The organism is Ectothiorhodospira sp. PHS-1, from assembly GCF_000225005.1.
Classification (GTDB): Bacteria; Pseudomonadota; Gammaproteobacteria; order Ectothiorhodospirales; family Ectothiorhodospiraceae; genus Ectothiorhodospira.
The window spans coordinates 1-44512 of record NZ_AGBG01000027.1 but is presented as its reverse complement, the minus strand read 5'-3'; the positions used below and the strand labels follow the sequence as shown (position 1 = coordinate 44512).

The window sequence follows — 44512 nt, the reverse complement described above, 5'->3', positions numbered from 1 at the left end:
ACTGGTCCTTTTTTCTTAAAAATGGCGCGCCCGGAAGGATTCGAACCTCCGACCACCTGGTTCGTAGCCAGGTACTCTATCCAACTGAGCTACGGGCGCTGAACAACTGAAGCGCGCATTTTATGGACGAGGCTGGGGGGTGTCAAGCATTTTTTAAAAACTCCCGAACAGGGTTCCCAGAGTGATCAGTACCACCAGCGAGATGAATGGGGCCAGCATGGCCACCATGGCGATGTCGAAATAGGCCTGGCGGTGGGTGAGGCCGCAGATGGCCAGTAGGGTGATGACCGCGCCGTTGTGGGGCAGGGTGTCCAGACCCCCGGTGGCTACCGCCGTCACCCGGTGCAGCAGTTCCGGATCGATGCCCCGGGCCTGGGCCATTTCCATGTAGGTCTCGCCCAGGGTGGACAGGGCGATGCTCATGCCCCCCGAGGCGGAGCCGGTCATGCCCGCCAGGATGTTCACCGCGATGGCCAGGGAAATGAGCGGGTTGTCGCCCCCCAGCCCCACCACCGTATCGCGGATCAGCAGGAAGGCCGCCAGGGAGGCGATGACGGCACCAAAGCCCACCAGGCTGGCGGTGTTGAAGATGGGCAGCAGGGAGGCGTTGGCACCGCTATCCACCGATTGCTTGAGGGTGGGCAGGCGCTTCCAGTTGGTGGCGATCACCACCAGCAGGGACAGCACCAGGGCGGCGATGACGGACCAGATCCCCCGCACCTGTTCGATGCTGGTCTCACCGTACAGGGGCAGGGCCAGGAAGTCCGTGTCCATGCGCGGGATGATCAGGAAGGTGAACAGCAGGTTGATGGCGATCACCAGCACCAGGGGCAACAGGGCCACGAACACGGAGGGCGGTGCCGCCGGGCGCTGTTCCACCGGCAGTTCCATGAGGTCGAAGCCCTCGCCCGAGGCCTTCTCCCGCAACTCCTTGTTGGGAGTGAAGTCCGCATCCGGATGGTCGCCGTAGCCTTCATGGGCCAGCTTGCGGGACCGGTAGGTGAGCCAGAGCATGCCCAGGGTGAACATTACCAGGGCGGTGATGATGCCCAGGCCCGGCGCGGCAAAGGGGGAGGTGCCGAAGTAGGGCATGGGGATGGCGTTCTGGATCGCTGGGGTGCCGGGCAGGGCGGTCATGGTGAAGGTGAAAGCGCCCAGGGCGATGGTGGCCGGGATCAGGCGCTTGGGAATGTTCGACTGGCGGAACAGGGCGGCGGCGATGGGGTAGACCGCAAACGCCACCACGAACAGGGAAACCCCGCCGTAGGTCATCAGGGCGCAGGAGAGCACCACCGCCAGGATGGCCCGGCTGCTGCCCAGCCAGCTGATGATGGCCTTGGCCAGCACGTCCGCGCTACCCGAATCCTCCATCAGCTTGCCGAAGATGGCCCCCAGCAGGAATACCGGGAAGTAGAGGGTGATGAAATCCCCCGCCGCTCCCATGAAGACCTGGGTGTAGCTGCCCAGCACCGGGCCGTCCAGGGTGGCCACCACGGCGAAGGTGGCCAGGGCCGGGGCCAGGATCAGCAGGCTGATGCCCCGGTAGGCCAGGTACATGAGCAGGCCCAGGGCGATGAGAATGACCAGGATACCCATCATGGCTTGTCCTCCTTGTGCGGATGGTCGCGGTTGTCGTCGCTGTCCTCATGCTCCAGATCGGGTGGGGCGAAGGTGTCGGTGAACAGGCTTTTCAGGTCGAAGCTGGAACGCTGGCCCAGGTCATCGAAATGGCGTTCCAGGAAGCCGTCGGCCCAGGCCCGACCCCGGTCACGGAGGTGGATGAGGTAATCCCACTCGGCGTTGAGCTTGCTGGAGGCGTCCAGATCCTTGAGTTCCTCGTGGGCGTGGATCAGGTGCACGAAGATGTCCCGGTAGCGTTCCGATTCCAGCTGTTCCGCCTCGATCAGCTGGTGGAGCAGTTCGATGGCGCGCAGTTCCTTGATTAGGCTGGCGTTGAAGGTGATCTCGTTGAGCCGGTTGATGATGTCACGGCCGGTGCGGGGGAGTTCTTCCCTTACCATCGGGTTGATCTGCACGATGATCAGGTCGCGGGTGGCGGTGTCCTCCACCAGGGGGTAGAGGGCCGGGTTGCCGATGTAGCCGCCGTCCCAGTAGGCCTCGCCGTTGATCTCCACCGCCTGGAACATGAAGGGCAGGCAGGCGGAGGCCATCACCGTGTCCACGGTCAGTTCGGGTTGGGTGAAGATGCGGCCTCGTCCGGTGCGCACGTTGGTGGCGGTGACGAAGACCTTGAGTTCACTGCAGTGGTTGACCCGTTCGAAATCGATCTGCTCGGCCACCAGGTCCCTCAGGGGGTTGATGTTGAGGGGGTTGAGTTCGTAGGGGGAGAACTGCCGGGTGAGTTGTTCGAAGAAGAGGTAGCCCGGTGAATGGTCCATGCTGAAACGACCGCTGAGCCGATCCCAGATCGTGCGCTGGATGGGGGAGAAGCGGGCGGCGTCGCTGACGGCCTTCCAGAAGGCGGTGAGGGCGTCGCGGGCGCCTTCCCGGCCGCCCCGGTCCAGCCCGTCGGCCATGACCACGGCGTTCATGGCGCCGGCGCTGGTGCCGCTGACGCTGCTGATGTGGATACGGGGGTCCGCCAGCAGGCGGTCCAGGACGCCCCAGGTGAGGGCGCCGTGGGCGCCGCCCCCCTGCAGGGCCAGATCCACGGTCTTGCGGGGTGTGCTGTTGCTCATTGGTCACTGATTCCGGTGTGCGCTTGTTTCTATTGCAACGCAGCAGACGGGGGGATGTCCAGTCCCTCAGGATAGGATGGGCGGATCAATCGTCATCATCATCATCATCGGACAGGTCCACGGTGATGGGGCGATAGATCTCCACCCGGTCTCCTTCCTGCACCGGGTTGTCCAGCTTGCAGAACTTGCCGTAGATACCCACCTTCTGATGGTCCAGATCAATGCCCGGAAACCGCTTGAGGATGCCGGATTGCTCGATGGCCTGCTGCACGGTGGCCCCTTCCGGGAGTTCCACCTGCAGCCAGGCCTGGTTGCCGGGTTCACTGTAGGCTACGCCGACTTTCATGGATGTGTTCCTCCCAAGCCTGTCATGTCATGAGGATATGGCCGGGGCCGCCGCCGGCGCCGTCCGCGCCGCCAGTCGGGCATCTAGCACCCGTTTGCCCGCCAGGATGAAACCCAGGGCCAGGAAGGCGCCGGGGGGCAGGATCATGAGCAAAAAGCCCCGGTAATCGGGGATCAGGGTCAGTTCCATCCAGGCAAAGCTTTCTCCCAGCAGCAGGTGGGCATCGGCGAACAGGGTGCCGCTGCCGGGGATCTCGCGCACGGCCCCCAGGACCACCAGGATCACGGTGAACCCCACTCCCATGGCCAGGCCGTCCACCATGGCCCGGTGCACCGGCTGGCGGGAAGCGAAGGACTCGGCCCGGCCCAGGATGGCGCAATTGGTGACGATGAGGGGGATGAACAGCCCCAGTGCCTTGTGCATTTCATACAGGTAGGCGTTCATCACCAGGTCCACCAGTGTCACCAGGCTGGCGATCAGCAGGATGAAGACCGGAATCCGCACCTCGGGGGTGATGATGCCCCGGAACATGGAGACCAGAAGCCCCGAGGCCACCATGACGAAGGTGGTGGCCAGGCCCATGCCCAGTCCGTTGGTGGCGGTGCCCGTGACCGCCAGCAACGGGCACAGGGCCAGCATCTGGGCCATGACCACATTGTTGTCCCAGATGCCGTCCCGGAACAGACGGCGATAGTCCTCCAGCAGTGCCTTGGCGCTTTGGGTCATGGGTGTATCTCCGGCAGATTCCGGGCAGATGGGGATGTCCGGGGGTCCTCGGGGGAGGCAGAATCCTGTGTGGCTGTCGGCATCCGCTCATCCGGTCCATCCGGGGCCCGTTGCAACAGTTCCGACTGATGGGCATGGAACAGGATCAGCCCGTCCCGCACCGCGTTCACCACCGCCCGGGGGGTGATGGTGGCCCCGGTGAATTGGTCGAAGGGGCCGCCGTCCTTTTTTACCGCCCAACGGGGGGCAGGCAGGGCGGCGAAGCTCAGGCCGTCGAAGGCCAGGATCCACGGATCACGATTCACCTCGATCTTGTCGCCCAGTCCCGGGGTTTCCTTGTGCTGCAGCACCCGCACGCCCAGCACTTCACCCATGGCATCCACCCCCATGAGGATATGGATGGGACCGGCATAGCCCCGGCCCTGAACCCGGAACGCCACGCCGGACACACGGCCTTCCTGCCGGGCCCGGTAGACCTCCAGGGAGCGTCCGTCGTCGGTGCGCAGGATATGAATGTCCTCCTGGGGGCGGTTGTCGTGCATCTGCGCGGGCAGGACCTGTTCCAGGGTGCGGCGGAAATCCTCGGCGCGGCGCTCGGCGATGGTGTCCCGGGTCTGCAGGTCGGCAATCACCAGCACGGCGCTGGCCAGCAGGGCGATGCCCCCCAGCAGTGTGGCCTGGTAGCCGACCCGCTTGCGATAGGTGGGTTGTGCCAGGGTGGTCATGGGCGCTTCTCCTGAGCCGGTGCTTCCGTGTTTTTCATCGGCAGGGGCTTACCGCGCCGGGTGCGGCCATAGGCACGGGGGCGCAGGTAGTGATCGATCAGGGGCGTGAGGGCGTTCATGAGGATCACGGCGAAGGCGGCGCCTTCCGGATACCCGCCCCAGGTGCGGATGACATAGATGAGCAGGCCGCAGCCGGCGCCGAACAGCAATCGCCCGGCCACGGTGCTGGGAGAGGTGACCGGATCGGTGATAATGAAAAAGGCCACCAGCATGGCCGCACCGGAGAACAGGTGCAGACCGGGTCCGGCATAACGCTCCGGGTCGATGAGCATGAATACGGTGGACAGGATCACCAGGGTGCCCAGCATGGCCACCGGGATGTCCCAGGTGATGATGCGTTTGGCCATGAGCAGTAGCCCCCCCGCCAGGAGCAGCAGGGCGGAGCCTTCACCCAGACTGCTGGGTACGAAGCCCAGGGCCTGCTGGAGCGGGGCATAGACCCCGGGCAGGGTCTCGGACAGTCCCAGATCCCGGCTGAAGCCGGTCTGGGTCTCGCCCAGCACGGTGGCGCCGGTGACGGCGTCGGGAATCGCCGCCAGGCCGAAGGTGATGGCCAGCCCTTCCAGGAAGCCGGGGGCACCCTCTGAAAACAGGGGGGAAGGCGTGATCCAGGTGGTCATCTCCAGGGGGAAGGAGACCAGCAGGGCCACCCGGGCCAGCATGGCCGGGTTGAACAAATTCTGGCCCAGGCCGCCGAAGACGTGCTTGCCGACGATGATGGCAAAGGCCGCCCCCAGCACGCCGATCCACCAGGGCGCCCACGGCGGCAGGGTCAGGGCCAACAGCAGGCCGGTGACGATGGCCGAGCCATCCATCAGGAACGGCGATACCGGCCGCCGGGCAATGCGCAGGCACAGGGCCTCGAACAGCACGGCGGCCAGAATGGTGATGAGCAGCAGGTTCAGGGCGGGCCAGCCGAACAGGTAGACACCGAAGGCGGTGGCCGGGAGCAGGGCAAGGGTGACCCAGCCCATGTTCCAGGCCACGCTGCCTGGGGCATGGGTGTGGGGTCCGCTGACGGGGGTGGTCTGGGTCATGGGTTAGGCCTTTGCCTCATCGGCGGCGGGGGTCTTGGGGGTCTCCTTGGCGGCGGCTGCCTTGGCGGCGCGGGCGGCCTTGGCTTCCTCGGTCTTGCGCTTGGCGGCCTCGCGCGCCGCCTTGCGCCGTTCCGCTGCCTCGGCCTTGGCCCGGGCTTCCGCCTCCTGGCGTTCCCGGCGTTGCTGGGCCAGCCGCTTGATCTCCTCCTGGCGACGCTGCTGTTCCCGCCGCGCCCCCAGCACGCCCTTGGCATGATGGAAGAACTGCACCAGGGGGATATGGGACGGGCAGACATAGGAGCAGGAACCGCAGGCCACACAATCCATCAGGCCGTAATCGACGGCGCCGTCCATATCCTCCTTGCGAATCCTTGCCGCCATCTCCAGGGGCATGAGTCCGCAGGGGCAGGCCGCCACGCAGCGTCCGCAGCGGATGCAGGGCATGGTCTCCCCGATGTTGATCTCTTCCGCGGTGAGGGCAATGATCCCGTTGCTGCCCTTGATGACGGGCACCTGGGCATGGGGCATCACCTGGCCCATCATGGGGCCACCCATCAGCAGACGGGCCGGTGGTTGCCGGGTGCCGCCGCAATGGGCCAGCAGGTCTTCCACCCGGGTGCCCAGCAGGACCTCCAGGTTGGCGGGTCGCCGGACCGCGCCGCCGCCCACGGTGACGATGCGGGAGATCAGCGGGCGGCGCATGCGCACCGCCCGATGGACGGCGTAGGCCGTCCCCACGTTGTGGACGATCACGCCGATGTCCGCCCCCAGCTTGCCGGCCGGGATCTCGCGGCCGGTGACCGCCTTGATCATGTGTTTTTCCGAACCCATGGGATAACGGGTGGGGACCGCCATGGCCTCGATGGTGTCCATCTCATACAGCCGCGCCTGCAGGGCGGCCAGGGCTTCGGGTTTGTTGTCCTCCACCACCACCAGGGCGCGTCACGCCCCCAGGGCATGGCGCATGATGCGGATGCCGTCGATGACTTCATCGGTGCGTTCCCGCATCAGGCGGTCGTCACAGGTGAGATAGGGCTCGCACTCGGAGCCGTTGATGATGAGGGTGTCGATGTGATGCCGGGAGCCCAGGTTCAGCTTGATGGCGGCAGGGAAAGTGGCCCCGCCCATGCCCACCACCCCGGCCTCGGCCACCCGGCGGGCAATGACTTCCGGTTCCAGGTTCAGGGCGTGTTCCGGGTCCGGATCTTCCTGCCAGCGATCCTCGCCGTCCGGTTCGATGACGATGGTTTCCACCGGCAGGCCGCTGGGGTGGGGCGCGGGATGGGGTTCCACTGCCAGGATCCGTCCGGAGGTGGGGGCATGTACGGCCGCCGACACGGCGCCGTCGCCGCGGGCGATCATCCGGCCCTTGAGGACGATATCTCCGGCGCTGACCACCGGGCGTGCGGCGGCACCGATATGCTGCTGTACCGGCAGGTAGAGCCGGGCCGGCATGGGCAGGGGTTCGATGGGCAGTCCGCTGGTGGCCTGCTTGCGATCATCGGGATGGACGCCACCCTGGAAGGCGGGCCGCTTGCGCATGAAAGAGAACATGGGGAGCACCTTCAGGCCGATTTGGGTTTGGGCCAGTGCCAGCGGCGCAGGCTCGGGGCTTCCGGCACCAGGGTCAGGCCCTGGGTGGGGCAGACCTCCACGCATTTGCCGCAACCGTTGCAGGCTTCGGTGAAGACCGTATGGATCTGCCGGTTGGCGCCCATGATGGCGTCGGTGGCGCAGACCTTGTAGCAACGGGTGCAGCCGTTGCAGTGGTCGGGATCGATCACCGCGAAGGCGGGGACTTCCTCGCCCATGGCGGACAGGTCCACGGTGATGTCCAGTTTATCGGCCAGTTGCTGGGCCAGGAGCTTGCCGCCCGGCGGACAGAGGGTGACGGGTGCCTCTCGGGACGCCAGGGCCTGAGCGGCACTGGGGCAGCCGGGCAGGCCGCACTGGCCGCAGTTGGTGCCGGGCAGTAGGGCCTCGATCTCGTCCACCAGGGGGTCCTTATCCACCCGCAGGTATTTGGCGGCCATGCCCAGACCGTAGCCCAGCAGCAGGCCCATGGTGGTGAGGATGAAAATCGCGGAAAGCAGGGATGGTTCCATCGGAAATTCCTCCTGTCGCGGTCAGGCGAAGTTGAGTCCGGCGAATCCCATGAAGGCCAGGGACAACAGACCGGCGACGATGAAGCCAATGGGGGCACCGGCAAAGGCGGCCGGTACGTTGCTGATGGCCAGACGTTCCCGCAGGGCGGCAAAAATCACCATCACCAGAGTGAAGCCCAGGGCCGCGCCCAGGCCGAAGGTCACGCTCTGCAAAAAGCCGTGGCCCTCCTGCACGTTGAGCAGGGCCACGCCCAGCACCGCGCAGTTGGTGGTGATCAGGGGCAGGAAGATCCCCAGCACCTGATAGAGGGCGGCGCTGGTCTTGCGGATGACCATCTCGGTGAACTGCACCACGGCGGCGATCACCAGGATGAAGGACAGAATGCGCAGAAAGCCCAGATCCAGCGGCGCCAGCACGAAATACTCCAGCAGCCAGCCGGCCACGGACGCCAGAGTGAGCACGAAGGTGGTGGCCAGGCCCATGCTCAGGGCCGTGTCCAGCTTGTTGGAGACACCCATGAAGGGGCACAGCCCCAGAAATTGCACCAGCACCACGTTGTTGACCAGGGCGGTGCCCACCAGCAGCAGCATGAACTCGGTCACGGTCGGTTCCTTCGGTTCGGTTGACGAAGGAATTGCATCTTGTGTGCCAGCCGCCTCATGCACGATGAAGGCGCATGAATCCAGGGGTCTTGTGGGGAATTGCACCGTGCTGGTGCGTATTGCTCTGTGCGGATCGTGACAGCGTGGGCCGGGTGATGTGGGTTCTGTCGGGAAGGCGACAATGCATGGCTGTCTCACTCGGGGAAAGACCGGACCTTTTGTATTGGCCTGGATGTTGCAGTGTGTTTATCAGGAACCCAGCCCAACTCACCCGGGAGACACACCTCCATGAGCCGACCCGATCAACCCGCCGTCGCGGGCCTGGCCGATACCATCCTGACCCCGGAGGGGGTGTTGCCGGCACGCCTGTTCTTTGAAGCGGTGGAGCAGTCCTCGGTGGCCATTTCCATCACCGATACCCGGGCCAACATCCTCTATGCCAATCCGGCTTTTGAGCGGGTGACCGGTTACGGTGTGGCAGAGGTGGTGGGGCGCAACGAATCCATCCTGTCGGATCGCCATACCCCAGGTCTGGTCTACGAGACCCTCTGGGGACGGTTGCGCCAGCTCAAACCCTGGTCCGGGGTGCTGGTCAACCGCCGCAAGGACGGCAGCCGCTACCTGGCGGAATTGAGCATTGCCCCGGTGCTGGATGGTCAGGGTCAGCTCAGCCATTACCTGGGTATGCACCGGGATGTGACCGAGATGCACCGGCTGGAGCAGCAGGTGCGCAACCAGAAGGCCCTGATCGAGTCGGTGGTGGATGCGGAGCCGGTGGCCATCGCCTTGCTGGACGAGGTTGGCCAGGTGGTGCTGGGCAACCAGGAATACAAGAAACTGGCCGGTGACATGGGCGGGCGGGAGCCGGTCCGGGAATTTCTCACCGCCCTGGCCGAGAGTATGGGCGATGCCTTCGAGACCGCCCGTAGCACGGGGCAGGGCTTCGTGGATCGGGAAGTGCAGTTTGATCCGGGTGGCGGCCGGGCCCCCCGCTGGTTTTCCTGCTCCGGCACCTGGTTCAAGGAGCGTGATACCAGTGCGGATTCGTTTTTCGAGGCGCGCAAGGCCAGTTACTTGGTGCTGGTGGCCAAGGAGGTCACCGAGATCCGGCGGCAGCAGGAAGAAATGCGCATGAATGCCTTGCGCGCCCTGACTGCGGAGGGCGAACTGGTGGAGAGCATGCGCGAAACCCTGGCCGGTGCCATTTACCAGATGCAGGGGCCGGTGAACATGATCGCCGCCGCCACCCAGCTGCTGGAGCGTCGGCGTCAGGGGGAGGGCGGCGCCGATCCCTTGCTGAACGTGTTGCAGGAGGCCCTGGCCGCCGGTCGCCGGGCCCTGCAGACCCTGGAGGACTCCATGCCCGAGGAGCGGGATGAGCCCGTGATTCCAGTCAACATCAATGCCCTCCTGCGGGAGGTGCTGGGGCTTTCCACCCGGCGCCTGCTGGCCTCCGGGGTGGTGGTGGACTGGCAACCGGCGCCGGTATTGCCCAATGTGCTGGGCCGGGAGGGGCGGCTGCGGGGCATGTTCAAGCAACTGGTGGACAACGCCCTGGATGCCCTGGACGGCGCCACCGACGGCCGCCGGGAGATCCGTATCCTCACCGAGTCCCGGGGGGATGCGGTGCATGTGAGCATCCAGGATTCCGGCCCGGGCATTCCCGAGCATCTGCGACTGCGGGTATTCGAGCCCTTCGTCAGCACCAAGGGCCGTTCCGGGCGTGCCGGGATGGGTCTGCCCATGGTTCAGGAAGTGGTGAACCAGCATGCCGGCCTGATCGAGATCGATCCGGGTTGTCATGAGGGTTGCCGTATCCGACTGCAGTTCCCCACCGCCGCACGACGACAAGACCCGAACTGACTCAGGGAAGCCTCATAGTAATGTCTTCTTCAGCTGTAAGAGAGAATGGCGAGCATCGCTCGGACCTGGTGGAGATGCAGCTGGACGCCCTCTATCAGGTGAGCCAGGTGCTCAGTCGTTCGGCGGATCTGCACGAGATCCTCTCCGACGTGCTTCATGTGCTGCACGAGGCTGCCGACATGCAGCGAGGCATGGTGTCGTTACTGGACCCTTCCAGCGGCGAACTGATGGTGGGCGCCGCCCATACCGGTCACCGCGAGCAACTGGAAAAGGTACGTTACCGTCCCGGCGAGGGGGTGGTGGGGGCGATCCTGAAGGAGGGCGATACCCTGGTGATCCGGCGTATCGCCGACGAGCCCCGGTTTCTGGATCGCCTGCGTTTGTATGTTCCGGAGTTGCCTTTTGTCGGCGTGCCCATTCAGGTAGGGGGCGAACCCCCCATTGGCGTACTGGCCGCCCAGCCGGCCGCCGATGACGGGCTGCTCACAGAGCGGGCCCGTTTCCTGGAGATGGTGGCTAACCTGCTGGCGCAGACCGTGCGCCGTGCCTGGGACCTGGAAAAGGAACGCCAGGCGCTGACCGACGAGCGGGATCGTCTGCGCCGGGAAGTACGCAGCGGCTATCATCTGGATAATGTGGTGGGGCATTCCCGGGAGATGCGCCGGGTATTCGAGCAGGTCCGTCAGGTGGCCAAATGGCATACTACGGTGCTGATCCGGGGCGAGACCGGCACCGGCAAGGAGCTGATCGCCAACGCCATCCATTACAATTCTTCCCGGGCCAATGGCCCCTTCATCAAGCTGAACTGCGCGGCCCTGCCGGACAATCTGCTGGAAAGCGAGCTGTTCGGCCATGAAAAGGGGGCCTTTACCGGTGCCGTGGCCCAACGCAAGGGGCGGTTCGAGCAGGCTGACGGCGGCACCATCTTCCTTGACGAGATCGGCGAGATCTCCCAGGCCTTCCAGGCCAAGCTGCTGAGGGTGCTGCAGGAAGGCGAGTTCGAGCGGGTGGGTGGCACCCGTACCCTCAAGGTGGACGTGCGGGTGGTGGCGGCCACCAACCGGCATCTGGAAGACGAGGTGGAGCAGGGGGAGTTTCGCGAGGATCTGTATTACCGGCTCAACGTGATGCCCATCTTCCTGCCCGCCCTGCGCAAGCGTACCGAGGACATCCCCGATCTGGCCCGTTTCCTGGTGGCCAAACTGGCCCGGACCCAGGGGCGGCCCCTGGACATCACCGATGGTGCCATTCGCACCCTGATGCGCCACGACTGGCCGGGGAACGTGCGCGAACTGGAGAACTGCCTGGAACGGGCGGCCATCATGAGCGAGACCGGAACCATCGATCTGGATGCAATCCAGCTCACGGGGCTGGAAGAGAAGCTGCCGTCGGCGCGCAAGGCCGTCGCCCCGCCTCCGGAAACGGATCTGGATGATCCGGAGCTGGACGAGCGGGAGCGGGTGATCGCCGCCCTGGAACAGGCGGGCTGGGTCCAGGCCAAGGCGGCCCGCCTGCTGGGGATGACCCCGCGCCAGATCGCCTATCGGATCCAGACCCTGAAGATCCGCGTCAAGCAGTTCTGAGACCGGCAGGCAACCTGCTGATGCCCGTTCCCTTTTCTGGTACGCTTGGCGACTCGGTTCACCAGGCTGGCCTCCATGCGCACCCGTATCAAGATCTGCGGCATCACCCGACCTGAGGACGCCCGGGCCGCCGTGCAGGCGGGCGCGGACGCCCTCGGGCTGGTGTTCTACGCGCGCAGCCCGCGCGCCGTCACCCCGGATCAGGCCCGCGCCATTGCCGCCGTGGAAGCCCCGTTCGTCACCCGGGTCGGCCTGTTCGTGAATGCGGATGCCCAGTGGGTGCGTGAGGTGCTGGCCCGGGTCAGCCTGGACCTGTTGCAGTTCCATGGGAATGAACCCCCGGATTACTGCGAGTCCTTCGGTCTGGATTACATCAAGGCCATTCCCATGGCCGAGCCCGTGGCCGTGGGCGAATACATGGACCGTCATCCCGGCGCCCTGGGCTTTTTGCTGGACAGCCATGGCGCCGGTCAGGTGGGCGGGACCGGCAAGACCTTCGACTGGTCCAGCTGGCCTGACCGGGCAACACGCCCCCTGATCCTGGCCGGCGGACTCCATCCGGACAACGTGGCCGCCGCCGTGCAACAAACCCGCCCCTGGGCGGTGGATGTGAGCAGCGGCGTGGAGTCGGCCCCCGGCCTGAAGGACCCGGAACGCATGACCCGATTCATCAGCGAGGTATTACGTGTCGACCGTGATCAAGCCTGAACAGACGCCGGACTGGCGTGCCTTCCCGGATGCCCGCGGGCATTTCGGGCCCTATGGCGGCCGTTTCGTTTCCGAGACCCTGATGGAACCCCTGCTGGAACTGCAGGCGGCCTATCAGCGTTATCTCCAGGACCCGCAGTTCCTGGCAGAGCTTGACCAGGACCTGGCCCATTACGTGGGGCGCCCCAGCCCCCTCTACCTGGCCGAGCGACTGACCCGGGAGCTGGGTGGGGCCAAGGTCTATCTCAAGCGGGAAGATCTCAATCACACCGGCGCCCACAAGGTGAACAACACCATCGGCCAGGCCCTGCTGGCCAAGCGCATGGGCAAGACCCGCATCATCGCCGAAACCGGCGCCGGTCAGCACGGCGTGGCCACCGCCACCGTGGCGGCCCGGCTGGGGCTGGAATGCGTGGTCTACATGGGCGCCGAGGACATCCAGCGCCAGGCCCCCAATGTCTACCGCATGCGCCTGCTGGGCGCCCGGGTGGTGCCGGTCACTTCCGGTTCCCGCACCCTCAAGGACGCCCTCAACGAGGCCATGCGGGACTGGGTCACCCACGTGGACAACACGTTCTACATCATCGGCACCGTGGCCGGCCCCCACCCCTATCCCGCCATGGTGCGTGATTTCCAGGCCATCATCGGCCGCGAGGCCCGCGAACAGTACCAGGCCGCTGAAGGCCGGCTGCCCGATGCCCTGGTGGCCTGCGTGGGCGGCGGTTCCAACGCCATCGGCCTGTTCCATCCCTTCCTCGCCGACGAGGGCGTGGTCATGTACGGCGTGGAGGCCGCCGGTGACGGTATCGATACCGGGCGCCATTCCGCGCCCCTGTGTGCCGGCAGACCCGGTGTGCTGCATGGCAACCGCACCTATCTGATGGAGGACGAGGACGGTCAGATCATCGAGACCCATTCCGTCTCCGCCGGCCTGGATTACCCGGGCGTGGGCCCGGAGCACGCCTGGCTCAAGGACGTGGGTCGGGTGCGTTACGTGCCCATCACCGATCGGGAGGCCATGGATGCCTTCCACCGCCTGACCCGCACCGAGGGCATCATCCCCGCCCTGGAATCCAGCCATGCCGTCGCCTACGGCCTCAAGCTGGCACCGACCCTGGACCCGGAGCAGGGCATCATCATCAATCTGTCCGGCCGGGGCGACAAGGACATCAACACCGTAGCCCGTCTGGAGGGGATCGAACTGTGAGCCGCATCGCCGCCCATTTTGAAGCCCTCAAGGCCCGTGGCCGCAAGGCCCTGATCCCCTACATCACCGCCGGTGACCCGGAGCCGGGCAACACCGTGCCCCTGATGCACGAGATGGTGGCGGCCGGTGCCGACATCATCGAACTGGGAGTGCCCTTTTCCGATCCCATGGCCGACGGTCCGGTGATCCAGCAGGCCTGCGAGCGGGCCCTCAAGCACCGTGTCAGCCTGCGCAAGGTGCTGGAGATGGTGCGCGAGTTCCGGCGCGACAACATCGAGACCCCGGTGGTCCTGATGGGGTATCTCAATCCGGTGGAGATCATGGGCTATGAGACCCTGGCCGATGAGGCCGCCCGGGCCGGCGTGGACGGCGTGCTGACCGTGGACCTGCCGCCGGAGGAGAGCGCGGAGCTGGCCGGCGCCTTGAAGCGCCACGGTGTTGACCCCATCTTCCTGCTGGCGCCCACCAGCCATGAGGCCCGCATCCGCAGCGTGAGCGAAGTGGCCGCCGGGTTTGTCTATTACGTCTCTCTCAAGGGCGTCACCGGGGCCGCCACCCTGGATGTGGACGCCGTGGCCCAAAAGCTGGCCCCGATCCGTCGCCAGACCGACCTGCCGGTGGGGGTGGGTTTCGGCATCAGTGACGCCGAGGCCGCCGCCAAGGTGTCCCGGATCGCCGATGCCGTGGTGGTGGGCAGTGCCCTGGTCAAGCGTATCGCCGCCCATGCCGACGACCCCGCCGCCGGGCGTCGTGAAGTGGCCCAGGTGCTGGCCGGAATGCGTCGTGCCATGGATCAGGCCACCACCGCGACCCCAGCCTGAGCCGGGACCCCGATTCATTCATCCAAACGTTGACGATCGCCCATGAGCTGGTTTGAAAAACTCGTTCCTTCCCGGATCCGCACCGACGCCACCAACAAGCGGGCGGTGCCCGAAGGTCTGTGGCTGCGTTGCGATGGCTGTTCCGCCACTCTGTACCGCCCCGAGGTGGAGCGCAATCTGGAAGTCTGCCCCAAGTGCGGTTTCCACATGCGCATCAACGCCCGCCGGCGTCTGGAAGCCTTTCTGGACGAAGGCGAGCGCCAGGAGATCGGTGCCCAGATCGAACCGGTGGACATGCTGAAATTCCGTGACAGCAAGCGCTACAAGGATCGTCTGGTGGCGGCCCAGAAGACCACGGGCGAGAAGGATGCCCTGGTGGTCATGCAGGGCCAACTGTTCGGCATGCCGGTGGTGGCGGCGGCCTTCAACTTCAATTTCATGGGCGGTTCCATGGGGTCCGTGGTGGGCGAGCGTTTCGTGCGCGGCGTGAATGCCGCCATTGAGGCCCGCTGCCCCATGGTCTGCTTCTCCGCCAGCGGCGGCGCCCGTATGCAGGAGGCCCTGTTCTCCCTCATGCAGATGGCCAAGACCAGCGCCGCTCTGGCGCGCCTGAAGGAAGAGGGGCTGCCCTTCATTTCCGTCATGACCGATCCCACCATGGGCGGCGTGTCCGCCAGTCTGGCGATGCTGGGTGATGTGAATGCCGCCGAGCCCGGTGCCTTGATCGGATTTGCCGGTCCCCGTGTGATCAAGCAGACTGTGCGCGAGACTCTGCCGGAAGGTTTCCAGCGGGCCGAGTTCCTGGTGGAACACGGGGCGGTGGACCTCATCATCGACCGTCGGCAGATGCGGCCCCGCCTGGGCAAGCTGCTGGCCATGCTGACCCATCAGCCCGCACCGGATGTGCCGGTGCCGGTAGAAGATGATGACAAGGAGAAGGCGGAAGGCCGCGGCGCCGAGAATGACGGCGACCGGACGGAAGGCGGCGGTGAAGCGGGTGCCCAGTCCGCGCCTCAGGGGCAGGGTCACCAAGGATGACCACCCCAGCCTTTGCCGGGCCGCGCCACCACACGCTGGCGGCCTGGCTGGCCTGGCAGGAACAGGCCCACACCCGGGCCATTGACCTGGGTCTGGAGCGGGTGGCCGAAGTGGCCGATCGATTGCAGCTCAGGCCCGCCCCTATGCCTGTCGTCATCGTGGGTGGCACCAACGGCAAGGGCTCCACGGTGGCCATGCTGGAGGCCATCTACCTGGCGGCGGGATACCGGGTGGGCTGCTATACCTCGCCCCACCTGATCCATTACAACGAACGTATCCGTATTGATGGCCGCCCGGTGGCGGACGCGCCCATCTGCGAGGCCTTCGCCGCCATTGACCGGGCCAGGGGCGAGATCAGTCTCAGCTATTTCGAATTCGGCACCCTGGCCGCCCTGTGGCTGTTCCGCCGCGAGCGGGTGGATGTGATGGTGCTGGAGGTGGGGCTGGGCGGGCGTCTGGATGCGGTCAATATCCTGGATGCGGACGTGGCCGTGGTCACTGCGGTGGGTATCGATCATCAGGCCTTTCTGGGGGACGATCGGGAGTCCATCGGTTTTGAAAAGGCCGGTATCTTCCGGGGCGGTCGCGTGGCCGTCTGCGGTGATGCCGACCCGCCGGCCCGTCTGCTGGCCCATGCCGACGGGATCGGTGCCCGCCTGCTGCTGGCCGGGCGGGATTTTGCCCCGCTGACCGGATCGCGCACGGATACCTGGCAATACCGGGGTGTGGGTCTGGTGCTGGAGGGATTGCCCGCGCCGGCACTGTCCGGGAGTGTGCAGTACCGCAATGCCTCATCGGCGATCACGGCGGTAGTGTCTCTGCGGGAACGCCTGCCCGTGACGCAGGATGCGGTTGGCCGGGGGTTGGCCACGGCACGTCTACCCGGCCGTTTTCAGCTGTTGCGGGAAGCCCCGGCATTGTGGGTGGATGTGGCCCACAATCCCCAGGGGGCGGAAAGCCTGGCCCTGAACCTCTTGGGCGTGCCCTGCCGGGGACGTACCCTGGCGGTGATGGGGGTGATGGCTGATAAAGATGTGGAAGGCATCCTGCATCCCCTGCTGGAGGTGATTCATGACTGGCATGTGGCCGCGCCCCGCACCGAGCGTGCCCTGGAAGCCGGTGTGCTGGCGGAACGCGTGGCGGTGCTCACGCGGCAACCGGTGCAGTCCCATGCATCGGTGGAGCAGGCCTGCCGGGCGGCGCTGGCGGCGGCCGGCCCCGAAGACCGGATTATCGTCTTCGGTTCCTTCTTCACGGTGGCCGAAGTGCTGCAGGGAGAGTTTTCCGGGCCTCCACCGGCGGGCCGTCCTGGGTTATGATTAGGGCATATGTTCATATTGGCCGGAATTTTCGCGGGCCGTCAGGGTCTTCTTCATTTCAGGCTGATCAGATAACACCAACACTCACTTAGGAGTACATGCTGTGACCCAGATCGATATCGGTATCAAGGAGCAGGACAGAGTCGAGATCGCCGAAGGCCTCAAGCGCCTGCTGGCCGACTCCTACACCCTCTATCTGCAGACCCACAATTTCCACTGGAACGTGGTGGGTCCCCAGTTCCGTGACCTGCACCTGATGTTCGAGGAGCATTACACCGAACTGGCCACCGCCGTGGACGACATCGCCGAGCGCATCCGTGCCCTGGATGTGCCCGCCCCGGGGACTTACCAGGAATTCGCCCGCCTGAGCAGCATCCAGGAAGTGGAGGGCGTGCCGCCCGCCAAGGAAATGGTGGACCTGCTGACCGTGGGCCACGAGCAGGTGGTGAAGACCTGCCGCGACGTCCTCAAGCTGTCCCAGGAAGCCGGTGATGAATCCACCTCCGCCCTGGCCTCCGATCGCATGCGCATCCACGAAAAGACCGCCTGGATGCTGCGTGCACTGAACAAGTAAGTCCCATGTCCGTGTCCCCCCGGCAAGCCGGGGGACACGATGTTTGTGCGGTCGGCATGAAATGTCCCCGCAAAATCCCGCATCACCCCTGCCACGTCATTTGCATGACAATCGCCCTTTGTCTTTTTGTGTCAATTAGGGGAACATTACGCCCTTGATCTGGGAACGGGTCCCCTGGGGTTCCGGCTGCGCCGGGGTCAACATGGGGTATCTCTCAACGCTCGGCGTTGACCCGGTGCATGACCGGGCCAGGGCGGAGCCTCATCCCGGCATGGGCGCCGCGTGCCGTGGCCGCCCGGCCGCTACCTTAAGGCAGAACAGACAGACTATGGCTTTGACGTTTCCGTTTTCGGCGATTGTCGCGCAGGACGAGATGAAACTCGCCCTCCTCATCTCTGCCATCGACTCCAGTATCGGCGGTGTGCTGGTATTCGGAGATCGGGGCACGGGTAAATCCACCACGGTACGTGCACTGGCTGCGTTGCTGCCTCCCATGGAGGCGGTCGTCAACTGCCCCTACGGTTGCGCACTGGACAAGCGTGCCGGTCTGTGCGGCGTCTGTGAAGGCCCTGATGCCAAGGATAAGCCCAAGACCCGCAAGGTGCCGGTGCCCGTGGTGGACATGCCCCTGGGCGTGACCGAAGATCGGGTGGTGGGTGCCCTGGATCTGGAGCGGGCCCTCACCCAGGGCGAAAAAGCCTTCGAACCGGGCCTGCTGGCTCGCGCCCATCGCGGCTTTTTGTACATCGACGAGGTCAACCTGCTGGAAGACCACCTGGTGGATCTGTTGCTGGACGTGGCCGCGTCCGGCGAGAACGTGGTGGAGCGTGAAGGCCTGAGTATCCGCCACCCCGCCAAGTTCGTGCTCATCGGTAGCGGTAACCCGGAAGAGGGGGAACTGCGTCCCCAGCTGCTGGATCGCTTCGGCCTGTCCGTCGAGATCACCACCCCCACCGATCTGCCCACCCGCATCGAGGTGGTGCGTCGCCGCGATGCCTTCGAAAAGGATCCGGAAGGCTTCACCCAGAAGTGGAAGCGTCAGGATGCCAAGTTGCGCAAGCAGCTCGTCGACGGCCGTGCCCTGCTGCCCGAAGTGGTGGTCCCCGACGTGGCCCTGGAGCGGGCAGCGCAGTTGTGTCTGAAGCTGGGCACCGATGGCCTGCGCGGTGAACTGACCCTGATCCGCGCCGCCCGCGCCCTGGCCGCCTTCCAGGGCGACAAGGAAGTGACCGACGAACACCTGCGCCGCATCGCCCCGCCGGCCCTGCGCCATCGTCTGCGCCGCAACCCGCTGGACGACGCGGGCTCCACGGTGCGTGTGGAGCGGGCCATCGTGGAAATGTTCGACGCATGACCGATCCGCGCGCACCCGAACTGACACCGTGGGCGGCGGCCGGCATTGCGGCCGGCCTGTTTGCCGTCGATCCGGCCGGTTGCGGTGGTCTGGTGCTGCGTGCCCACGCCGGCCCGGTCCGTGAACGCTGGCTGGAACAGTTGCGTCAGCTGCTGCCGTCGACCTCTCCCATGCGTCGTCTGCCATTGCACATTGCCGACGGCCGCCTGCTCGGTGGCCTGGATCTGGCCGCGACCCTCAAGGCCGGCAAGCCCATTGCCGAGCGGGGATTGCTGGCGGAGTGTGATGGCGGCGTCGCGGTGGCGGCCATGGCCGAGCGCCTGACCGTGGCCACCGCCGGTCGCATTGCCGCGGTGATGGATTCCCATGAGGTCCTGCTGGAACGGGACGGTCTGGGTCTAAGGGTGCCCACCCGGTTCGGGGTGGTGGCCCTGGACGAAGGTGTCACCGATGACGAGGTGGTGCCGGTGGTGCTCACCGACCGGCTGGCCTTCCAGGTGGACATCGTGCCCGTGGGTATCCGGGATGTGGAAGAGCCCTTCTGGACCGTGGACGACATCGTTGCCGCTCGCAACCTGTTGCCCCAGGTGGAAGCGGGGGATTCCGTGCTGGAGGCCCTGTGCGGGGCCGCCATGGCACTGGGCATTGCGTCCCTGCGCATCCCGTTCCTGGCCCTGAGGGTGGCCCGCGCGGCCGCCGCCCTGGATGGTCGTACCCAGGTCTCCGACGATGACGCGACCCTGGCCGGGCGACTGGTGTTGGCCCCCCGTGCCACCCGGTTGCCGCCCATGGAGCCGCCGGAGGACCAGCAGGAGGAGGCACCGCCACCGGAGCAGCAGCCACCGGACGAGCCGCCGCCGGAAGGCGAGGATCAGCAGACCCAGCAGGATCTGGATAAGCCCCTGGAAGACCGGGTGCTGGAGGCCGCCAAGGCCGCCCTGCCGGCTGGGCTACTGGCCCAGTTGCAGCTGGGTGCCCTGCGCAGCCGCTCCGGTTCCGCCGGCAAGGCGGGGGCATTGCAGCAGGGCAAGTCCCGCGGGCGCCCCATCGGCACCCGCCGGGGGGAGATCCGTGCCGGCGCCCGGCTCAACGTCATCGAGACGTTGCGGGCGGCGGCGCCCTGGCAGCCCCTGCGGCGGGCACAGGCCCTGGCCAGTGGCGCCGTCAAGGGACCGCGAGTGCATGTGCGGCGGGATGATTTTCGCATTACCCGCTTCAAGCAGCGCACCGAGACCACCACCATCTTTGCGGTGGATGCCTCCGGTTCCGCGGCCCTGCATCGTCTGGCCGAAGCCAAGGGGGCGGTGGAGTTATTGCTGGCGGACTGCTATGTGCGTCGTGACCGGGTCGGGTTGATTGCTTTCCGGGGGCAGGGGGCCGAGTTGCTGCTCCCGCCCACCCGTTCCCTGGTGCGGGCCAAGCGCAGCCTGGCCGGTTTGCCGGGCGGCGGCGGTACGCCCCTGGCCGCCGCCATCGATGCCGTGCGTGAACTGGCCGAGGCGGTGAAGCGTCGAGGCGAGACGCCGGTGGCGGTGTTCCTGACCGATGGTCGGGCCAATATCGACCGGGAAGGCAAGCCCGGTCGACCCAAGGCCATGGAGGATGCCGTGGCCGCGGCGCGGGTGCTGGCGCAGGAGAACTTCACCACCATTCTGGTGGACACTTCTCCCCGACCCCAGCGTTCCGCCCAGGAACTGTCCCAGGCCATGAACGCCCGCTATCTGCCCTTGCCCTACGCCGATGCGGCCACGCTGTCCTCGGCGGTGCAGGCGGCCAGCAGTTAAGGGGCCGTCATGACAGGCCGGCTGGACTGGACGCGGGATGGTCATGATTGGCCGCACCGTGACGCCAGCCGGTTTGTCGAGGCCGGTGGTCTGCGCTGGCATGTGCAGTGTATGGGGGAAGGGCCACCGATCCTGCTGGTTCACGGCACCGGTGCCGCCTCCCATAGCTGGCGTGATCTCATGCCCCTGCTGGCCCGTCACTTCACGGTGATCGCGCCGGATCTGCCGGGGCATGGGTTCTCCTCTCCACCGGCGCGCTTTGCCGGGTTTGCCCTGCCGGGCATGGCGGTGTCCCTGGCGGCGCTGCTCAAGCAGATGCACCTTTCTCCGGTCCTGGTGGCCGGGCATTCCGCCGGGGCCGCGGTGCTGGCCCGCATGTGTCTTGACGGACACATTGCGCCCCGGGCCCTGGTGAGCATCAACGGGGTCATGCTCCCCTTGCCGGGTACGGTGAGCCTGTTCTTCAGCGCCTCGGCGCGTGTCCTCTCCATGATTCCCTTCATCCCCCATTACGTGGCCTGGCGGGCCACGGACCGTCGTGCCCTGGAAGGATTGCTGCGGGGAACCGGTTCGCGGGTGGATGCCCGAGGCCTGGAGCTGTACGGGCGTCTGGTGCGCAGTCCCGGGCATGTGGGTGGGACCCTCAACATGATGGTGAACTGGGACCTGCATCCCCTGGCCCGGGACCTGTCCCGTCTGTCGGTGCCGTTGGTTCAGGTGGTCGGCGGTAATGACCGTACCGTGCCGCCCTCGGAGTCGCGACGGGTGCAGGCGCTACTACCCCAGGCACGCCTGGTAACCCTGCCAGGGCTGGGGCATCTGGCTCATGAGGAACGTCCGGACCTGTTCGAGGCTTTGTTGCTGGAGCCGTTTTCGGCATGTTCATGAAGGGAATGACGTGCCTCATGTAATGTGCATTTACCCGGTTCAAATGCGCTTCTCTCGTATGGTATGCCCCGTATCTCCCTGCTAGACTGTCAAGCAATACTTACAGTTGATAGGGTTGCTCTGTGTCCACGGTGGTAGAACCTCATTCCGCAACAGCCTCCTCTCACGCCAACCCGGATGCCCCTCATGCCGTGGTCATCGGCAGCGGTTTCGGCGGCCTGGCCGCCGCCATCCGCCTGGGCGCCCGAGGCTACCGAGTGACCGTATTGGAAAAGCTGGATGCGCCGGGCGGGCGCGCCTATGTCTTCCGCAAGGACGGCTTCACCTTCGACGCTGGCCCCACCATCGTGACGGCCCCCTTCGTGCTTGAAGAACTCTGGCAGCTTTGTGGGCGGCGCATGGAAGACGACGTGGATCTGCGCCCCATGGATCCGTTCTATCAGATCCGCTTCCACGACGGCGAAGTCTTCAATTACTGGGCCGACGTGGAGGCCGTGCGCGCCGAGGTGGCCCGTTTCTCCCCTGACGATCTGAACGGCTACGATGCCTACATGCGCGACAGCGAGGCCAACTACCGGGTTGGCTTCGAAAAACTGGCCCATGTGCCCTTCAATTCCTGGACCGACATGGCCAAGGTGGTGCCGGAGCTGCTCAGGTTGCGGGCCGACCGCAGTGTCTGTGGATTGGTGGCCAAGCACATCAAGAATCCCCGTCTGCAGCAGGTACTGAGCTTCCATCCCCTGCTGGTGGGCGGCAACCCCTTCAGGACCACATCGGCCTACACCTTGATTTCCTATCTGGAACGGCGTTTCGGCGTCCATTCCGCCATGGGTGGAACCGGCCATATCGTCAAGGGTCTGGTGGGTCTGATCGAAGGGCAGGGCAATGTGGTGCGCTGCAATCAGGAAGTGCGGCAGATCCTGGTGGAGAACGGTCGCGCCACGGGTGTACGGCTGGCCTCCGGCGAGACCATCGCCGCCGATGTGGTGGTGTCCAACGCCGATTCCGCCGCCACCTACCGTTATCTGGTGCCGGAAAGCGCCCGTCGCAAGTGGACCAATCGGCGTATCGAGCGTTCCCGTTATTCCATGAGTCTGATGGTCTGGTACTTCGGTACCAAAAAGCGCTATGAGGATGTCCCGCACCATTCCATCATTCTGGGACCGCGCTATCGGGAGTTGTTGGATGACATCTTCGACCGCAAGGTCCTGGCGGAAGATTTCAGCCTGTATCTCCATCGTCCCACCAAGACCGATCCTTCCCTTGCCCCGGAGGGTTGCGACACCTTCTATGTGCTGTCGCCCGTTCCCCACATGGAAAGCGGTGTGGATTGGCAGCAGCAGGCCGAACCCTATCGCCGCAAGATCGAACAATACCTCTCGGAACACGTGCTGCCGGATCTGGAAAACCAGGTGGTGGCTTCTCACATGATCACTCCGCCTTATTTCCAGAACACCCTGTCTTCCTTCAGGGGGGCCGCCTTCGGACTGGAGCCCATCCTGACCCAGAGTGCCTGGTTCCGTCCTCACAATCAGAGTGAGGATGTGGACCGGCTCTACCTGGTTGGTGCCGGCACCCATCCCGGGGCCGGACTGCCGGGTGTGATCTCCTCGGCCAAGGTGCTGGACCGGGTGGTTCCGGATGCAGCGACTATCAAAGGTGCCTCATGATCAAGCTCAGATCCTCCGAAAAGCGCATGTCCCGGCGCGCCGCCGACGCGGCGGCCTGCCGGTCATTGCTGTGTGACGGCTCCCGGTCGTTCTATGCCGCTTCCATGTTCCTGCCCCAGCATATCCGTCGGCCGGCCACCGCCATGTATGCCTTCTGTCGCCTTGCGGATGACGCCATCGACCTGGACGAGCGGGGCGACGGCCTGGAGCGCATGCAGGCACGTCTGGATGCCATCTACGACGGCAAGCCCATGGACATTCCGGCGGATCGTGCCTTCACCGAGGTGGTGAGGCGCTATTCCATTCCCAAGGCGTTGCCCCAGGCCCTGCTGGAAGGGTTTGAGTGGGATACCCAGGGACACCGCTATCCCGATCTTGCCTCCCTGGAGGCCTACGGCTCCCGGGTGGCCGGCACCGTCGGCGCCATGATGACTCTGGTGATGGGGGTGCGCTCGCCCGACGCCCTGGCCCGGGCCTGTGATCTGGGGGTGGCCATGCAGCTCACCAACATTGCCCGCGACGTGGGCGAGGATGCCCGTAACGGCCGTATTTATCTGCCGCTGGACTGGTTGCGGGAGAAGGGGATCGACCCGGACGAATTTCTTGCCAATCCGCGCTTCACCCCGGAGATGGGAGAGATCGTGCAGCGACTACTCAAGGCCGCGGATGTGCTTTACGAGCGGGGCGCCGTGGGAATTCATGCCCTGCCACCATCCTGTCGCAAGGGCATGCAGGCCGCCGCTGCCCTCTATTCCGAAATCGGTCGGGAAGTGGAGCGTAACGGCTACGATTCCATCTCCCGGCGCGCGGTGACATCCCCCGTTCGCAAGGTGCTGGCGCTGTACTCCATGTCCCGACGCTGGGGTAGCGATGATCTTCGCGTGATCAAGGAGATCCTCTCGGAAGATCCGCTGGAGGCCAATCGTTTTCTGGTGGATGCGGTGCGGGAGCAGGAAGTGCTCACCCGGGAAATCCGTCCCCAGGGCGTGGGCATGGGGCGGGTCGAAGACCGTATCATGTGGCTGCACAACCTGTTTCAGCGGCTTGAGGAGCAGGATCGCCGTTCGCCGCGTACTGCCCGTGTCTCCCGCACGGGGCCGGGTGGCGGGACGCCGGTGGCCGGCTGAGTCTTGTGCCGCCGTCGGGCCGGGTTTCGTACCCGGCCCGATTCTTTTTAGCCTCTGGCCCTGCGAGGCATCCGGAACGGCAGCATAAGCTGCACCACGGTGGTCTCGAAACGCTCCAGGGACAGGCTCTCATGAAATGCCAGCCCCGGTTCCCCTTCAATGCGGGTATCCAGCAATGAGCGCACGTAGAAAGGGGTATCCGTCAGGGTCTGTCGGACCGCGGCCCGGCCGTCATCCGCCCGGGTGGCCCGGTCGATCCGCCACCATGCGGAGGTCGGCAGCCCCTGGCGCCGTGGGGGTTCGACATCCCGGACTCCGCCGCGGGGGTCGAAACGCAGGGTCAGCATTCGCTCCTGGTCATCCCTCTGGGTCGCCTCGTAGAGCACCACGGTGTCCCCGTTGGGCATGACGGCCCGCGACCAGTCCCAGTACCGAAAGCCTTGCTCCAGGGGTTCGGTCCCGATGTTGCTGTCCATGTAGCCGTGGCCCAGCCAGCGCAGCCCCGGTTGTTGCAGATCCACTTCCACGCGTGCGCAGGGAGCGATGGGGCGCCAGTGATGGCGCTCCTGCTGGTCCAGGGTATAGCTTCTGGCCGCCAGCGCCTCGGGACGAAGCCTGATGGTGCCGCGGATGCGGGAGGGGAGAGGGGCGGTGATCTCGTTTAGATGCACCGTCAAGCCGTCCGGGCCCCATTCCAGGGCACTGGGTCCGATCACCAGGTTGTCCCGATCCCTTTGCAGATCGCCGCGGCCGCGCTCGGTCATGGCCCAGCGCCGGGGTGCATTGCCGTAGAGGGCGACGTTGATCGAGACATGATGATCGGGATCTGCCGTGCCGCGGCGTCGGGCAAGGGCGTAGTAGGGCGAAAAGACGCTGCCGACGAAGGCGATCAGGGTGATGCCGTGACGACCGTCGTCACTCCAGGCATCCAGGTACCACCACAGATAGCCGCCCGGTGTCACCGTCTCCGAGAAGTCAGGTCCTGTATCACGGTCCGTGCCGCCAGTCGTCCCGACAGGGTTGCCATGGGCACACCCGCTCCCGGATGCACGCTGCCCCCCGCCAGGTACAGCCCCGGTATCCGGCTGCGACTCCCGGGTCGGTCGAACGACGCTCGCCATCCATGGGTCGCCCGGCCGTAGAGAGCGCCTCCCGTCGCCGGGAACAGGTGCTCGAAGTCCGTCGGCGTGGTGATCAGGTGTGGCGATTCGTTCAGGTCGATCTGCAGGCCACAGCGCGCCAAGAGCCTGAAGGTGCTCTCCTCGCATTGGGCAATCTCCGTGGGTTTGTAGTGATGTTGATCGCCGATTGGCGGAGCGTTGACCAGGCAGAGTAACCGCTCCGCGCCGGATTGTCCGTGACAATCATCATCCGTGCGATCCTGGGCACAGATGTAGACCGTGGGTTCTCCGGGCAGGCGATGATGTTCAAAGATGTCCCGGAACTCTGCCTGATAATCCCTGGAGAAGAAGACGTTGTGCCGGATCAGGGGAAAACCCTGGGGGGTGGCCTTCAGGCTCCAGGTCAGGGCGGACAGGGAGCGCTGTCCGGGCTCGGGTCCCTGCGTGGCGCCCGCCACGTCGAGGCCCAGGCGACCTCGCGCCAGGGCACTCACATCTCCGTTGAAGATCACCAGATCCGAATCCAGGGATTCGTTCTCGCCCAGGGTGACCCCGCAGGCCTGTCCCGCCCGAATGTTGATGCGACTGACCCGAGTATCGAAAAGGAATTGCACACCCTGGGCGGCAGCCAGTTTATAAAGTGCTTCGGGCAGGCGGGACATGCCGCCTTCCACGCTCCAGACCCCCTCCTGCTCCACGTGGGCGATGAGCATCAGGGTGGCGGGTGCCTGATAGGGAGAAGAGCCGCAATAGGTGGAGTAACGACCGAATAGCTGGCGTAGCCTGGGATCGTGAAAATGCTTGCCCAGGGCACGCCAGAGGGTGTCATAGGGGGATATCCGAATCAGGTCGCCGATGCCCCTGAGGCCTGAGCGGCTCACCAGGCCCGCGGGCGTGGGGCGGGAATCCCGTATGAAGATATCTTCAAGGGTGCGATAGGTTCGCTTGGCCCGCTGGCAGAATTCCTTGAATCGTTGGGCTTCATCGGGTCCCGAGAAGGTGCCGATGGCCGCGGCGGAGCGTTCCGGGTCGGCAAACAGGTCAAGTCGCTCATGCTCGTTCCAGGCGTGACGTGCCAGGATCTCCAGCGGCTTGAGGCGGATGTGTTCATCCAGTCGGGTGCCCGCGGCCTCGAACAACTGGTCGAACACCCAGCGCATGGTGAAGACGGTGGGTCCGGAGTCGATGGGGGCGCCGTCCACCACGACTTCGCGGATCTTGCCCCCGGGGGTGGCGGCTTTTTCCAGGACAAGGACCTCGATGCCCTGCCGGTTCAGTTCCAGTGCCGCGGCCAGTCCGGCAATGCCGGCGCCGACAATGATTGCCTTGGGATTGCGCACCTGAGTTGCTGCCTCCTGCAAAGGCCTTTGACTCGGCCGGGGGTTGTGTCTATGCTGAGCACCAAGCATAAGTGACAACCTAACCTTACACTACGGGGCGGAGGCAAACCATGGATGCCATGACGCGGATTGAGCAGGCTTTGAACCAGGCGTTGGCCCGCGGGGAGACCCCGGCCTGTCCGCCGCTGCTCGCCGAGGCGTTGAGGTATTCGGTCTTTCCTGGTGGCGCCAGGATCCGTCCCCAGTTGTGCATCGCCGTGGCCCAGGCATGCGGTGATGATGCACCGGAACTTGCCGATGCGGCGGCCGCGTCCATAGAACTCATGCACTGTGCCTCGTTGGTGCACGATGATCTGCCTTGTTTTGATAATGCCGACATGCGTCGCGGCAAGCCCTCGGTCCATGCGGCCTATGGCGAGCGTCTGGCGGTGCTGGCGGGGGATGCGCTGATCATCATGGCCATGGAGACGCTGGTACACAGCGCTACCCAACGCCCCGAACGTCTGTCCCCCTTGCTGCTGACCGTGGGGCAGGGCGTCAGTGTGCCCTCCGGCATCATCCCTGGCCAGGCCTGGGAATGTGAACCGAACGTGGATCTGGCCCAGTACCAGCGGGCCAAGACCGGCGCCCTGTTCGCCGCCGCTACCATGGCCGGTGCCGTGGCCGCGGGCCATGAGTCTGCCGGCTGGCGAGCCCTGGGTGAAAAGCTGGGCGAGGCCTTCCAGGTGGCGGATGATCTGCGCGACGTGGCATCCAATCCGGAGGAACTGGGCAAGCCGGTGGGCCAGGATGAGGCCCTGGGTCGTCCCAATGCGGTGGCCACCCACGGTATCAAGGGCGCTACCAAGTACCTCAAGCAGTTACTTGACGAGGCCATGGCCTCCATCCCCGCCTGCCCAGGGGAGGCGGAACTGCGCGTGCTGTTGATGAAGAAGGCCGCCAAGTTCCTGCCCAAGGAACTGGCCCAGCAGGCTGCCTGATCCGGTCATGGCGCGCTGGCCAGGGAGGCTGAAGTCCTTTTCCCGGGAGGCCCTCTGGCGGGGTCATTTTCTGGTTCTGCGTAACCGGGTGCTGTCCAGCCCCCGGTTTCAGCGATGGGCGGCCGCATTCCCTCTGACTCGCCCCGTTGCTCGTCACCGCGCCCGCCGGATGTTCGACATCGTGGCGGGGTTTGTCTATTCGCAGATCATGTACGCCTGCGTCCATCTGCGTATTCCAGAACTGTTGCATGAGTCGGGGCCGCTGACCATCGAGGAACTGGCCGCCAGGGTCGACCTGCCTGAGGAGTCCTGCCTGCTCTTGGTCAAGGCGGCTGCGTCGCTGGATCTGTTGGAGTATTACGGGCGAGGTCGCTGGGGCCTGGGGCGGCAGGGGGCAGCCATGATTGCTAACCCTGGTGTAGCGGCCATGGTCGAGCATCACGCCATGCTCTATGCCGATCTTCAGGATCCGGTAGCCCTGCTGCGGGCCGGCAAGAATGGTCAAACCCGGCTCGGTCGTTTCTGGGCCTATGCCGGGCAGGAGCCGCCCAGTGGCCTGGATGGCGGGCGGGTTGAGGAGTACACGCGACTGATGTCCGTCTCTCAGCAACTGGTGGCTGAGGAGATTCTCGACGCATTCACACCCAGGGGTTATACCCGGTTGATGGATCTTGGCGGTGGGAACGCCACCTTTCTCTCCGCTGTGGCCGCCAGGGTGCCGGATCTGGAACTGACGCTGTTCGACTTGCCGGCAGTGGCTGAGAAGGCCCAGACCCGTTTTGCCCAATTGGGTCTGGCGCACCGTGCCACGGCCATCGGTGGTGATTTCTTTTCGGATCCGCTCCCCAGGGGGGCGGACCTGATATCCCTGGTGCGCGTGGTCCACGACCACAATGACGATCACATCCTCGGGCTGTTCCGTTCCATCCGGGAGGCATTGCCGGATCATGGCGCATTGCTGCTGGCCGAGCCCATGTCCGGTACCTCGGGCGCGGAGCCCATAGGCGACGCCTATTTCGGCATGTATCTTTTCGCAATGGGGCGAGGGCGTCCCAGAACCCCCTCCGAGTTGGAAGAAATGCTTTTAAAATCAGGCTTTACCCGTATTCGCCTGATTCCCACCAGAACACCTTTATTGACACGTGTCATGTTGGCTCAACCCTGACCTGGGGCGAGTGTTAGTTTGGGTTGACAACATCCGGGGTCACGCTAGACTTACACGCATATCTCGCAGGGCCAAATCAGGCCCCAGGCCAAGACCTTATGAAAGCGACAGCCGTCGTCATCCAACAACCCGAATCCCTTGAAATTTGCGAGCTGGAGCTGACCGCCCCCGGCCCCGGGGACGTGGTTGTGGCAATCGACTGGAGCGGGATCAGCACCGGCACGGAAAGATTGCTCTGGACCGGCAAGATGCCTAGTTTTCCCGGTATGGGTTATCCCCTGGTGCCCGGTTACGAGTCCGTGGGCCGGATCACCCAGGCAGGTCCCGAGTCCGGCCGTCGTGAAGGTGAGTGGGTCTTTGTTCCCGGCGCTTCCTGCTACGGTGAGGTGAAGGGTCTGTTCGGTGGCGCAGCGTCCCGCGTGGTGGTGTCCGGTGGCAAGGTGGTTCCCCTTCCCGATAGTCTGGGTGAAGAAGGGGTGCTGCTGGCGTTGGCCGCCACCGCCTATCATGCCATCTTCCAGGGTCAGGCCGTGGATGCCCTGACGCCTTCCCAGTTACCTGATCTCATCGTCGGTCATGGTGTACTTGGTCGACTGCTGGCCCGTGTCGCCGTGGCGGCGGGTGCCTCCCCCGTGGTTTGGGAACTGAATGAATCTCGTGCCGCCGGCGCAGAGGGTTATGCCGTCATCCATCCCGATCGGGATGAGCGACGTGACTATCACACCATTGTCGATGTCAGTGGCGACAGCGCCCTGCTGGATACCCTGATTGGCCGCCTGGCTCGGGGTGGCGAGGTGGTGCTTGCCGGTTTTTACAGCCAACCGCTTTCGTTTGCCTTCCCGCCCGCGTTCATGCGCGAAGCCCGGATCCGCTGTGCTGCCGAATGGCGCGCGCCCGATCTGGCGGCGGTGAAGGCGCTCATCGATTCAGGCCGACTGTCTCTGGGCGGCCTCATCACACACCGCCGCCCCGCAGCCGAGGCCGATGAGGCTTATCGGACGGCATTTGGTGATCCCCAGTGCCTGAAGATGGTGCTGGACTGGAGATCCAGCCGGTGAGCGGCGGTGGTCATACGACTACCGTCTCTGTTGATGCGCTCAAGGAACAGATGAGTTCCCGAGCCACTGCGGAGACGATCCTTCCTGAAGGGGATGAGCGCGTGCAAAGTGGTACAGCCAAAGAAACCCAGATCATCGCAATCTATGGCAAGGGTGGTATTGGCAAGAGCTTTACCCTGTCGAACCTGTCCTACATGATGGCCCAGCAGGGCAAGCGCGTCTTGCTCATCGGTTGTGACCCCAAGAGCGATACCACGTCCTTGCTGTTCGGCGGCAAGGCCTGCCCCACCATCATCGAAACCGCCGCCCGCAAGAAGCTGGCAGGCGAAGAGGTGGAGATCGGTGATGTCTGCTTCAAGCGGGGCGGGGTGTTCGCCATGGAGTTAGGGGGGCCGGAAGTGGGTCGTGGCTGCGGTGGTCGCGGCATCATCCACGGTTTCGAAATCCTGGAAAAACTGGGTTTCCATGACTGGGGATTCGACTATGTGCTGCTGGACTTCCTGGGTGACGTGGTGTGCGGCGGCTTCGGTCTGCCCATTGCGCGCGATATGTGCCAGAAGGTCATCGTCGTGGGTTCCAATGACCTGCAGTCCCTCTATGTGGTGAATAACGTTTGCTCCGCGGTGGAATATTTCCGTCGTCTGGGTGGTAACGTGGGTGTGGCGGGTATCGTCATTAATAAGGATGACGGTACCGGCGAAGCCCAGGCCTTTGCCCAGGCAGCCGGCATTCCCATTCTGGCCTCAATACCCGCCAACGAAGACATCCGCAGAAAAAGTGCCAATTACCAGATCGTCGCCCATCCGGATGGCGAGTGGGGGCCGCTGTTCGAGGCGCTGGCGACCCAAGTGGCCGAAGCGCCGCCGCAGCGTCCCAGGCCGCTAACCCAGGACGAACTGCTGGGCTTGTTCTCCAGCGATGAGGTTGGCCGGGACGTAGTGCTTGAGCCGGCGACCTGGGAAGATGTCCATGGCCACGCCATGGTCAAGAAGCCGTCCCTTGAGGTGATCTATGACGATGTCTGACCGACATCGCCGCCTCGTGGAGGCCAGCCACTCCGATGCCGGCCACGCCGGTGGTGGTGCCGGATCTCCGGATCAACTTCAAGATGTGACACCTTCCGTGAAAATCAACAAGATTCCAGTGACCGTCGAGACGACGGCTTCCTCCGCTGGTTCCGGCTGCCATGGTGGCCGGGAGACCATGGCGGCGGCAGCGCGTGCCGCCGGCCAGAGCGAGACCCTGGACCAATACGCCAGGGATTATCCTGCGGGTCCCCATGATCAGCCGCAGAGCATGTGCCCGGCTTTTGGTTCGTTGCGCGTAGGGCTGCGCATGCGCCGTACGGCGACCATCCTCTCCGGTTCCGCCTGCTGTGTCTACGGCCTGAGCTTTACCTCTCATTTCTATGGCGCGCGACGCACCGTCGGGTATGTTCCCTTCGACTCCGAAACCCTGGTGACCGGCAAGCTGTTCGAGGATATCCGGGAATCCGTGTATCAGGTGGCTGATCCGGCGGTCAATGATGCCGTGGTCGTCATCAATCTCTGCGTGCCCACCGCTTCCGGGGTGCCGTTGCGGCTGCTGCCCAAGGAAATCAATGGGGTGCGCATTATCGGGATCGATGTTCCGGGTTTCGGTGTCCCCACCCATGCCGAGGCCAAGGATGTCCTGGCCGGCGCCATGTTGCGCTATGCCCGCGGCGAGGCCGAGCAGGGTCCGGTGCAGGCGCCGCGCGACGGACGCAAGGACAAGCCGACGGTTACCTTGATGGGCGAGATGTTCCCGGCCGACCCGGTGGGCATCGGCGCCATGCTGGAACCCCTGGGCCTTGCCGCCGGTCCCGTGGTCCCCACCCGGGAGTGGCGCGAACTGTATGCCGCGCTGGACTGTGCCGTGGGCGCCGCCATTCACCCCTTCTACACCTCGTGCGTGCGCGAGTTGAATGAAGCGGGTCGTGAAGTGGTCGGCTCGGCTCCCGTAGGCTATGACGGCACGGCCGCCTGGCTGGAGGCCATCGGCGAAGCCTGCGGTGTGGCGAGAAGTGCGGTTGATAATGCCAAAAACCGCTTCCTGCCCGCCATCAAGGGTGCATTGTCTGGCGCTCCGATCAAGGGTCGCATCACCCTGTCGGGTTATGAAGGCTCCGAGTTGCTGGTGGCGCGACTGCTGATTGAAAGTGGTGCGGATGTCCCTTATGTCGGTACCGCCTGCCCCAGAACCCGCTGGTCCGACGCAGACCGCGAATGGCTGGAGAGCAAGGGGGTCCGGGTGCAGTTCCGTGCCTCATTGGAGCAGGATCTGGCTGCCATCGAAGAATTTGGCCCCAACCTTGCCATCGGTACGACGCCGGTGGTGCAAAAGGCGAAAGAGAAGGGTATTCCTGCCTTGTATTTCACCAACCTCATTTCCGCCCGTCCCCTGATGGGACCCGCAGGTGCGGGTTCCCTGGCCCAGGTGGTCAATGCTGCCCTCTCCAATCAGGCTCGCTTTGATCGCATGAAGGCCTTCTTCGAGGGTGTGGGCGAGGGTTATGCCACGGGTGTCTGGGAAGAGATTCCCAGGGATCATCCGGAGTTTCGTGAGCGCATGAGACGTCAGCGGCAGCGCGTCGCCGGGCAGATTGCTCCAGGGGAGGTGCGCTGATGTTCATCCTGGATCTGGATCGCGCGGGCGGTTACTGGGGTTCTGTCTACGCCTTTACCGCCGTCAAGGGGCTGCAGGTCATTATCGACGGCCCCGTGGGTTGTGAGAATCTGCCGGTGACTTCGGTACTTCACTATACCGATGCGTTGCCGCCCCACGAGTTGCCGGTGGTGGTGACCGGGCTGGGTGAGGAAGAACTGGGGCAGACAGGGACCGAGGCCGCAATGAAGCGTGCCCATCAGACTCTGGATCCGGATTTACCCACGGTGGTGGTGACCGGCTCCATTGCCGAGATGATCGGCGGTGGTGTGACTCCGGAAGGCACAAATATTCAGCGGTTTCTTCCGCGGACTATTGACGAGGATCAGTGGCAGAGTGCCGATAGGGCTCTAAACTGGTTATGGACTGAATTTGGAAGCAAGAAGGTGCCTGCACTGAAGGCACGCAAGGCCGGCGAAAAACCGAAGGTCAACATCATCGGCCCCATGTACGGTACCTTCAACATGCCCTCCGATCTGGCGGAGATTCGCCGTCTGGTGGAAGGCATCGGTGCAGAGGTCAGTATGGTGTTTCCCTTGGGGAGTCACTTGGCCGATGTGCCCAGACTGGCGGATGCGGAAGTCAACATCTGCATGTACCGGGAATTTGGCAGGCTGTTGTGCGAGACCCTGGAGCGGCCATATCTGCAGGCGCCCGTCGGTCTACATAGCACCACCTTGTTCCTGAGAAAACTCGGTGAACTGCTCGGATTGGATCCTGAGCCCTTCATCGAAAAGGAAAAACACACGACGGCCAAACCCCTCTGGGATCTGTGGCGGTCGGTGACGCAGGATTTCTTCGGTACCGCGACCTTCGGGATCGTGGCGACTGAAACCTACGCCAGGGGTGTCAGACACTTCCTGGAGGATGAGATGGGAATGCCCTGCAATTTTGCCTTCGCGCGTAGCGCCGGGGCAAAACCCGATAATCAGTCGGTGCGCAAGGCCATTCATGAAAAGACGCCGCTGGTGCTGTTCGGCAGCTATAACGAACGCATGTATCTGGCGGAGATCGGGGGGAGGGCGATGTACGTACCAGCCTCCTTCCCAGGGGCGATCATACGGCGCCATACCGGTACCCCCTTCATGGGCTACGCCGGGGCGACGTATCTGGTCCAGGAGGTGTGCAACTCGCTGTTCGATGCGCTGTTCCACATCCTGCCCCTGGGTACGGAACTGGACAAGGTGGATGCAACGCCGTCGCGCCTGCACCGGGAACTGCCCTGGGATGACGAGGCCAAGGCGGTACTGGACAGACTGGTCGAGGCATATCCGGTGCTGGTTCGGATCTCTGCCGCCAAGCGCCTCAGGGATGCTATTGAGGCAGCTGCAAGGCGAGAAGGCGAGGAAAGGATCAGCGTGGACAGGGTCAACAAGACCCACGCAGATGTGGCGGCTGGAAGAGCTGCCTGAACAGACGACAGGCAGGGCAGAGTAAACAGACCCTGTCCTGACGCGGAATGAATTGTAGTAAACGCACGGCGGAAGGATCCGGCGTCGCACGGGACACAGGATTCGCAGTTTTCTGGACGTCGTCGCCTTTGCTGGCAGTATCGAAAGGCGGAGTCGCTCCGGCCTCCCGAAGTCTGGGAGGTTATGGGTCGATCGTGGAAGTGCTGTGACATGTAACTGACTGGTTCATGCCTTCAGCCATCACCCGTTGACCGGGTATTTAAACGGTATGACAGGTGACACGGTCGTGAGTTTCGTTGTGGAGGCAGTTTTTTTCCATGACGGTCGTGATCGCGTTGAGTCAACGCGGTGTTTGCCAATAAGGCTCATTTGGAGGGTATTTAAATGGTTGACGAAACGAAAGGTTCGCTCTCTGGGCTCACCGAAGACGAGGCCATGGAGTTTCACGGTGTCTTCATGACCAGCATGATGGGCTTCTTGGCCGTTGCTGCCGTTGCTCACGTTCTGGCCTGGATGTGGCGTCCCTGGGGCGTGGCTTGGTAAGACCCTGCACCATTCCTGGTGTATTGGTCAGTACCGGGTACTTCGAGCCGAAGAATTAAAAGTAGTTCCCTAAAAACATAGGAGATTTCAACATGTGGCGTGTTTGGCTGCTGTTCGATCCGCGCAGAGCGCTGGTTGCCCTGTTCACGTTCCTGGCCGTGCTTGCACTGCTGATCCACTTCATCCTGTTGAGCACCGAACGCTTCAACTGGATGCACTCTGCGTCGGCTGTCGAAGCGACTCTGCAGGCTCAGGAAGGCGGTTCAGCACTGTCCTGATAGCGTCTGTAGCCAGAGGTGTTGGGCGGGTGTCGGCAGCGTTGCCGGCTCCGCCCGGCGCCCAAGGCCCTTCGCTAACAAGCGTGTTGAGAGTATAGGGCTAGGGCCGGAATCTCCGGCCTATGCCTTACTGACCGGAGGTTCTAGGAATGTCCATGCTGAGCTTTGAGAAAAGATACCGCGTACGCGGGGGGACGTTGATCGGAGGCGACCTATTTGACTTCTGGGTCGGGCCTTTCTACGTCGGATTTTTTGGGGTCCTAACGGCGTTTTTCGCGCTGTTGGGTACACTCCTGATCGTCTGGGGTGCGGCTATGGGCCCAACCTGGAACATCTGGCAGATCAGCATTAATCCCCCCGACCTGAGTTATGGCCTTGGCTTTGCCCCTCTTGCCGAGGGTGGGCTTTGGCAGATGATCACGATCTGTGCCTTGGGCGCATTCATTTCCTGGGCGCTGCGCCAGGCTGAAATTGCCCGCAAACTGGGTATGGGTCTGCATATTCCGATCGCCTTCTCCGTGGCGGTCTTTGCCTATTTCACGCTGGTTGTCATTCGCCCGGTGCTGCTGGGTGCCTGGGGTCATGGTTTCCCCTACGGCATCATGAGTCACCTGGACTGGGTGTCCAACACCGGTTATCAGTTCCTGCACTTCCACTACAACCCGGCCCACATGCTGGCCATCGCCTTCTTCTTCACGACGGCTCTGGCCCTGTCGCTGCATGGTGGTCTCATTCTGTCCGCTACCAACCCCAAGAAGGGTGAACCGGTCAAGACCCCGGAATACGAAGATACCTTCTTCCGTGACGTCGTCGGCTATTCCATCGGTGCCCTCGGCATCCACCGCCTGGGTCTGTTCCTGGCCCTCAGCGCCGCCTTCTGGAGTGCCGTCTGTATCGTTATCAGCGGTCCCTTCTGGACGCAGAGCTGGCCGGAATGGTGGAACTGGTGGCTTGACCTTCCTATCTGGGCTTAATGTAAGGGGACCACAATGGCCGAATACCAGAACATATTTAACCGGGTGCAGGTCCAGGCAGAGCCTGAGGCTGGCGTACCCTTGCCGAATGGTGATCGTGAACGCATCGGTAAACCGCTGCTGTTCTATTGGGCCGGCAAACTAGGTAACGCCCAGATTGGGCCGATTTACCTGGGCTGGACCGGATTGGCATCCATCCTGTTTGGTTTGATGGCAATCCTGATCATTGGTTTCAACTTCCTGGCCCAGGTCAACTGGGACGTCATCCAGTTCATCCGCCAATTATTCTGGCTGGGACTGGAACCGCCGCAGGCTGAGTACGGCCTGGGTATTCCTCCGCTGGCAGAGGGTGGCTGGTGGTTGATGGCAGGCTTCTTCCTGACCACCTCCATTCTGCTGTGGTGGGTGCGGATGTATCGTCGTGCGCGTGCGCTGAACATGGGTACCCATGTTGCCTGGGCCTTCGCATCGGCAATCTTCCTGTATCTCTGCCTTGGCTTCTTCCGTCCGATCCTGATGGGTGACTGGTCCGAAGCGGTACCGTTCGGTATTTTCCCGCACCTTGACTGGACCACGGCGTTCTCTCTGAAGTACGGCAACCTGTACTACAACCCGTTCCACATGCTCTCTATTGCCTTCCTGTATGGTTCTGCTGTGCTGTTTGCCATGCATGGTGCAACGGTGCTGGCTGTGGGTCGGTACGGTGGTGAGCGCGAGCTTGAGCAGATCACCGACCGTGGTACTGCTTCCGACAGAGCAATGCTGTTCTGGCGCTGGACCATGGGCTTCAACGCCACCATGGAATCCATCCATCGCTGGGGCTGGTGGTTCGCGGTTCTCGTACCGATCACTGGCGGCATTGGCATTCTGCTCACTGGCACGGTAGTCGACAATTGGTATCTGTGGGCGATCGATCACGGCGTGGCGCCGTCCTACCCGATCGTGCATCCGAATGTCGTAGATCCGGCCATGCTTCAAGGGATGTCTCAATGAAAACGATGACGCGTAAAACGACAACAGTGGCGGCGCTTGCTGGTGCCGCACTCCTGGTGACGGGCTGCGAATTGCCCATCGGGATCGAAACTGAGCAGACCGGCTACCGCGGTCTGGGTATGGAGCAGGTGACCAAGCGCCATCTGGAAGCCATGAAGCGTAGCGGCATGGAAATTCCGGAGCCTGAGCGTCCCGCGGCTGCCGCCGGCCCCCGTGCCGGTGACATCTACGAGAACGTGAAGGTGCTGGGTGACCTGAACATCTCCGAGTTCAACCGGTTGATGAACGCCATCACCGCTTGGGTATCCCCTGAGGAAGGGTGTAACTACTGCCATACGCCGGGCAACTTCGCTGACGAGAATGTCTACACGAAGATTGTCTCCCGTCGCATGCTGGAGATGACCTACACCATCAACCAGGAATGGAGCGCTCACGTGGGCGATACTGGTGTGACCTGTTACACCTGCCACATGGGCAACCCGGTACCGGAGAACATCTGGTATGAAGATCCGGGCATGAAGCAGGCGGGCGGTTTCGCCGCCAGCCGCATGGGACAGAACCTGGCTGGTACCAACGTGGCTTCCTCGTCGCTGCCGAACGATGTCTTCACGCCCTTCCTCCAAGGGGATGAGCCGAAGAACATCCGGATCACGCCGCGGACCTCGTTGCCGATGGGTGATAATCCGTACAACCTGATGGATGCCGAGTGGGTGTATGGTCTCATGATGCACTTCTCGGTGGCCCTGGGTGCCAACTGTACCACTTGCCATAACACCAATAACTTCCCGGAGTGGGAGACCAGCCCACCCCAGCGTGTGACGGCATGGCACGGTATCGAGATGGTTCGGGCACTGAACAATCAGTACCTGAATCCGCTCCAGCCCGAGTATCCGGACTACCGTCTGGGTCCCTTGGGTGATGCACCCAAGACCAACTGTGCCACTTGCCATAACGGCCTGCAGTTGCCGCTGGATCGTGCGCAGATGCTGAAGGATTATCCGGAGCTTAACCGGGTGAACCACCGTGGTGCCCAGCCCCAGCCGGCGGCCACCACCAGCGCTGCCGCTGATGACGCTGCAACGGCCGTTGAAGGATAAGGCCGGTTCCATCGGTTGAATGACCCGAAGGGAATCGGGTGAGCAGGGGACCTTCGGGTCCCCTGTTTCGTTTGCGCAGAAATGGATGCAAGGCGTCATGGCTTTGTGTATGTTGCTAGCGGCTTGAAGCGGTTGTCTGCTCTGGTAGCCTTGACGTTTGGTGGCCTCGTGGGCCTTGAGAGGAACAGCAGTGGTCGGAAATCGAGGGTTCGGAATTGATGGCTTCACCACCTGGCATTGGCTGCTGGGTGCCGCTGCAATGGTGATCGTGCTGGGTGGACTCAAGACAGTCAGTCATATCGTCACCCCCTTTTTGATGGCGGCTTTCCTGGCCATCATCTGCGCCCCTCCCCTGACCTGGATGCAGCGTCGTGGTGTGCCGGGGGCGCTGGCGGTCCTTATCCTGTTCTCCGTCGTGGGCTTTACCTTCTTTCTGTTGTTTCTGGCGCTCAGGGATGCGGCGGAAAGCCTTGCCGTGCAGGCCCCACTGTACCAAATGCGTCTGACAGGCTGGCTGGAGCATCTGCGAGCGATGGCTGAAGCCCGCGGCCTGCCGGAGGATCTGCTACCGGAAAAACCGGCTTTGCCTGATACCGCAACCATCACCAACGCAGCCAGGGCCATCGCCGGGGGAGTCGGGCAATTCACGGCCAGCACCTTTCTGGTATTGCTGGCCTTCATGTTCCTGCTGATGGAAGAGCGGTTTCTGGCGGCCAAACTCAATGCGGCCTTCCCGGGGCGTCGGCGTGCTCGGGTAAGAACGCGGCGCTTTTTGCGCTCGGTCTATCATTACCTTGCCATCAAGACCGGTGCCAGTGTGGCTACCGGTCTGCTGGTGGGTGTCGGTCTGAGTCTCATCGGTGTCGACTTCGCCATTCTTTGGGGGATACTGGCGGGACTGCTCAATTTCATTCCGACCATCGGCTCCATCATTGCCGCGGCCCCGGCGGTGTTGATTGCCCTGCTGGGCCTGGGAGGGACGGAGGCGGTGCTGGTCCTGATCCTCTACGTGGTGGTCAATGTGGGCATCGGCAGCATACTCGAACCCAAGTTCATGGGGCGCACACTGGGTCTATCGCCACTGGTGGTGCTGGTATCCTTGCTGGTCTGGGGATGGGTATTCGGGCCGGTGGGCATGTTGCTATCCATTCCCCTGACCATGATTGCCAAACTGGCACTGGAGTCCAAGTCGGACACGCGCTGGATTGGTATCCTCATGAGTGATCGGCCCAGAGGGAGCTAGCCACGTCCGTGGCCGGCTCGGGACATGTTTTTCAGGAGATCCGGATTTGATTCCCTTGATACTTTCAGGCGGTGCGGGTACGCGGCTCTGGCCCATGTCACGCCAGCTTTTTCCCAAGCAGTTTCTACCCTTGGCCGAACCGCAAAAAACCCTCCTTCAGGCGACCCTGGAGCGGCTACCCCAGGGGGATGACCTGGGCCGACCGGTGGTGGTCTGCAACGAGGACCACCGCTTTCTGGTGGCCGAACAACTGCGCGCCATGGGGGTGCAACCGGCTCGGATCATTCTGGAGCCCATGGGACGCAACACGGCACCGGCGGTGGCGCTGGCTGCGCTGGAACAGGTGCAGGACGGTGCAGACCCTGTGCTGTTGGTGATGCCGGCGGATCATGTGATCGCGGATGTGGAAGCCTTTCGCCGTGCGTTGTCGACGGCCCGTGTGAGGGCGGAAAGCGGCGATCTGGTCACCTTCGGCATTGTTCCCACCGAGCCCCATACCGGCTATGGCTATATCCGTGCCGGTATCGGGACGGAAGAGGAGGGGGCCTTGCCGGTACTGGAATTCGTGGAAAAACCGGATCAGCAAACGGCGGAAGGTTATCTTGCCGGCGGCGACTATTTCTGGAACAGCGGCATGTTCGTATTCCGGGCCTCGGTGTTTTTGCAGGAACTGGAGACTCACGCACCGGACATTCTTGTCGCCTGCCGCAAGGCACTGGAATCCGCCCGGGCGGACATGGACTTCCTGCGGGTTGACCGGGACGCCTTTGCCGCCTGCCGCGGCGATTCCATCGACTATGCGGTGATGGAAAAGACCGGGCGGGCCGTGGTGGTGCCGCTGCGGGCCGGCTGGAGCGACGTGGGTTCCTGGGCCTCCCTGTGGGCGGTGGGGGAGAGGGATGCCGACGGCAATCTGGCCCAGGGAGACGTCATCACCGTGGGGGCCAGGAATTGCTATGTCCACGGCAATCAGCGTCTGGTGGCCGCCGTGGGCGTGGAAGATCTGGTGATCGTGGAAACGGCGGACGCAGTGTTGGTGATGCACAAGGACCGCGATCAGGAAGTCAAGGAAGTGGTGGCGCGGCTCAAGTCCCGTGGTCGTGAAGAGGCGGATATTCACCGCTGCGTGGCTCGACCCTGGGGCACCTATGAGCGCATTGATGCCTCGGATCGTTTTCAGGTCAAGCGCATCACGGTCAAGCCGGGACAGACCCTGTCGCTGCAGATGCATTATCACCGGGCTGAGCACTGGATCGTGGTGCGGGGCACGGCGCGGATCACCCGGGGGGAGGAGGTGTTCGTGCTCACGGAGAACCAGTCCACCTTCATCCCCCTGGGTGTCACCCATCGCCTGGAGAACCCGGGCAGGATTCCCCTGGAGCTGATCGAGGTGCAGTCGGGAAGCTACCTGGGGGAGGATGACATCGTCCGCTTCCAGGACACCTACGGTCGCAGTTGAGTCGGCGAGGGCGCCGCCTCAGGCGGCATCCTGCTTCGGGTTCAGTGCGTTCACCAGTCTCAGCACCGCCTGCACCCGCTGTTCCAGGGTTTCCATCGGCTCGAAGAACCTGAGCTTGTCGGGGCCGTCGAGCCGATACCCCTGGGGATTGGACTGGATCAGGCGGATGACGTCGGCGGGATCCACAGCCGGGTCCGGATGAAAGAGCACTCGTCCGCCCTGGGGACCCAGTTCCAGCTTGCGCACCCCCAGCGGCTGCAGTTTGAGCTTGAGCCGGGTGGCCTCCACCAGGTTTTTTGCCTGGGGCGGGAACAGCCCGAAGCGGTCGATCATTTCCACTTCCATTTCCCGTAGCTGTGCCTCGTCCCGGCAGCTGGCCAACCGCTTGTAGAGGATCAGGCGGCCGTGGACATCCGGTACGTAATCGTCCGGCAGCAGGGCCGGCAGACCCAGGTCCACCTCGGTGGTGTCGCTGGTCGAGGTTTCCAGGTCCGGGACCTTGCCTTCCTTGAGGGCCTTCACCGCCCGTTCCAGCAGTTCGTTGTAGAGGGTGAAGCCGATTTCCTGGATCTGGCCGCTCTGTTCATCACCTAGCAGTTCCCCCGCTCCCCGGATTTCCAGGTCATGGCTGGCCAGGGTGAAGCCCACGCCCAGGTCTTCCAGGGATTCGATGGCTTCCAGGCGCTTGACGGCATCCGGTGTCATGCCGGAGGGGTGGGGTGTGATGAGATAGGCATAGGCCCGGTGGTGACTGCGCCCGACACGGCCCCTGAGCTGGTGCAGCTGGGACAGCCCCAGCTTGTCCGCACGGTCCATGATGATGGTGTTGGCCGTGGGCACGTCGATGCCGGTCTCGATGATGGTGGTACACACCAGGATGTTATAGCGCCGGTGGTAGAAGTCGAGCATCACCTGTTCCAGTTCCTTCTCCCGCATCTGTCCATGGGCGATGCCGATGCTGGCGGAAGGGAGCAGTTCCGCCAGTTCGCGGGCGGCCTTGTCGATGGTGTCCACCTGATTGTGCAGGTAGTAGACCTGACCACCGCGCCGGATCTCGCGCAGGCAGGCCTCCTGGATCAGGGCATCGTTGCGCTGGCTGACGAAGGTCTTGATGGCCAGTCGTTCTTCCGGCGGGGTGGCGATGATGGACAGATCCCTGAGTCCCGACAGGGCCATGTTGAGGGTGCGTGGGATGGGGGTGGCGGTGAGTGTGAGCATGTCCACCTCGGCCCGCAGGGCCTTGAGCCGCTCCTTGTGTCGCACCCCGAAACGCTGTTCCTCGTCGATGATCACCAGCCCCAGGTTCTTGAACTTGAGATTGCCCTGGATCAGCTTGTGGGTGCCGATGACGATATCCACGCGCCCGTCTTCCAGGCCTTCCATCACCGCTTGCTGCTGTTTCTGGGAACGGAACCGGGACATGGACTCGATGCGGATGGGCCAGTCGGCGAAACGGTCGCGGAAATTCTGGTCGTGCTGCTGGGCCAGCAGGGTGGTGGGTACCAGCACCGCCACCTGCTTGCCGTCCTGGACCGCAACGAAGGCGGCACGCATGGCCACCTCGGTCTTGCCGAAGCCCACGTCACCGCAGACCACCCGGTCCATGGGGCGCTCGGACGCCATGTCCGCCAGCACGGCCTCGATGGCGGACAACTGGTCCGGGGTTTCCTCGAACGGGAAGGCGGCGGCAAAGGCCGCGTACTCATCGCCATGGGGCTGGTAGGCGTGCCCCTTGCGGGCGGCCCGCCGGGCATAGATGTCCAATAGTTCCGCCGCCACGTCCCGGGCCTTTTCCGCCGCCTTGCGGCGGGCTTTGGCCCAGGTATCCGTACCCAGCTTGTGCAGCGGGGCATGCTCCGGATCGGAACCGGTGTAACGGCTGATCAGGTGCAGGGAGGAGACGGGTACATACAGCTTGTCACCGCCGGCATATTCCAGGGTGAGAAACTCGGTTTCCTGGCCGCCGACGGTGAGTTTCTGCAGGCCCAGATAACGGCCCACGCCGTTGTCCTCATGGACCACGGGTGCGCCGGGGTGCAGGTCCGTCAGATTGCGGATGACCGCATCCGCGTCCCGGGTGGGGCGATGGCGGCGCCGTTCCTGGCGGACCCGCCGGCCGAACAGGCTGGATTCGGTCAGGATGGCCAGACCGGACTGGGGCAGATACAGGCCGTCATCCAGCGGCGCCACGGTCATGCACAGGGGCTGCTCCGCGGCAAGGAAGGCCTGCCAGGAATCCACCGGGGTGGGCAGGATGCCGAAGGGGCGCAGGGTGTCCAGCAGCACTTCCCGTCGTCCGGCGGATTCGGCGGTGAACAGGACGCGTCCGCTAAAACCCTCCAGAAACCGCTGCAAGCCCTGGGCAGGTTCGTTCTGGCGGGGATGAATCCGCAGGTCGGGCAGGGTCGCGGTTTCCATGTTGCACAGGCCCGCGCCGGTATCGGGCAGTGCCATGGCCTGGATCTGCAGATGCCGGCCCCGTGCCCATTGCCGGGACAGGGTTTCCGGGTCCAGGAACAGGCTGTCGGGGGGGAGCAGGGGGCGTTCCCGGTCATGGCGACGTTGCTCATGGCGATGGGCCACCTGATCGGCAAAGCCCCGGGCCGCCGTGTCCGTGTCGCCTGCCTGGATGAACAGGGTATTGTCGGGCAGGTAGTCGAACAGGGTCTCGGTGTGGTCGAAGAACAGGGGCAGGTAGTATTCGATCCCCGCCGGGGCGGCCCCCTGGCTGACCTCCCGATAGATCAGGCTGGCCTGGGGGTCGCCTTCAATGAGGGTGCGATAGCGTTGGCGAAAACCCTTGATGCCGGCTTCGTTGAGAGGGAACTCATGGGCGGGCAAGAGACGCACCTGCGTGACCGTGTCCCGGGAGCGCTGGGTTTCCGGGTCGAAGGTGCGGATGGACTCGATCTCGTCATCCATCAGGTCGATGCGATAAGGCACCTCGCTGCCCATGGGAAACACGTCCAGCAGGGCACCCCGGACCGTATATTCACCATGCTCCATCACTTGGTTCACATGCCGGTAACCCGCCTCTTCAAAGCCGCTTCGGAGCTGATCCCGGTCGATGCGTTCTCCCTGGGACAGGAGCAGACACTGGGACTGCAACCAAGCCTTGGGTGCCAGCCGCTGCATCAGGGTGGTCACCGGGATGATCAGGGCGCCGTGCCGGAGGGAGGGCAACCGGAACAGGGTTTCCAGGCGCCGGGAGACGATGTCCTCATGGGGAGAAAAGACATCGTAGGGCAGGGTTTCCCAGTCCGGGAGGGCGAGGATGTCCCGGGTGTCGCCCAGGAAAAAGCCCAGTTCCAGCTCCAGGCGCTCGGCAGTCTGGGTATCTGGGGTGACCACGACACTCAGGCCCCGGTGCTGTTCCAGGGCGGTGGCCACGGCCAGGCCCAGGGCGGCGCCATACAGCTGCCCCCAGTGGGCACTTTGGTTTTCATGGGGCAGGGCGGGGGGATTGAGGGGGTTGAAGGTCTTTGACTGATCCATCCTGACTGCGGCCCGGCGGCTTCATTGACGAGCGCAGATTATACCCGGATGGGCAGGGGGTGTCGGCAGGCGGGTGGAAGAACTGCCCCGCCAATGGCGGGGCAGTGACGGCTCAGGAGGATTCCTTGTCGTCGGTTCTGATGTTGAGCAGGGTGTAGGCAGGGCACCAGCTCATGAGGGCGCTGGCCAGCGGGATCAGGCCCAGCCAGCCCCAGGAGGTCTGAGGGCCGACAAAGACGAGGGCAATCAGCCCCAGGCCGACCACGATGCGGATCATGCGGTCAGTGGAACCCATATTCTTCAGTTCTTCCAGATTCATGCGGGTGCTCCTTGGGTTGGATAACAGCTTAAATCATAACGGTTACAGGGTTATTCTGATTGACTAGGGGCAGGGTTTTTGGGATTCATTCTCCTTTGATTACGGGATTAGTC

38 protein-coding genes, 1 tRNA gene and 1 pseudogene are annotated in these 44512 nt (G+C 64.0%); 26 read left to right on the top strand and 14 right to left on the bottom strand.

Annotated elements, in window-relative coordinates:
* Positions 1-22: 22 nt before the first annotated feature.
* The 10 genes and pseudogenes from ECTPHS_RS11165 to rsxA all read right to left on the bottom strand — a co-directional run bounded on the left by ECTPHS_RS11165 (position 23) and on the right by rsxA (position 8301).
* Positions 23-99: transfer RNA gene (locus ECTPHS_RS11165), tRNA-Arg, on the bottom strand.
* 54 nt (positions 100-153) lie between these two features.
* A complete protein-coding gene (locus ECTPHS_RS11160; RefSeq protein WP_008932855.1) occupies positions 154-1599 on the bottom strand; it encodes a GntP family permease in 1446 nt (481 codons plus the stop codon).
* Complete coding sequence (locus tag ECTPHS_RS11155; protein ID WP_008932854.1) at positions 1596-2699, bottom strand: patatin-like phospholipase family protein; 1104 nt, start codon at positions 2697-2699, stop codon at positions 1596-1598. The genes ECTPHS_RS11160 and ECTPHS_RS11155 overlap by 4 nt, the downstream gene beginning before the upstream one ends.
* Before the next feature lie 85 nt (positions 2700-2784).
* Positions 2785-3045, bottom strand: a complete 261-nt coding sequence (locus tag ECTPHS_RS11150; protein ID WP_008932853.1) for an RnfH family protein — start codon at positions 3043-3045, stop codon at positions 2785-2787.
* Between the two features lie 27 nt (positions 3046-3072).
* Positions 3073-3771 carry an electron transport complex subunit E gene (locus ECTPHS_RS11145; RefSeq protein ID WP_008932852.1) on the bottom strand — a complete coding sequence of 233 codons (699 nt, stop codon included), beginning with the start codon at positions 3769-3771 and terminating at the stop codon, positions 3073-3075.
* A complete protein-coding gene (gene rsxG, locus ECTPHS_RS11140; protein ID WP_008932851.1) occupies positions 3768-4496 on the bottom strand; it encodes an electron transport complex subunit RsxG in 729 nt (242 codons plus the stop codon). Before rsxG ends, ECTPHS_RS11145 begins: the two co-directional genes overlap by 4 nt.
* Entirely contained in the window at positions 4493-5593 is a 1101-nt protein-coding gene (locus ECTPHS_RS11135; protein WP_008932850.1) for an RnfABCDGE type electron transport complex subunit D, read from the bottom strand. The genes rsxG and ECTPHS_RS11135 overlap by 4 nt, the downstream gene beginning before the upstream one ends.
* A gap of 3 nt (positions 5594-5596) precedes the next feature.
* A pseudogene (rsxC, locus tag ECTPHS_RS11130) lies at positions 5597-7135 on the bottom strand (electron transport complex subunit RsxC).
* Positions 7136-7158: 23 nt separating this feature from the next.
* The gene (locus ECTPHS_RS11125; RefSeq protein WP_008932849.1) at positions 7159-7698 is read right to left on the bottom strand and encodes an RnfABCDGE type electron transport complex subunit B; all 540 of its coding nucleotides are present in this window, start codon (positions 7696-7698) and stop codon (positions 7159-7161) included.
* Between the two features lie 21 nt (positions 7699-7719).
* On the bottom strand, positions 7720-8301 hold the full coding sequence (rsxA, locus tag ECTPHS_RS11120; protein ID WP_008932848.1) for an electron transport complex subunit RsxA: 582 nt from the start codon (positions 8299-8301) through the stop codon (positions 7720-7722).
* A 288-nt stretch (positions 8302-8589) separates the two neighbouring features.
* Between rsxA and nifL the strand changes: the two genes are divergently transcribed.
* The 13 genes from nifL to ECTPHS_RS11055 all read left to right on the top strand — a co-directional run bounded on the left by nifL (position 8590) and on the right by ECTPHS_RS11055 (position 24237).
* Positions 8590-10164 (top strand): nitrogen fixation negative regulator NifL, encoded by a 1575-nt coding sequence (gene nifL, locus ECTPHS_RS11115; protein WP_008932847.1) that lies wholly within the window; start codon positions 8590-8592, stop codon positions 10162-10164.
* A gap of 20 nt (positions 10165-10184) precedes the next feature.
* Positions 10185-11747: a nif-specific transcriptional activator NifA gene (nifA, locus tag ECTPHS_RS11110; RefSeq protein WP_050814256.1), complete on the top strand. Its 1563-nt coding sequence runs from the start codon at positions 10185-10187 to the stop codon at positions 11745-11747.
* A gap of 75 nt (positions 11748-11822) precedes the next feature.
* Entirely contained in the window at positions 11823-12455 is a 633-nt protein-coding gene (locus ECTPHS_RS11105) for a phosphoribosylanthranilate isomerase (RefSeq protein WP_008932845.1), read from the top strand.
* On the top strand, positions 12442-13662 hold the full coding sequence (gene trpB, locus ECTPHS_RS11100; protein WP_008932844.1) for a tryptophan synthase subunit beta: 1221 nt from the start codon (positions 12442-12444) through the stop codon (positions 13660-13662). The genes ECTPHS_RS11105 and trpB overlap by 14 nt, the downstream gene beginning before the upstream one ends.
* Positions 13659-14483, top strand: coding sequence for a tryptophan synthase subunit alpha (gene trpA / locus ECTPHS_RS11095; RefSeq protein ID WP_008932843.1), 825 nt, complete (start codon positions 13659-13661; stop codon positions 14481-14483). Before trpB ends, trpA begins: the two co-directional genes overlap by 4 nt.
* Before the next feature lie 42 nt (positions 14484-14525).
* On the top strand, positions 14526-15521 hold the full coding sequence (gene accD / locus ECTPHS_RS11090) for an acetyl-CoA carboxylase, carboxyltransferase subunit beta (protein WP_008932842.1): 996 nt from the start codon (positions 14526-14528) through the stop codon (positions 15519-15521).
* Positions 15518-16840 carry a bifunctional tetrahydrofolate synthase/dihydrofolate synthase gene (folC, locus tag ECTPHS_RS11085; protein ID WP_008932841.1) on the top strand — a complete coding sequence of 441 codons (1323 nt, stop codon included), beginning with the start codon at positions 15518-15520 and terminating at the stop codon, positions 16838-16840. Before accD ends, folC begins: the two co-directional genes overlap by 4 nt.
* 103 nt (positions 16841-16943) lie before the next feature.
* Positions 16944-17414: a Dps family protein gene (locus ECTPHS_RS11080; protein WP_008932840.1), complete on the top strand. Its 471-nt coding sequence runs from the start codon at positions 16944-16946 to the stop codon at positions 17412-17414.
* Positions 17415-17742: 328 nt separating this feature from the next.
* Complete coding sequence (bchI, locus tag ECTPHS_RS11075; RefSeq protein ID WP_040405838.1) at positions 17743-18768, top strand: magnesium chelatase ATPase subunit I; 1026 nt, start codon at positions 17743-17745, stop codon at positions 18766-18768.
* On the top strand, positions 18765-20552 hold the full coding sequence (locus ECTPHS_RS11070) for a magnesium chelatase subunit D (protein WP_008932838.1): 1788 nt from the start codon (positions 18765-18767) through the stop codon (positions 20550-20552). The genes bchI and ECTPHS_RS11070 overlap by 4 nt, the downstream gene beginning before the upstream one ends.
* Positions 20553-20561: 9 nt before the next feature.
* Positions 20562-21440 (top strand): alpha/beta fold hydrolase BchO, encoded by an 879-nt coding sequence (gene bchO / locus ECTPHS_RS11065; RefSeq protein ID WP_008932837.1) that lies wholly within the window; start codon positions 20562-20564, stop codon positions 21438-21440.
* A gap of 131 nt (positions 21441-21571) precedes the next feature.
* Positions 21572-23110, top strand: coding sequence for a phytoene desaturase (locus tag ECTPHS_RS11060; RefSeq protein WP_008932836.1), 1539 nt, complete (start codon positions 21572-21574; stop codon positions 23108-23110).
* Positions 23107-24237, top strand: coding sequence for a phytoene/squalene synthase family protein (locus ECTPHS_RS11055; protein WP_008932835.1), 1131 nt, complete (start codon positions 23107-23109; stop codon positions 24235-24237). Before ECTPHS_RS11060 ends, ECTPHS_RS11055 begins: the two co-directional genes overlap by 4 nt.
* A 47-nt stretch (positions 24238-24284) precedes the next feature.
* On the opposite strand, the gene ECTPHS_RS11050 is transcribed toward ECTPHS_RS11055, so the two are convergent.
* On the bottom strand, positions 24285-25199 hold the full coding sequence (locus ECTPHS_RS11050) for a carotenoid 1,2-hydratase (protein WP_008932834.1): 915 nt from the start codon (positions 25197-25199) through the stop codon (positions 24285-24287).
* Positions 25196-26698: a 1-hydroxycarotenoid 3,4-desaturase CrtD gene (gene crtD, locus ECTPHS_RS11045; protein WP_008932833.1), complete on the bottom strand. Its 1503-nt coding sequence runs from the start codon at positions 26696-26698 to the stop codon at positions 25196-25198. The genes ECTPHS_RS11050 and crtD overlap by 4 nt, the downstream gene beginning before the upstream one ends.
* A gap of 110 nt (positions 26699-26808) precedes the next feature.
* Between crtD and ECTPHS_RS11040 the strand changes: the two genes are divergently transcribed.
* The 13 genes from ECTPHS_RS11040 to ECTPHS_RS10980 all read left to right on the top strand — a co-directional run bounded on the left by ECTPHS_RS11040 (position 26809) and on the right by ECTPHS_RS10980 (position 40585).
* The gene (locus ECTPHS_RS11040) at positions 26809-27678 is read left to right on the top strand and encodes a polyprenyl synthetase family protein (RefSeq protein ID WP_008932832.1); all 870 of its coding nucleotides are present in this window, start codon (positions 26809-26811) and stop codon (positions 27676-27678) included.
* Between the two features lie 7 nt (positions 27679-27685).
* Entirely contained in the window at positions 27686-28843 is a 1158-nt protein-coding gene (locus ECTPHS_RS11035; RefSeq protein WP_008932831.1) for a methyltransferase, read from the top strand.
* Between the two features lie 98 nt (positions 28844-28941).
* A complete protein-coding gene (gene bchC, locus ECTPHS_RS11030; RefSeq protein ID WP_008932830.1) occupies positions 28942-29901 on the top strand; it encodes a chlorophyll synthesis pathway protein BchC in 960 nt (319 codons plus the stop codon).
* Positions 29902-29951: 50 nt separating this feature from the next.
* Positions 29952-30926: a chlorophyllide a reductase iron protein subunit X gene (locus tag ECTPHS_RS11025; RefSeq protein WP_008932829.1), complete on the top strand. Its 975-nt coding sequence runs from the start codon at positions 29952-29954 to the stop codon at positions 30924-30926.
* A 178-nt stretch (positions 30927-31104) separates the two neighbouring features.
* Positions 31105-32547 carry a chlorophyllide a reductase subunit Y gene (gene bchY / locus ECTPHS_RS11020; protein WP_008932828.1) on the top strand — a complete coding sequence of 481 codons (1443 nt, stop codon included), beginning with the start codon at positions 31105-31107 and terminating at the stop codon, positions 32545-32547.
* Entirely contained in the window at positions 32547-33998 is a 1452-nt protein-coding gene (gene bchZ / locus ECTPHS_RS11015; RefSeq protein ID WP_008932827.1) for a chlorophyllide a reductase subunit Z, read from the top strand. Before bchY ends, bchZ begins: the two co-directional genes overlap by 1 nt.
* Before the next feature lie 384 nt (positions 33999-34382).
* Positions 34383-34541, top strand: coding sequence for a light-harvesting antenna LH1, beta subunit (gene pufB, locus ECTPHS_RS11010; RefSeq protein WP_008932826.1), 159 nt, complete (start codon positions 34383-34385; stop codon positions 34539-34541).
* 92 nt (positions 34542-34633) lie between these two features.
* Positions 34634-34819 carry a light-harvesting antenna LH1, alpha subunit gene (pufA, locus tag ECTPHS_RS11005; RefSeq protein ID WP_008932825.1) on the top strand — a complete coding sequence of 62 codons (186 nt, stop codon included), beginning with the start codon at positions 34634-34636 and terminating at the stop codon, positions 34817-34819.
* A gap of 149 nt (positions 34820-34968) precedes the next feature.
* Positions 34969-35793 carry a photosynthetic reaction center subunit L gene (pufL, locus tag ECTPHS_RS11000; RefSeq protein WP_008932824.1) on the top strand — a complete coding sequence of 275 codons (825 nt, stop codon included), beginning with the start codon at positions 34969-34971 and terminating at the stop codon, positions 35791-35793.
* Between the two features lie 15 nt (positions 35794-35808).
* Complete coding sequence (gene pufM / locus ECTPHS_RS10995) at positions 35809-36786, top strand: photosynthetic reaction center subunit M (protein ID WP_008932823.1); 978 nt, start codon at positions 35809-35811, stop codon at positions 36784-36786.
* The gene (pufC, locus tag ECTPHS_RS10990) at positions 36783-37883 is read left to right on the top strand and encodes a photosynthetic reaction center cytochrome PufC (RefSeq protein WP_050814255.1); all 1101 of its coding nucleotides are present in this window, start codon (positions 36783-36785) and stop codon (positions 37881-37883) included. Before pufM ends, pufC begins: the two co-directional genes overlap by 4 nt.
* Positions 37884-38073: 190 nt before the next feature.
* Positions 38074-39126, top strand: coding sequence for an AI-2E family transporter (locus tag ECTPHS_RS10985; RefSeq protein ID WP_008932821.1), 1053 nt, complete (start codon positions 38074-38076; stop codon positions 39124-39126).
* A 46-nt stretch (positions 39127-39172) separates the two neighbouring features.
* Positions 39173-40585 (top strand): mannose-1-phosphate guanylyltransferase/mannose-6-phosphate isomerase, encoded by a 1413-nt coding sequence (locus ECTPHS_RS10980; protein WP_040405836.1) that lies wholly within the window; start codon positions 39173-39175, stop codon positions 40583-40585.
* A gap of 18 nt (positions 40586-40603) precedes the next feature.
* Here ECTPHS_RS10980 and mfd read toward each other — a convergent pair whose 3' ends face one another.
* Both mfd and ECTPHS_RS10970 read right to left on the bottom strand, forming a co-directional pair.
* Positions 40604-44080 carry a transcription-repair coupling factor gene (gene mfd, locus ECTPHS_RS10975; protein WP_008932819.1) on the bottom strand — a complete coding sequence of 1159 codons (3477 nt, stop codon included), beginning with the start codon at positions 44078-44080 and terminating at the stop codon, positions 40604-40606.
* A gap of 112 nt (positions 44081-44192) precedes the next feature.
* A complete protein-coding gene (locus tag ECTPHS_RS10970; protein WP_008932818.1) occupies positions 44193-44399 on the bottom strand; it encodes a DUF2892 domain-containing protein in 207 nt (68 codons plus the stop codon).
* Positions 44400-44512 lie beyond the last annotated feature (113 nt).

Excerpts from the sequence above, each read along its gene's own strand:
- ECTPHS_RS11160 (WP_008932855.1), bottom strand. The coding sequence starts at position 1,599 with ATGATGGGTATCCTGGTCATTCTCATCGCCCTGGGCCTGCTCATGTAC.
- ECTPHS_RS11155 (WP_008932854.1), bottom strand. The coding sequence starts at position 2,699 with ATGAGCAACAGCACACCCCGCAAGACCGTGGATCTGGCCCTGCAGGGG.
- ECTPHS_RS11150 (WP_008932853.1), bottom strand. The coding sequence starts at position 3,045 with ATGAAAGTCGGCGTAGCCTACAGTGAACCCGGCAACCAGGCCTGGCTG.
- ECTPHS_RS11145 (WP_008932852.1), bottom strand. The coding sequence starts at position 3,771 with ATGACCCAAAGCGCCAAGGCACTGCTGGAGGACTATCGCCGTCTGTTC.
- rsxG (WP_008932851.1), bottom strand. The coding sequence starts at position 4,496 with ATGACCACCCTGGCACAACCCACCTATCGCAAGCGGGTCGGCTACCAG.
- ECTPHS_RS11135 (WP_008932850.1), bottom strand. The coding sequence starts at position 5,593 with ATGACCCAGACCACCCCCGTCAGCGGACCCCACACCCATGCCCCAGGC.
- ECTPHS_RS11125 (WP_008932849.1), bottom strand. The coding sequence starts at position 7,698 with ATGGAACCATCCCTGCTTTCCGCGATTTTCATCCTCACCACCATGGGC.
- nifL (WP_008932847.1), top strand. The coding sequence starts at position 8,590 with ATGAGCCGACCCGATCAACCCGCCGTCGCGGGCCTGGCCGATACCATC.
- nifA (WP_050814256.1), top strand. The coding sequence starts at position 10,185 with ATGTCTTCTTCAGCTGTAAGAGAGAATGGCGAGCATCGCTCGGACCTG.
- ECTPHS_RS11105 (WP_008932845.1), top strand. The coding sequence starts at position 11,823 with ATGCGCACCCGTATCAAGATCTGCGGCATCACCCGACCTGAGGACGCC.
- accD (WP_008932842.1), top strand. The coding sequence starts at position 14,526 with ATGAGCTGGTTTGAAAAACTCGTTCCTTCCCGGATCCGCACCGACGCC.
- folC (WP_008932841.1), top strand. The coding sequence starts at position 15,518 with ATGACCACCCCAGCCTTTGCCGGGCCGCGCCACCACACGCTGGCGGCC.
- bchI (WP_040405838.1), top strand. The coding sequence starts at position 17,743 with ATGGCTTTGACGTTTCCGTTTTCGGCGATTGTCGCGCAGGACGAGATG.
- ECTPHS_RS11070 (WP_008932838.1), top strand. The coding sequence starts at position 18,765 with ATGACCGATCCGCGCGCACCCGAACTGACACCGTGGGCGGCGGCCGGC.
- bchO (WP_008932837.1), top strand. The coding sequence starts at position 20,562 with ATGACAGGCCGGCTGGACTGGACGCGGGATGGTCATGATTGGCCGCAC.
- ECTPHS_RS11055 (WP_008932835.1), top strand. The coding sequence starts at position 23,107 with ATGATCAAGCTCAGATCCTCCGAAAAGCGCATGTCCCGGCGCGCCGCC.
- ECTPHS_RS11040 (WP_008932832.1), top strand. The coding sequence starts at position 26,809 with ATGGATGCCATGACGCGGATTGAGCAGGCTTTGAACCAGGCGTTGGCC.
- ECTPHS_RS11035 (WP_008932831.1), top strand. The coding sequence starts at position 27,686 with ATGGCGCGCTGGCCAGGGAGGCTGAAGTCCTTTTCCCGGGAGGCCCTC.
- bchC (WP_008932830.1), top strand. The coding sequence starts at position 28,942 with ATGAAAGCGACAGCCGTCGTCATCCAACAACCCGAATCCCTTGAAATT.
- ECTPHS_RS11025 (WP_008932829.1), top strand. The coding sequence starts at position 29,952 with ATGAGTTCCCGAGCCACTGCGGAGACGATCCTTCCTGAAGGGGATGAG.
- bchY (WP_008932828.1), top strand. The coding sequence starts at position 31,105 with ATGGCGGCGGCAGCGCGTGCCGCCGGCCAGAGCGAGACCCTGGACCAA.
- bchZ (WP_008932827.1), top strand. The coding sequence starts at position 32,547 with ATGTTCATCCTGGATCTGGATCGCGCGGGCGGTTACTGGGGTTCTGTC.
- pufB (WP_008932826.1), top strand. The coding sequence starts at position 34,383 with ATGGTTGACGAAACGAAAGGTTCGCTCTCTGGGCTCACCGAAGACGAG.
- pufA (WP_008932825.1), top strand. The coding sequence starts at position 34,634 with ATGTGGCGTGTTTGGCTGCTGTTCGATCCGCGCAGAGCGCTGGTTGCC.
- pufL (WP_008932824.1), top strand. The coding sequence starts at position 34,969 with ATGTCCATGCTGAGCTTTGAGAAAAGATACCGCGTACGCGGGGGGACG.
- pufM (WP_008932823.1), top strand. The coding sequence starts at position 35,809 with ATGGCCGAATACCAGAACATATTTAACCGGGTGCAGGTCCAGGCAGAG.
- pufC (WP_050814255.1), top strand. The coding sequence starts at position 36,783 with ATGAAAACGATGACGCGTAAAACGACAACAGTGGCGGCGCTTGCTGGT.
- mfd (WP_008932819.1), bottom strand. The coding sequence starts at position 44,080 with ATGGATCAGTCAAAGACCTTCAACCCCCTCAATCCCCCCGCCCTGCCC.
- ECTPHS_RS10970 (WP_008932818.1), bottom strand. The coding sequence starts at position 44,399 with ATGAATCTGGAAGAACTGAAGAATATGGGTTCCACTGACCGCATGATC.